Source organism: Prevotella sp. C0209C1, from assembly GCF_056583855.1.
The window spans coordinates 57,672-115,342 of sequence record NZ_JBWPJP010000002.1 but is presented as its reverse complement, the minus strand read 5'-3'; the positions used below and the strand labels follow the sequence as shown (position 1 = coordinate 115,342).

Sequence of the window (57,671 nt, the reverse complement as noted above, 5' to 3'; positions counted from 1 at the left end):
ATACTCTTGTAGCTGTAGCCGATTACATTCTCAATAATACGAAAGGCAACACTGTAAGTAATTTAAGTTCTACACGTGCTTTACGCGATGTTACCGAAAAACATGGTGGTAAATATTATCCTTCTGCCGTAGGAGAAGTAAATGTTACTACTAAAATGAAAGAGGTAAATGCTGTTATAGGTGGAGAAGGAAATGGTGGAGTAATATACCCAGAGTCTCACTATGGGCGTGATGCTCTTGTAGGTATAGCCTTATTCTTAACTTTATTAGCTCAAAAAGGTATGAAAGTGAGTGAACTTCGTGATACTTATCCAAAATACTTTATGGCTAAGAATCGTATAGATCTTACTAAAGGAACTGATATAGATGCTATTCTTAATAAGATAAAAGAGCTTTATTGTAATAATACAGATGTAACTATTACTGATATTGATGGCATAAAGCTCGATTTTCCTGAATCGTGGGTACATCTTAGAAAATCTAACACAGAACCTATAATACGTGTTTATAGCGAAGCAAAAACCATGGAAGAAGCTGATGCTTTAGGTAAAAAGCTCATGCAAGTAGTATATGATATGGAAAAATAAAATTATTAAAACACCATTTCATATACGATATAAGCATACATATATATTATAATATGGCAGAAATTAAGTCTCGGAAAAGACACCGACTTAATTTCTGCTCAACTTTATATCTTACTCTTTAGGCATGTTATCACTGCGTTTTACTGCAAAACGTACTTTTTCGCCTTCTTCTTTGCGCTCTTTATAAAGCTTAGGCAAAGGATTAGCAAAAGGTTCATCATAATTAGAACGATTACGATAAATATCAATAGCTGCATAAATGGCATTTCGAAAAGCATCTATTTTCACTATATTTTTACCTGCTTGCGACAAATGATTAGGCATATCAGGAGCTGTACGTATTAAAGAAAGTCCTGCTGTATAGTTTATTCCATTATTAGCAGGAATAATATGAAAAGGTGTAAATGCTTGTTCGTAATACATTGCAAGAATACCATCAAACTGTTCATAATCACCATTGCCAAAGAAAGTATCAGAAGGATAAGCTCCAAAAGCTTGTATCCCATTACTTGCTAACTCTTCTATGGCAGGCTGTATAATATCTACTTCTTCTGAACCTAATAATCCGCTATCTCCTGCTTTAGGATTTACTCCCAACAAAGCTATTCGAGGACATGATACACGAAAGTCGCGTTTTAGACTGTTATGAAGAAGAGTGGCTTGCTTTACGATAACATTCTTTGTCAAACATTCGCATACGTCCTTTAATGGTAAGTTGCGTGTAGCTAAAGCTATACGCAAGCCTTCGTTTACTAATATAGTCAAACCTTCTGTCATTATACCAAGATGATCGTTTATATAACGACTTTGCCCGCTAAAATGAAATTTATAATTATTATCTAACGGACATGTTACAAGAACATCAAACAGACCTTTTTTATAATCTTCTAAAGCACGATCTATTGCTACTAAGCCTGCATTACCCGATTCTTCAGATGCTTCTCCAAGGTCTACTTTTACCTCCTCTTCTAATATTGGTAATAGATTAACTTTGTTTTCAGCCATTTCTGTGGCATCATTAATGATAGTAAAATTAGCCTCTATATTTAAAGCATTGCGGTGATAAGTAGCTACTTTGGGCGATCCATAAATAATGGGCGTACAAAGGTCTAACATGCCTGGTTCTGCAAAGGTTTTAAAAATAAGTTCATAACCAGTCCCATTAGTATCACCATGGGTTATCGCAATGCGTAGTTTTTTGTTATTTTCCATTCTGTAATATGAGTTGGTAAGTGTTTAATATGTTTTTTATCATAAAAATTTTCAGTGTAACGTATATAAGGCAGCTTCCAGTCGACGCATACGATTACGTTTTTCCTTTTCTGGAGCAAAAAGGAAAGCTTCTACTGCTAAACATTTATCTTGCTTTTTTACCTTTGGTAATAAGTAAGTAACGAAACTTCCTCCCATTGCATCTTTCTTCATCTGCCATGTTCCTCGTATCGTTATGTTGCCTGTATGTTTGCTTATAGTTTTACTTGATATATTAGCAAGGGCAAGATAATCACCTTTCTGAGTTCCTTGAATGTTTTGTTGCATAACACTATCATGCTGTGCTTGAAACTTTTTTTCATTAATATAATAAAGACAAATATTCATCATTCCTTCTGAAGCATTATTAGATAACCACAAAAAGTCTTTTCCCACTTTGCTTTCTGTGAGCTCTGTTGGTAAACTTATTTGTTTCCTAAAAAGTTTCAGTACTAATGCTTCCGCCTTATTATTAGGTTTTTGAATGAGATTTTGTTGCTCTCGCATAATCTCTTTTTGAAGAATTTTTATGAGAACTTCTGGCATTATTCTTTTTAATACAGCCTCATCTTCTGCTTTAATATAAATAACTAATTGATTGTCTACGAACTCATTATCTTTTTCTATTAAGCAGGCTGAAGGTATACCTTTTTTTGTTGTCTTCTTAATCTGTACAACTACTATTGTACGAAAGTTATTATTACTCACAGATAATTTTTTAGCTTTTATTACATCTACCATGGGTTCAGCCTGGAGCAATCCCGGTGTAGGCACAGATAGGGCATTATATACAATATTATTTACATCGCCCACAACTAATACCTCATATGGTTTACCTACACTTTTAGGTCTACTTGCTATATCTTTACACCCTAAAAAAGCAAATAATATAATGGGGAGTAGACAAAAGTAATAAATATTTTTATACATTTTCTTTCTTCTTTGCCGTAGAAAGCAGACCACATGCTGCAAAAATATCCTGTCCTCTGCTGGCACGAATAGTTGTAAAAACACCATGCCTTGTTAAGTAATCACGAAAATGTTCCATTGTAGAAATATCAGACCCCTTTAAAGGAACATTTGGTATTTGATGAAACCTAATGAGATTAACCCTGCACTCTAAGCCTTTTACAAGATTTATTATAGCTTTAGCATGCTCTAAACTATCATTCTTCCCACCAAAAACAATATATTCAAAAGACAATCTACGCTGGTGCGAAAAATCATAATTATGTAAAAGATTTATTACCTCTTTTATGCTCATAGCTCGCTCTGCAGGCATCAACTCCTTTCGCTGTTCCTCTAAAGGAGAATGCATGCTTATAGCTACCTGACACTGGCTCTCGTCTAAGAATCTTTTTAATTTGTTTTTTACTCCTACACTACTTACCGTTATACGTTTAGGCGACCATGCATATGCATACTCTGCTGTCATAATCTCAGTAGTACGTAACACATTGTCTATATTGTTCATAGGCTCACCTTGACCCATGAAAACTATATTTGTTAGCTTTTCTCGCTCAGGTAATGAATAAATTTGATTAAGAATATCTGTTACCGATAAGTTTCCTTCAAATCCTTGCTTCCCAGTTTGACAAAATAAGCAATTCATTTTACAACCTACTTGTGATGAAACACATAGCGTAGCACGGTCGTTATCAGGGATATAAACTGTCTCTACAAATTTATCTTCTTCCGTAGGGAAAAGATATTTTATTGTACCATCTTTTGAGTATTGTGCATCTATGGGAGCTTTGCAGCCAATAGTATATACCTTTGAAAGCTTCTCACGATTAGCTTTCGATATATTTGTCATCTCATCAATGCTCTTAATATGCTTTATATATAGCCATTCTGCTATTTGTTTACCAGCAAAGGCAGGTAAACCAATATCTTTAGCTATTTGCTTTAGCTCAAAAAGAGTCTTGCCCAATAAGGGAAGTTTTTCTATAATTGTCTTGTTCATCTTTGCAAAGTTAATAAAAAGACATGAAAAGATTAATAGTTTTATATTTTTATATCTTATTAGTCTGCTAAAACTGTTTAAAAGATTGTAATTCAATGAGCTATAAAAGAAAGGTGTATCCGACAAGATAGTTTCTTTACTATAATATATGACAATATGTTTTATACGCTATAACTTATATGCTTTAAAGTACTAAATGTAGGGAAATATAAAAGCACATGCTTATCAAAAGTTATTAATTATAAAACTTTATACATATTGTTCTAAAATATTTAAAGGGAAACGGTATTTTCAAAACATATTAATATAACTTTTATATAATAATAAGTATGCTTAAAACTATAAAAACATAATCTTTATAGAAGAAAAATAACTTATTTTTGATAGATTTTTAATCTATTTTATATTCAAAAATAATCTATTTTTATTTATAATACCTATTCTTTTCATTGCAAGTATATATGTTATTCCGCAATAAAATATAAACATTTTACTCTTTTTCAATATATACACAAAGAAAGAAATGCTAACAGTTTGCAAATTATTGTCTTTTTTGTTCATATCTAACTTATAATTTGAAGAATTTATGTACATTTGCATATAATCTATATAATTAATATAACTAAAGCATATCAATGAAAATATCATTTCTTATAACAGCTGTTTTTAGTGTTATTTGCCCTAACATCATGGCTAATAATATATCTATCAATAAAGATAAAATACTTGTAAACACTTGCGTAAAAGATGCTATTACTTATGTTTGTCAACGTCCAAAAGAAGCTGATAGGCTTTTTAAATCAGACGTTGTAGATAAAGAAATAAGACGTATATTAAAAATGCTAAAGAATAGGAAATTAGCATGGATGTTTGAAAATTGCTTTCCTAACACTTTAGATACTACTGTTCATTTTACAACTGACATTAATGGCAATCCTGATACTTTTGTATATACAGGAGATATACCTGCTATGTGGTTACGAGACTCTAGTGCACAAGTATGGCCTTATCTCCAATTTGCAAATAAAGACAAACGAATAAAGGATATGATAAAAGGGCTCATTCTTCGCCAGTTTAAATGTATTAATATAGATCCTTATGCTAATGGCTTTAACAAAACACCTGACCCTAAAGGCAAGTGGATGAGCGATGGTACAATAATGAAACCCGAGCTGCACGAGCGTAAGTATGAAATAGACTCTCTTTGCTACCCTATTCGTTTAGCATATGAATATTGGAAGGTAACTGGCGATGCAAGTATTTTTGATAAAGAATGGCTAAAAGCAATTAATAACATACTCATGGTTTTTCATGAGCAACAGAAAAAAAACGGAAGAGGGTCCTATTCTTTTCTACGTGTTACCGATCGTGCATACGACACATTAAGTAACGCCGGATGGGGGTCACCCGTAATGCCTGTCGGGCTTATAGCTTCGGCTTTTCGTCCATCAGATGATGCTACTACGTTTCAGTTTCTTATCCCTTCTAACTTTATGGCTGTATCTTCATTAAAAAAAGCTACAGAAATTCTTTCTAAAGTAAATAAAAATTCAACTATAGCTTCTGAATGTATTAACTTAGCCACTGAGGTTAGTAACGCACTAAAAAAATATGCTATTTATAATCATCCAAAATATGGTAAGATATATGCCTTTGAGGTAGATGGGTTTGGAAATCATCTTCTCATGGACGATGCTAATGTCCCAAGTTTGCTATCAATGCCTTATCTTGGAGATGTAGATATTAAGGATCCTATCTATCAAAATACCCGTCGCTTCGTATTAAGTGAAGACAATCCTTTCTTTCATCATGGCAAAGCTGGTGAAGGCATTGGCAGTCCGCACATAGGGAATGATATGATTTGGCCAATGTCTATTATGATGCGAGCTTTTACTTCGACGAGCGATGAAGAAATAAAACGATGTATTATTATGCTTATGAATACCGATGCTAATACTGGTTTTATACATGAATCGTTTTATATGAATGATGCAAACCATTTTACACGACCATGGTTTGCTTGGCAAAATACACTTTTTGGGGAGTTAATTCTAAAGATAATTAACGAGGGGAAAGTTAATATTTTAAACAGTTTATAATAATCTATTTAATAGATACTTATAATATTGTTTATCTTTAAAGTTAAAACTCATAAGATTAAAAAAGATTTATATATTTGTTTATATCAATCAATATAATTATCTTTGCAATTAAATGATATTCCTTCATTCTATTATAAATAGCCAATCACAAGATGAAGCATAAATATATTTTTTTACTTTTATTACTTTTTCCTATTCTTACTTTTTCCCAAGGCATAGTTATCGGAAATTATACTTTTAAAAATAATGCTAAGTTTCATGGAGAGATGTTTCGTGGTAAGCCATGGGGAAAGGGTAAAACAATTTATCCAGATGGAAGTATTTATGAGGGAGTATATGCTAAAGGTGTACGTGAGGGCATTGGCACACTTACTAAACCTAATGGAGAGAAATATGAGGGTAACTGGTTTCAAGATCAGCAATTAGGCTATGGTAGGTATACTTATTCTAATGGTAATATTTACGAAGGATTATGGTTTAAAAATCAACAACATGGCATCGGTACTATGTATTATTATAATAAAGATAAATATGTAGGTAGCTGGAAAAATGGCAAAAGATGTGGTGAAGGAAAATATATATTTGCAGATGGATCGTATTATGATGGCTCATGGGAAAATGATATGAAAAATGGTCATGGACAGTTTGTTTGGAGAGACAAGTCTTCTTATACAGGCAATTGGGTAAATAATGTAAAAGAAGGTCGTGGTATCTTTATTTATTCTAATGGTGATGATTATTCTGGAGGATGGGCAAAGGATCTGCAAAACGGTAGAGGTACTTATCATTTTCGCAACCGTGATGTTTACCAAGGCGATTATATTAATGGGCAGCGTACTGGAACAGGTCTGTTACGTTATAGGAATGGTGATGAATATTATGGCCATTTTGTAGATGGAGAAAAAAGTGGTTCAGGTATGATGAAATGGCATAACGGTGATATTTATACAGGAGAATGGAAAAACGATAAGCAAAATGGTAAAGGCAAGCTAATTAAGCATAATCAAGATACATACGAAGGAGCTTTTTCCGATGGTATGCTTAATGGTAACGTATCTGTTAGCTATGCTGATGGTTCTGTTTTTAGAGGTATTTATAAAAACAATAAGCGTAATGGCGATTTTATAGAATATGATAAAAACGGACAAATAAAAGCAACAGGTACTTATAATAACGGAGTAAGACACCAAAATAAATAACATTAAAACTTCTATTTTATGGAAAAGCAAACAAACCAAACTACTACTTCAAAACCAAAAGTTACGAAGAAAAACATAGTAAAACACATAGGAATAGTAGAGCATGACCCTTTCTTGAAAGAGTATGAGACTATTATTTCTAATAGGCATAACTTTATTTTAAATAAGAAAGAGGAGTTAACTAAATTTACCAATAATTCTTTATCTGACTTTGCCAGTGGCCATAAGTACTTTGGTTTGCACAAAACCGATTCAGAATGGATATTTCGGGACTGGGCTCCAAATGCTAAAGCTATCTATCTTATTGGTGATTTTAATAATTGGAAAAAATCATCTAAATATAAAGTAAAACGTATTAAGGGTACTAACAACTGGGAACTTAAGCTACCTTTAACAGCATTAAAACATGGACAGCTATATAAGCTCATTATAGAATGGGACGGTGGCGAAGGAGAACGTATTCCTGCATGGGCACAACGTGTAGTGCAAGATGAGAACACACACATTTTTTCAGCGCAGGTGTGGGATCCTGAAACTACATACAAATGGAAGAAAAAGGTATTTACACCAAAAACATCACCCCTACTTATCTATGAATGTCATATAGGTATGGCGCAAGAAAAAGAAGGTGTAGGCTCGTATAATGAGTTTAGAGAAAATATTCTTCCACGTATTGTAGAAGACGGTTATAATGCAATCCAAATAATGGCTATACAAGAACATCCTTATTATGGCAGTTTTGGTTATCATGTGAGCTCATTTTTTGCACCAAGTTCGCGCTTTGGAACTCCTGAAGAGTTGAAGCAGCTTATTGATGAGGCACATAGAAAAGGTATAGCTGTTATAATGGACATTGTTCATTCGCATGCTGTAAAAAACGAGATAGAAGGTTTAGGCAACTATGCTGGTGATCCGAATCAGTTCTTTTATACTGGCGATCGTCATGAACACCCAGCTTGGGATTCTCTTTGCTTTGATTATGGTAAAAATGAAGTTATTCATTTCTTGCTTTCTAACTGTAAATACTGGTTAGAGGAATATCATTTCGATGGATTTCGCTTTGATGGCGTTACCTCTATGCTTTATTATAGTCATGGCTTAGGTGAGGCCTTTACAAATTATAGTAACTATTTTAATGGTCATCAAGATGATAATGCCATTTGTTATCTAACACTTGCTAACTTACTTATTCATGAGGTAAATAAAAAAGCAATAACAATAGCAGAAGAGGTTTCTGGTATGCCTGGATTAGCAGCTAAAGTAAAAGATGGTGGTTATGGGTTTGATTATCGTATGGCAATGAATATTCCCGATTACTGGATAAAGACTATAAAGGAATTACCTGATGAAAAATGGAAGCCTTCATCTATCTTTTGGGAAATTAAAAACAGACGTATAGATGAAAAGGTTATCTCTTACTGCGAATCGCATGATCAGGCTTTAGTTGGAGATAAAACTATTATCTTCCGTCTTATAGATGCTGACATGTATTGGCATTTTAAAATAGGAGATGAAAACGAAGTAGCACACCGCGGTATAGCTTTACATAAAATGATCCGTTTAGCTACAATAGCAGCTATAAATGGCGGCTATTTAAACTTTATGGGTAATGAATTTGGTCATCCAGAATGGATAGATTTCCCACGCGAAGGAAATAATTGGAGCTATAAGTATGCACGACGCCAATGGAGCTTAGTAGATAATAAAGATCTTAACTATAAATATTTAGGCGATTTTGATAAGAGAATGCTTGAAGTTGTTAAGAGTGAAAAGAAGCTAATAGATAGTGCAGTGAAAGAAATATGGCATAACGATGAAGATCAAATACTTGCTTTTATGCGTGGCGAGCTACTATTTGTTTTTAATTTTTCACCTAATAAATCATTTACAGATTATGGGTTTTTAGTTCCTGAAGGATCTTACAATGTTGTTTTAAACACAGATAATAAGGATTTTGGAGGATTTGGATTAACAGATGATAGCATAGAGCATTTTACAATAGAAGATCCTCTTTATAAAAAAGATAAAAAAGGTTGGGTGAAACTATATCTGCCTGCTCGTAGTGCAGTAGTTTTAAGAAAGAAATAATTAATATATATTAATGGAAAGTAAGTTATTGCGCTTTATTAGTGCTGTGTTTTTTTGCTCATTTAGTTTCTGTTTCTTGTTCTTTTATCAAGTAGATGTAATGACGGTAACACAGCATATTGCTTCGCATGGTAAAACTTTTTATAATCCAATAGTAGGTGCTATCTTAATAACAGTTATTCTACAACTGCTACAAAATAGTATTGATGTTTTTGTAAAAATACCAAACAGAGTATTCGCTTTAACTTACTTCCCTCCTATCGTTTTACTATCTCTTATAAGTAGTATTCGATCAGATGTAGAATATAATAATTTCGCTATTAGTCAATGGTGGTGGATATTGTTGATATTGTTTCCTATATATATTTTTATAGTTTTCTTTGTTAAACGTTACGAACCGTATGCACAGCAACAACGCAACATAGGGGTATTTTCACAAAGTATGTGGAGAAATCTATTTATTTTGTTTCTTTTATTTTTTTTTGTTGGTTATTTTTCAAATAATGATCCTTATTTCCATAAACGAGCAAAAATAGAACATTTAATAGATCAACGTCAATATACTAAAGCTTTATCTGTGGTAAAGACCTTATCACATACAGACTCTGTAATATCTATGCTTACAATATATGCTGCTGCTCGTAGCAATAAGCTTACAAACCACTTGTTTAGCTACCCTTTAGTGGGTGGTAGCCATGTTATGCGTCCTCTTTATGTGCATTCTTACTTACAGCCAGATAGCATAATATTAAAAAACACACGACTGTCTGCTAATTATCAGCTAATGGGTTTTTTATTAGACCGTAATCTCTCTCAATTTATCCGCTATCTCCCACAGTATTATCCTTCAAAAAGTGTTTTACCTCGCTACTATAAGGAAGCTGTACGTATTTATTCATTACATTTAAAAGATAGTATTCCTTCCCCGCCATATCCTCATGATAGCTATTACCAATATTATTTTAATAAATAATATTGGCTTATTTATATAACAGCTCTAATCTAAAAGAATAGGTGCTTTATAAAGAAAAACAAGATGCCTTAGATAATATACTGTGTTTTATGTTGTTTCATGCGTTTTTTCTAAGTACTTTATTCTTAAAACTTTGGTTGATATATTAGTATATCTTACTCTATTGTCTGTACGTAGACCTACTAACCAAAGTGGTTTTCCAGTGACATCGGTAAGTAGAAGTTGATCAGATTTCTCAAAACGATTTCTTTTCATATTAGTAAGATAGTCACTAATCAATTTTGATTTATCCATTCCAAAAGGCATAAACCTATCTCCTTGTGTTATATTTCGCAAAACAAGGGGGAATGTTATGTTATCAGCATCTATATATACAGTACAAGGCTCTTTACTAAGATCTGTTTTTTTTATGGTTTTATTATCTATATATGTAATTTGTATAGAGCGATTTTTATCAATTATATATAATCCTGTTTCCGGTAATAGCTTATTTATATCTGCATGTAATTCTTTTTTACGTACAATAAGAGAAAAAGAATCTAAAGTTATTTCATATTTTTCACTTTGCCAAAGATTTCCTACCATATTCTTCTTAAAATCGGAAATAGAGCTTATTTGCTCAGAGTTGAAACCTAATGGCGAAAGTAGTTCAAATAAAAAATATTTTTTTGATGGGAATTCAGTAATCACTTTTAAAGGTATGGACAAAGAGCCATATGTGTAAAGTTTGCTGTGTGAGATGCCAAACTTATCAAAATAACGCAAAAGAGCATCATCGGCTACCGTTCCAGCTTCTGAGAGATATTGTGCTGTTTGTGCAATAGATGCTTGTACAGAAGGATTAATTTCTTTTAATAACGGTATCACCAGAAGACGTAATTTATTACGTACTACATTAGATACAAGATTACTACTATCAGTAACATAGTGTTCACCTTCGCCAATGATAAATGTTTCTATATCTTTACGTGTACAGCTAAGTAACGGTCTTATTACATTTCCGTTACGAGGTGCTATTCCTGTTAGCCCATGTATACCCGTTCCACGAGTAAGATTAAGCAAAATAGTTTCTACAGAATCTTCTTGATGATGTCCAACACAGACGCCTTCTGCATTAATACTCTTTCGTAATTGTTCGAAATAAGTATAACGAAGTTCACGCGCAGCCATTTCAATACTTATTTTTCTAAGAGAAGCATATTCTGTTGTATCGAAATGAATGCGCTTTAGTGGGATATCATGTCTATTACATAAATCAATACAAAACTGTTCATCACGATAGCTTTCCTCACCACGAAGTTTGAAATTACAATGAACAGCATTTATTTTATAACCTAATTGGTGTAATACCAGTAATAGAGATACACTATCAGCTCCTCCTGAAAGAGCTACCAAATAACATTTTTCTTTATTTAATAGCTGATATTTGGCTATAAATTTCTTAACTTTATTCAACATATAATACTAATCCTTTAAGATATTCTCCTTCTGGATGATATATATTGATAGGATGGTCAGCTGGCTGATGAAGCTGATGTAGAATACGCACCTTACGCCCTGCTTGTGCAGCTGCAGTAAAAACAGCTTGACGGAAATAATCTTTAGTTACTGCTTGAGAACAGCTAAAAGTAAAAAGTATACCTTTCTTTTTTATTTTTTCAAATCCTTTTAGATTTAAACGGGTATAACCACGCAAAGCATTTTTTAAAGCATTTCTATGTTTAGCAAAAGCTGGTGGGTCTAATATAATTAAATCATACTTATCGTCATGTTCATCTAAATATTTGAAGGCATCTTCACAAAAGGCAGCATGACGCTTATCTTTAGGGAAATTTAGTTCTATATTTTTATTAGTTAACTCTATAGCCTTAGCTGAACTATCAACAGAGTGTACTTCCTTTGCCCCTCCTCTCATCGCATAGACCGAAAACCCACCAGTATAACAGAACATGTTTAAGACGCTACGATCTTTAGAATAAAATTCTAACAACTTGCGATTCTCACGCTGATCTATAAAAAAGCCAGTTTTCTGTCCTTTTATCCAATCAATATGAAAAAGTAATCCATTTTCTATTGCTATATTATTATCTGTATAACCATAAATAAATCCATCTTCCTGACCCAAATTAGCCTTGTAAGGTAGAGTTGTTTCACTTTTATAGTAAACACTATTTAGGTTATCTCCCATAATGCTAATTAAAGCATTAGTAATAAGATGGCGATCTACATGCATTCCTACAGAGTGAGCTTGCATAACTGCTGTATTACCATATATGTCAATGATTAATCCAGGAAGATTATCCCCTTCGCCGTGGACAAGACGAAAAGTAGTATTACTATTTTTTGCTATGCTTTTTGGGGTAGTTTTATTTATTATTCCTATAGCCTTGCGTGCTTCAAAAGCCGAAAATAATCTATTTTCATAAAAAGATTCATTAATGTAGACTTCTTCGAAAGACAGAACACGTATAGCTATGGATCCTACCTGATAATGTCCTATAGCTATGAATTTGCCTTGATTATTTAACACGCAAACTACCTCTCCTTCTTTTATTTCTTCTTCCATCGTTTTTATAGCTCCTGAAAAAATCCAAGGATGGAAGCGAAGAAGACTATCCTCTTTACCTTTTTTTAAGTAAACCTTTTTATACATACTTATTTTTAGTTTGCTCTTATTATTTTTTATCTTCTAACTTTTCTTTTTGTAAGTCAGAACATATTATATCATTTTTTATAAGATTGTAATCACCTGTTTGCTTTAGCTCTTTTATTCTTTCATAAAGATTAATGCAAGCCCATGCATCTATTGATGCATATTGTTTTTGCTTATCAGTTAGCTCAATATTCTCCCAATTGGTTAATTGTTCACGCTTTACTATCTTTTTCCCAAATATATTAGCATATATCTTTTGCAAACTTAAATCATTTATTCCAATATCTTTTACACAATCTTGTAAATCAATAAAATAGCCAGGATTAAAACTTATCCTTTTGTGTAGCATATGAAAATCATCATGTAAAGATATGCCTACCTTAGGAATAGTAATATCTTCTAACAAACTAATAATGCTATCTGTCATGCCTATAATGTTCAATCGAAAAAGAAAGCATTCTTTATGAGTAGATACTTGTAACAAAGCAACCTTATGACTTCTACCTTTTTTAAATGATGGACGAGTCTCGGTATCAATACCAAGAATCTTTTTTTGTAGTAGATAGTTTACTGCGACAGAAGCAGCATCAGCTGTTTCTATAACTTGTATTTTACCAGGAAATATAACCCGTGGAAGGTTGTTTATTTTTTTCTTATCAAAATTACTATAAATAATAGATCTCATTTTTATACGCTTTCTGTGTGCAAATTTAAAAAAAAACTACGAGAACATAGATGTATATGGCTCTAAATTATTAATTTTGCAAGGATAAAATATAGAAAATGGAATGGTAAGAAAGAAGACAGAACGTACATCAAAGACTTTTATAGAAGCTTTAGGGGTAAAGAGTATTTTTAACGATAAAACAGGGCTTATAATAGGATTGTTGCTTGTTTTACTAGCCATTTATATTTGTTTTGCATTCTTCAGCTATTTTTCTACAGGTCAGGCAGATCAAAGCCTTGTAACAGATCTTCGTCCAGGAGAGCTAAAAAATACAGGACAAGAGTTTCAAAATATATGTGGATCCTTAGGCGCAATGATATCTTACTTTTTCATATCAAGGTGCTTTGGTATACCTGCTTTCTTTATACCCGCATTTATAACCTTATGTGGCGTAAAAATGATAGGAGCATATAAAAACGTAAATCTTTGGAAATGGTTTTTAGGTATGGCTCTTTGCATGATTTGGTTATCTATTACTTTTGCCAAATTTCTTACGCCATTAATGAATAATCAGATATTTAACCCAGGAGGTGATCATGGAGCTTATAGTGTTCACTTTATAGAAAATTTTGTAGGAACTCCCGGATTAATCGTTCTTTTGGTAATAGTTTTAGTAGCATTTCTTACTTATCTTACATCTGAAACTATCACTGTTATAAGAAGGATTATTAATCCTATTGGTTATTTACGTGATAAGGTTAAATTTACTGTAGTAAACAAAGATAAGGGAACTATTTCTAATACGGAAGAAACTCTTATAAACGACTCCCCTCTTTCTAATGAAGAAATATATTGTAATGACTCTACTGATACTAATAAAAAAGAGTATGTTGAGCTTACTATACCTAATACAGCTGCTCAAGGAAATATTTCTGAAAGTATAATCAAAAAACCTATAAACAAAGAAAATGTAAGAGGTGATATTGGATTAGAAGTAAAAATTGCCAAGGCAGAAGAAAAAGCTAATAGCCCGATAGTAGCAAACTCTACAGATATAAATACTCCTATAAATCCTCGCGAACCATTTACTAAATGGAAATATCCTACCCTAAATCTACTTAAGGAATATGATTCTGACACGCATATAAACTATGTTGGTAAAGACGAGTTAGAAGCAAATAAAAATAGGATTATTAAGGTTTTAAATGATTTTGGTGTACAGATTAGAAGTATACGTGCAACAGTAGGTCCAACCATTACATTATATGAAATTACTCCAGCTCAAGGTATACGAATATCTAAAATTAAAAATTTAGAAGATGATATAGCACTTAGCTTAGCTGCTATTGGTATTCGTATTATAGCGCCTATGCCAGGTAAGGGGACTATTGGTATAGAGGTGCCGAATGCTAAGCCAAGCATCGTTTCAATGTTCTCTATATTAAATTCTAAGAAATTTCAAGAGTCGAACATGGATCTGCCAATAGCTTTAGGAAGAACTATTACCAATGATGTTTTCATGGTAGATCTTGCAAAAATTCCTCATCTTTTAGTAGCAGGTGCTACCGGACAAGGTAAGTCGGTTGGCTTAAATGCTATTATAACTTCATTGTTATATAAGAAGCATCCAAACGAGTTAAAAATAGTTCTTGTTGACCCTAAGAAAGTTGAATTTAGTGTTTATTCACCTATCGCTAAATCTTTTATGGCAGCCATTGATGAAAATGAAGACGAGCCTATTATTACTGATGTAAAAAAGGTCGTAAAAACATTAAAAGGTCTTTGTGTTCTTATGGATGAGCGCTATGATATGCTTAAAGCTGCAGGAGCTAGAAACTTAAAGGAATATAACAATAAGTTTTTAAATCATCATCTAAATCCAGAAGAAGGGCATAAATTTATGCCATATATAGTAGTTATTATTGATGAGTTTGGAGATCTTATATTAACATCTGGTCGTGAGATAGAAATGCCTATTACACGTATCGCACAATTAGCTCGTGCCGTTGGTATTCATATGATTATAGCAACTCAACGTCCTACAGCAACAATTATAACAGGTAATATCAAAGCTAATTTTCCTGGACGAATAGCTTTCCGAGTAGGTTCAATGATCGACTCGCGTACTATTCTTGATCGTCCAGGTGCTCAACAATTAGTAGGTAGAGGAGATATGCTCTATCTTAATGGTGGGGAACCTGTTCGTGTACAATGTGCTTTTGTTGATACAATAGAAGTAGATAAAGTCAACAAATTTATAGCTAATCAGCCTGGTCCTATACACCCTCTCGAAATACCTGAACCTATATCAGAAGATGATAATAGTAACGCAGAAGGATTGGATACAAATAATGTTGATCCTCTTTTTGAAGATGCTGCACGTACTATAGTTGTAACCCAGCAAGGTTCTACCAGTATGATACAGCGCCGCTTCTCTATAGGATATAATAGAGCAGGACGCTTAATGGATCAATTGGAAAGTGCTGGCATAGTGGGAGCTGCACAAGGATCTAAACCACGAGAAGTTCTTATTAGTGATGAAAATTCATTAGAAGCATTACTGACAACATTACGTCATCATTAACTTATTAAATAAAATAATATATTATATAAAAACAATATCAAACTTTTTAATAAAAATACAATGAAAATTATAAGATGCTTTTTTCTTTTTGTTATACTAATGTTTAGTAGTGGGCTATATTCACAAAATTCTAAACAAGCAAAGATATGCTTAGATAAGGCCACTGCTATCATAAATAATAAAGAAGGTTTACAAGTGTACTTTTCTATATCAAAATCAGATATAGGAGGAGGTACATCTGGCAATTTAGCTATAAAAGGTAACAAGTTTATGGCTATAACGCCATTAGTTTCAGTATGGTTTGATGGTAAAACACAATGGGCTTACACAAAATCAACAAATGAGGTAAGCGTTTTTAATCCTACAGAAGCTCAACGATTATCAATAAACCCATATAGCTTTATCAATATATATAAAAATGGTTATATGCTATCTATGACTATAACTGGTAATCAAAAAGTAATACATATGCTAGCTCAAAATAAGAAGCGTAGCGTGTCTGAAGCATATATAACTTTAAGTATGTCAAATCAGCTAAAACAAGTAAAAATGCGTAAAGGAGGAAAATGGACTATTATTAAAATAATACGTATTAAAACAAAGAAACTCAATGATGCTATTTTTAAATTTAATAAAAAATTATATCCAAAGGCAGAAATAGTAGATATGAGATAAATTTTCATTTACTATAAAAGTTAAAACTATATTTATCATTGTTTTATATTTAGGCATGACATACTGTAAGATTATATTAGAAGTTGTCAAGTTAGCATGATTACAACAAAAGAGTGATGTTACTTTAGAAACTTTTATATTGAGAAAAATAAAATAAAACATCAATGTATATTAATCAAATGATATATGTTCTCTAACAGCAATTACTCATATTTTTTATCTATATTTAAATAATAATAAAACAAATATAATGGCATACGAACTTCTTAAATTAAAAAACCAACTCTGTTTCAGACTATATACTGCAAGTCGTCTAATTACTCAAGCATACTATTCTTTATTAGATGAAATAGGACTTACCTATCCACAATATCTTGTTATGATGGTGTTATGGGAAAAAGACTGTCAAAAAGTCATGGAGATATCGCATCGGTTAGAACTAGATTCTAATACAATGACACCATTACTTAAAAGAATGAAAGAAGAAGGATTTGTAAATCGCAGAAAAGGAAAAAAAGATGGAAGAGAGACTTTTATCTTTCTAACAAAAAAAGGTAAGGAGCTTGAGGAGAAAGCTAAAAATATTCCTCATTGCATGATAGATAAATTATCTTCAGATAAATTTCAAACCAATGATATTGAGGAACTTATTAATAGCTTAGATATACTTATAGAGCAACTTCATAAAAGGAAATTAGAAGAACTTAAAATAAAGACTGAAATAAAAAATAATAATAAACAGTCTGAAATATAAGAGAGTAATAAAATATATAAACAGATTATTATGTAAGTTTTATCATTTATTGATATAATATTTTCTTTTTATGAAACTATTATATATAATATACCATTAACCTTTCCACCCTTTTACATAAGAAAATGTACCAACAAATATAAGAATTATTCCTACAAATAGAAAACTATTACCATGATAATTAAGCAATATATGGACAATAAAACAAAGTAAGCCTAAAATAATTGCTATTAACCCTATTTTTTTTACATTCTTCGACATAACTGTTATTTATTTACCTTATATGTTATAAGAGTAAAGTTACATATTTTTTATATAATAAAAGCTACTATAATAATAAGTTCAAACTGTTTTATAAAGCGTAAGCATTATTCTGAAAGATATGTGTATCATATCTAAATACTTACTATAAAATTATCTGTTTTTAGATATTATCTTGCTTACAAGGAAATATAATTTATCTCTTATCTTTATAGCACACAAAAGCATCAGCTTTATTATGTAACCTTACATATAAAAACAAGAAAACAACTATAATAGAAATCTGTTTATTTTATTTGAGATGTCTAAATATGTTGTAATCTTGTAATTATGCAATTTATCTTATAAATGATAACTCAAAGTTAATAATAGCTGGCTACGATTATTAGCTACTTCTGTTGGTGCAATAACATTAGATTTTTCTATATTAGAAAAAGGATAAAAGTTTCCTTTTTGCAAACTATATTGATAAGCAAGATCTATATTAAATTTCTTTATTTTAAAGCCTAAGCCAAAAGTGAAACGATTAATATCCTTCCAATTAGTAAAGTCTGCTTCAGAAGAATAACTATTGCCCAAAGATGCTAATGTAGGATCTTTCTGCCCATTGTTTCTATATGCAGATGTCAAATAATTATAACCTAAACGTATAGCTACAATTCCTGTAGGTCTAAATTCTGCACCAAACTTTAAGGTACTTACACCTTTAAGAGTGCGTTTAGTATGATTATTCATTTTACCATCAGGAACAGAAGTTTCTACAAATTCATTATAATACCAGTCATAATACCCTCCATTATTAATACGAGTATCTATAGTTGAATAATCCTCATACTCATAAGTAGCACCAAGAGCCATATAGTTACCAATGGTATGCCCAAGAGATACACCAAACTTCCATGGGCTGAATAACTTAAAAGAATAAGAATTATTAATAGAATAAGTTTTATTTACTGCACGTGAATTATTAGTATTTACCTCAGTATAGTTACCTACTGTCAAATCATACCGAGTAGGTGTCTTTATATATGCTCCTACACGGAAAGGAGATTCATCTATAGGACGTACAATAATACCAACACTTGCATCAAACCCAGAGCCAGTTATTGTCTTCTTATTATTATAAGAAATATTACTATTCCCATCAATAAGCTCTTCCTTATATTCATTATACCCTTTATAATGAACACCTTTTACCCCTAATGTTATACCCCAATATAGGCGATCATTAATGTTCCCACTAATATTAAAATCATAATTGCTCGTATAACCTACATTATCACGATAAAAGTCGAATGACTTCCCTCTATAGTCATAAAACTTACCATCAGTTTTATCGGTTATTATAGTATTGTAATTTAAGTAGTCAAGCTGATCAAAAGTTAATGCTTGTTTATCGGAATTGCCATTTATATATCCATTATAAACGCCATTGTTGCTTGCACCTACAGAAAAGCCCCCTTCATCTTCACTACCTAACATTCCTTTGGCAAAAGACTGTTTGTTAAGCGAAGCTTCTTTAAGCTCGTTAGCAGCATTTAATACATAATTAAAATTACGCCCTTTATGATAATTAAAACCAAAATTAAGGAAAGATCTTCCACCTGTTCGGATAGAGAATACTCCTCCTATCTGGTCAAAGCTGGCATGAACATTCTTATTATCATAAAAATCTTTATAGTTTTCTTGTACTATAAAACCTGTGCTCATACTTATTTTGCTACTACGAAAAACACCTATACCAGCAGGATTACTACTTATGGTAGAAATATCTGCGCCAAGAGCCTCAAGAGCGCCACCCATACCGACATAGCGAGCAGTTCCATTAAGGTCTTGAGTTATAAGCCTGGCGTTTTGATAAGTTTCTTGTGCTTTCATAGACATTGCTGCCAATAAAGTTACAGCAAATAAATAATATTTTTTTTTCATACTGCTCTCAATTTACAATTTAACAAATATTTTCCACATAAAATATAACATTTTCTTATTGAATAATAAAATGCTATTAATAAAAAGTTATTTACACTATATGATAGCCTTTATCGATGGCCACCAAAGTTGTTTCCTCTATTAAAGCTGCCATTACCTGAGCCTCCAAAACTTCCTCCGTTAAACGTTCCACTCTGAGGTTGCGAAGAAGGAAATGAATAGTTTGGACGTGAGCTTTCAAAGTTTCCACGATTTCCTCCAAAATTCTCATTGAAGGTTCTATACCTATCACCAAATGAGCGTTGTTCATTACTAAAGGTACGAACATTGCTATTATCATAGTTACGAATAGTTTGATTATAACTCCTTCTACCTCCCCAATGATTAGCAGTACCTGTATGACCTTTATAAGTATAGAAACCACTATAATAAGGAATGCCATAATAGTATCCACTGCCATAGCCATAGTAAGGATATACTCCACCCCATCTATAATAACCATAATAAGGGTCATACCAGCCATCATAAATATAAGGTGAGTTATACCAACGCGTATAATAAGTGTTATACCAAGGATCATACCAACCACGACGGAAAGGACTATTATATCTCCAACGAACATCATAATAGAAAGGATCATAATAATCTATATCTAACCATGGATCATAATAGCTACCATAATAATCATCAAAACGGCTCATACGACGACTATAAGCAAAATCATCATTATCATAATTAAAATTGCGCATATAATCGCCATATAGTGTATCTACTACTACACTTCGACCTGTTCTCCCATTTCTTATATATTGGATAATATCATTACCCAAAGAGTCTTGACCTATAACATTGAAAGTTTTTCTTAATTTGCCATGACGATTATAATCTTCATTGCTTTTATCAATACCACTATAATAAGCTGAATATTCTTTTATAGATTTATTATATTTATCTACATCATTCTGTTTATAAATATACATATCATCTTGAGCCACAGCAAATATAGGCATAAAGCTCATAATTGCTAAGATAATTATATTCTTTCTCATCTTATTCCCTCCTTATTTTTATTCTGTTAGTACTATTTTTATAAATATCTTATTTTATTTGTTGTTGTTTTATATAGCAATAATCTGTTTTAAACTTATGCAAATATACTTATTTTTCTCAATCTATGATATGTTTCTACCTATTTTTTATATATTTGCAGTATATAATTAACAAACAATGAAATACATTCAAGCTATTTTTACAATATATCCTGATAATCAGACTACTCGTGATTTAGTTACAGCTATTGCTGGGGACTGTGGTTTTGAATCTTTTACTGATGAGAGTAACTTATTGATAGGTTATTGTCAGAAGGAATATTATGATGAAGACAGACTAAAGAAAGCTCTATCTACTTTCCCTTTAGAAGAAACAAACATAAGCATTGATGTAAAAGATGTTGAAGATAAAGATTGGAACGAAGTATGGGAAAATAATGGTTTCGAACCAATTGTAATAAAAAATAAATGCATTATTTCTTGCTTTAATACTACAAACATCCCACAAAAATGGCAAGTTAAAGAAAAATTTCCTATTAATATTTATATAGATGCTAAGCAAGCATTTGGAACAGGTAATCACGAAACAACACAAATGATTGTAGAAAAACTTATTGACCTAAATTTAAAAGATAAGCGTGTGCTTGATTGTGGCTGCGGAACAGGAATATTGGGAATAATAAGTGCAAAATGTGGAGCGACAGAAGTGTTTGGATATGATATTGATGAGTGGAGTGTGAAAAATGCTATACATAATGCTGAGATAAATGATGTAAAAATAAATGTACACAAGGGAGATAAAAAAATACTTTCAAAAATAGATGGTTTGTTCGATTTAGTTCTCGCTAATATCAATCGTAATATTTTAATGGAAGATTTAAGTGCTTTTTCTAATATCTTAAAATGTGGAGGTAAGGTTATATTAAGTGGTTTCTATGAAGATGATGCTAACCTTTTAAAGGAAAAAGCTAACAGCTTAAAACTTGTCGAAACAGAACGCAGTGTTAAGGATAATTGGTGCTGTCTGATATTTCAGAAGAATCTGTAGAAGAATACTCAGGTATTAACATTTGTTGCATATCATAATAACTTCCATTATAAATATCTAAATCCACATATCCTTTTATACCTGGTAACCTGCCTGCATCAGTATGCTGCCATATTTTCCATTCTCCTTTATACTCCATTTGACTAACATAATAATGAGCTATCCAATAAGGGTAATCATCAAAACGCTGATCACTAAGGTATTGTTGTTTAAACTTATAATAAGTATATAAAATAGGTTTTACATGATATCTATCTTCTACTATATGTAACCATGTTAGAATGTTTTGCTGAAAATCTTGTATTGTCATATCTTTAGGCTTATTTTCAACATCTAATATGGGAGGGAAATCACCAGGTAGAAGTTTTACCATTGCTAAGAAAAAATAAGCCTGCCTACGAGGCTGAACATTATTACTCCAATAATGATATACTCCACGCAAAAAACCATTTTCTTTTGCTTCAAAAAAATTAGATCTAAAATTAGGATCCATATAGCTATCACCCTCTGTTGATTTTATAAAGATAAAACGAACAGGATATGTATCTATAAGAGCATTATGTAAACGATTCCAATTAATATTACCCTGATATCTACTAATATCAATACCATGTATATTATATCCTTTAGGGTAATTAGGCTCGCCATATATAGCTCGCCAACGAAATCCTGTAGGAGATACTATGTAAACATATATAAAGGTACAGTAAAGCACACATATTATTATTCCAAAACACCATTTCTCTAATAAAGAACGAGATTTTAGAAAATACTTTAATCGGCGAAAAAAAAAAGATGCTTCTTTTGCCATTATATGATTTTAATTATATATGTTTCTATTTGATGTTTTTTCTTACTAAAACATGTAAACGTAGAATTACTAAAATAAAAAAAAGAAGAATAGAATAAACAAGCTACCCTTACCCTATTCTTCTTTAATTATATATGCTTATTACTTATTTTGCTCAAGAAATAAAGTCTTTGTTGTTATATCACAAACAGACGAAGCACCCCAATACTGTATAGGACCAGGGTAAACATAACAAGTTTCTTTAGCCCATTTTTCACGTTGTGCTACAAAAGCTTTGAAAGGAGCCCCATTAAGCTCTACAAGAGCTTTGCGTATTACAGGTTTCATCTCACCATTACGTTTCTCCATATTCATCATCATTGTTATAGGCACACCTCCTGCAAGCCACTTATCTGTTCCTGCAATGGTATTCTTAACTATAGCCATATAGCCAGTTTTACCATTAGCAATAAGTTGTGCGGCAGAAGAACCTAATGCATAACAATAATCTGCATCAAAATTAGAAGGAGCAGCGCAACGACCTTCATAACCAAAGAAATGGTGAAGTGGAGAGAACTTACCATTATATTTACCTTCTTTTTTCCACTGTTCAAGCTTTACTCCTACCATCTCTGATATCAATTTTTCCGTTTCTATCAATGAAACTTGTACATTTCCATGAGGATCACGATCTAATGATAACTGGCGTGCAACCCCTTCTGGTAAAGTTTCAAATGTAGACTTATTTTCAGATGATAAGTGTGCTAAGATATATTCACGCTGTGCCACCTTATCAAGATTTAAGTATTCATCTCCGTGTGCAGCAAGTAAGTCATTTAATTCTTGTATCAAACGCCCTATAGAAGGTATAAACTCTATCAAACCCTCTGGGATAAGTACTACTCCAAAGTTATTCCCCTGATTAGCACGATAAGCTACAGTTTTTGCTATATCTTCTACTATAGCATTTAAAGACATGTCCTTAGCTTCAACCTCTTCTGATATAAGGCAGATGTTAGGTTGTGTCTGTAACGCACACTCCAATGCGATATGCGATGCAGAACGTCCCATTAATTTTATAAAATGCCAATATTTACGTGCAGAATTACAATCACGCTCAATATTACCAATTAGCTCAGAATAAGTCTTTGTAGCTGTGTCAAACCCAAAAGAAGTTTCGATCTGATCATTTTTCAAATCGCCATCAATTGTTTTAGGACAACCAATTACTTGTACTCCATATTTCTTTGCTGCATAATATTCTGCAAGAACACAAGCATTAGTGTTAGAGTCATCACCACCTATTATTACTATAGCTTTTATATCTAACTTACGGATAATCTCCAATCCTTTCTCAAATTGCTCTTCCTTTTCTAATTTAGTACGCCCAGAACCTATCATATCAAAACCACCTGTATTACGATATGCTTGCAGGTTTTCTGCTGTTATTTCCAAGTATTTATGGTCTACTAAGCCTCCAGGACCCATTAAAAAGCCAAAAAGACGATTTTCTGGATTTAGCTTTTTAATCTCATCAAAAAGACCTGATATGACATTATGACCACCAGGAGCCTGACCACCAGATAATATTACGCCTACATTCATTTTGGCATTATTAAATTCTGTAGCTGGTTCAAACTCTACAAGGGGCATACCATAAGTGTTAGGAAACAATTTCTTAATGTCTTCCTGATTGTCTACACTTTGTGTTAAAGCTCCTTCTTTTACTTTTACTGCACCTTGTAAAGCAATTGGTAACTTTGGCTGATAGTTTGCTCTTTCCTTTTGCAATGCACTAATTTCCATAAATGATTTATTTTAAATTTGGATTTTAAAAATTTCTTTCTTGTGCAAAAGTACTGTTTTTTCTGTGATTATTAAAGACAAAGCAGATTTTTTACAAATATTATTTCATAATATTACTTTTCATTATTTGCTTTTAAAATTATTTTAAGAACTACTAAAAAATAAAATTAAGAGGTTTTTTCTTGCAAATTATGCACTTTATTGTAATTTTTGCTTATCTTTGGCATAGTTTTTTATAAAGAAAGGGTAAAATTATGAGTAATAAAAGAGATTTAAAACGTATTATTAACTACATAACAAGTGATTTATTTGCTGAATGTATGGCAGCTTCACTTTATGGTACTAACAGCAATTCCGAAGAAATAAATGCTTTATTATCTTCTATAGTTACTATTCGTGATAACTATATTCGCCGCATATCTCATATAGAACCTGGTATGCCTGTAAAATTATATTTCAAAGATTTAAAAGAAAAACTAAATAAAGAAACTAACGAAATTATAGATCACATAAACAATCTTTATTAAAATACTTAGCTTTATTAATGTTATCGCGATTTATATTATATAAACTATTAGGTTGGAAGAAGTTAGTTAGCATTCCACAGCCAAAGAAGTGTATTATATGCTTAGCTCCACATACAAGCAACTGGGATTTTATTATTGGTAAACTATTTGCTTGCTCTGAAGGCTTAAAAAGCAATTTCTTAATGAAAAAAGAATGGTTTGTTGGTCCCTTAGGAATAATCTTTAAGAAAATGGGAGGTATTCCTGTATGGCGTAACAAGCATTGCAGCATGACAGATCAACTTGCTTCTTTAGCCAGCCATACGCCTAATTTCCAATTATGTATCACGCCCGAGGGAACGCGCTCTATAAATGCAGAGTGGAAAAAAGGATTCTATTATATTGCTCTTAAAGCTAATATTCCTATTATTTTATATGCTTTAGATTACCAATCAAAAACAATTTATTGCAATAAGATGATTATACCTAATGGGAATATTGACGAACAAATGAAAGAAATAAAACAATACTTTAAAAATTTCAAAGGCAAAAATCCCGAAAAATTTACAGTTGGAGACATTTAGTATATGAATAAAAAACTTCTGTTTTCCTTGTTTATTACCTTAATAAGTATTTTTTCGAAAGCTCAAAATGACACTATTTGGGGGAAATACGAATATAAAGGTGCTCCATGGGTAGAAAATATATCTAAACCTAATATTATATCTAATGGCTTAGCTAACAGGCATATTGCTGTATGGGCTTCGCACGGAAGATATTACGATATTGAAAAAAGCAAATGGAGATGGCAACGCCCTATACTTTTTTCTACTACAGAGGATTTGTTCACACCTACTATAGTTGTACCATATCTCTTACCAATGCTTCAAAATGCAGGAGCTGTAGTATTTACACCTCGTGAGCGCGATTGGCAAATAAATGAAGTAATTGTTGATAATGATAGTCCAGAAGGAGGTTATCATGAGATTAATGGTAAAAAAAAATGGGAAGATTGTTCTAAATGTGGCTTCGCTTTTCATGAAGGTAATTATCAAGATGGCGAAAATCCTTTTAAAGCTGGCACAGCCAGAAAGGCAAAAGCTCGCAAGCGCAATAGCAAACTAAGTTCTATTGTATATCAGCCTACTTTTAAAGAAGCAGGGCAATATGCTGTTTATGTAAGCTATCAAACACACAAAAAAAGTATAGATGATGCCGAATATATAGTGTTCCATAAAGGAGAAGAAACTCACTTCAAAGTGAATCAAAAAATGGGAGGAGGCACGTGGGTCTACTTAGGCACTTTTAATTTTGATGCAGGCAGTAGTATGCTCAATTCTGTAGTACTTACAAATCATAGTTCACATCATGGCATAGTTACAGCTGACGCTGTACGCTTTGGTGGAGGCATGGGTAATATAGAGCGTGAAGGTAAGACAAGCGGTTTACCAAGATGTTTAGAAGGAGCTCGCTATTATGCACAATGGGCAGGTGCACCATGGGAAATTGTTAGCAAAAGTAATGGAAAGAACGATTATAAAGATGATATAAATGTACGATCTCTAATGACTAACTGGTTAGCTGCTGGATCATCTTATATACCTGGTGAAGGAGAAAAAGTACCTATCGATTTGTCTTTAGCTATTCATAGCGATGCCGGTACTGCTCCTAAAGGTAACTATGTAGGCTCTTTAGGAATATGTACAACACAAGAAGGCGATAAGTATATAGGTAAGAGTCTGGCTCGCAGCGTATCAAAAACACTTGCAGAAGAGATGATATATAACATAAAGAAGGATATAGACCAGTCGTTACATATCAATTGGAATACACGTTACATATACGATCGCAATTATAGCGAAACACGTTTACCTAAAGTGCCATCAATGATCCTTGAAACGTTATCACACCAAAACTTTAATGATATGAGATTAGGACAAGATCCTAATTTTAAATTTATCATAGCTCGATCTATTTATAAGACTATACTACGGTATGAGGCTATGATGCATAATACATCTTACACTGTACAACCACTTACCCCCTCTTTATTTCGCATAAAATTTATCAATAAGAAGAAAGTACGGTTACAGTGGAACATTGTTAAAGACCCTTGTGAACCTACCTCTACCCCAACCTCTTATAATATATATACGGCAGTTGGTAAAGGAGATTTTAACAATGGTATTAATATAAAAAATACTTATTATGATGTAGAATTACAACCTTATAAGATTTATCATTTTCGTATAACTGCTTGTAATAGTGGAGGGGAAAGTTTTCCTACAGAAGTGTTATCTACCTACTATAATCCTAATGCCGACAAAACAATACTTATTATAAATGGCTTCAATCGCTTATCATCGCCTGCTGTTATCGACTCTACAGATGCACAGGGGTTTGATATAAAGAGTGATCCAGGCATTACTTATGGTAAAACTATAGGCTGGAGTGGGCAGCAAACTGTTTTTAATACTAAATATTTAGGTCAAGAAGGAGCAAATGCCTTAGGATTTGGCGGAGAAGAGTTAGTGGGTAATATTATTGCTGGTAATGATTTCGACTATGTTCGCACACATGCAGAAGCAATAGCTTCTGTAGGTAAATATAATATTGTGAGCTGCTCAAAAAGAGCTGTAGAAAAAGATAGAGTACGCCTTATTAACTATGATGCTATAGATTTTGCACTTGGTCTTGAAAAAGATGATGGGTACAGTCTATTATATTATAAAACCTTTACTCCAGAAATGCAACATCAAATAAGTAATTATCTACAACATAATGGCAGAATTTTTGTAAATGGTGCTTACATTTCGTCAGATATGAAAACTGAAGAAGAAAAAAGTTGGTTATCTCATAATCTGAAAATAACATTTGCAGGTAGCAACCTTAATAATAGCTCTTCTTTGATAAATGGCTTTGGGAAAAAGTTTGACATATATCGTACTATTAATGCCTATCACTATGGAGCTTATAATCCTGACAATATTATGCCAGCTAATAATCAGTCTAAACCTTTTATGATGTACGCAGATGGTAATTATGCTGCTGTAGCTTATAAAGGAAATGATTACCGTACCTTTATTATGGCTTTTCCTTTAGACTGTATAAAAGATGCTACTATTAGAAATCAGATAATGAAAGAAGTCTTAACATACCTGTTATTATAATAAATCTAATTACGTAAAAAAATATATTATAAAATATTTACCTTAACTAATAAAACAAAGTTATGCATAAAATTCAGGCAAATTTAAGTGGAACAAGAAGTATCATAATAAAAGATACTCACCTTGAAGTAATAGAAAAGTATGCTCTTTTTAAAGACTTAATAGGCTCAACAGGCATAGTAGATGAAGATACTCTAAACCGTCTTAAACTAAACGTTCGTAGTCTCTTAGAAACAGAGCAAGGTAATAATAATGAGTTACTCGACCTATGTTTAGATGTTATATATAATACCGATATGAAAGCTTTAGGGCTTAACAATCTTATAAAACTATATAAGGTATGGGAAAACGAACGAGAAAAGACAAATCCACAAGAAACAACCATATAAAATAAACTTCAGGATTATCTTAATCTCAGTTAATACGTTTATACATAATATTCTAATTACATTAGTTTTCATCTTATTAAAATAATTCTATTAATAAGTGTACATCACATACACTACTACTGTACGTGATGTACACTTATGGTGTATATACGCTACACTAATAGTGTACGTGACGTACATTAATATAGCAAGAAAGAAAAAAGTTCAGAATATTTTTCTAAATAAAAATAAATGGCACAATTTACAATTTAATTTATTCTATTACCATTCTTCCTATCATGCTATATAACAGTCTTTACTTAAAACTTTGCTATTTTTTCAAGAAGTCTATTTTTTATATATAAAAACTTTGGTGTGTATATTTTTTTTATTACCTTTGCAAGCGTTTTAGAGGAACAACGCTTTGGGCGTTTAGCTCAGTTGGTTTAGAGCATCTGCCTTACAAGCAGAGGGTCGGCGGTTCGAATCCGTCAACGCCCACTTACAGGGTAGTTTCCAGAGTGGCCAAATGGGGCAGACTGTAAATCTGCTGCTTCTTGCTTCGGTGGTTCGAATCCATCACTACCCACATGAAAAGAGTATTAATCTTAAATTAGTACTCTTTTTTTATACATTCTTTGTTACACACATAGAGTATGCTGTTTATAAACAAGTATAGAAATTATTTTTTTTATTTCGCTAATATTATCTATGATATCACTACAAGTGCATATAAACATTAAAAAATAATCACTAAATAAGCAGTTAATATATATCTTCTTAAATAGCTATATTATAACTGCAGTTCACTTAGTTGTAAACAGGCTAATATATTTTATTATTACTTATAAATCTATAAACATAAGAGGGTGTACCAAAAAGGTACACCCTCTTATGTTGTATAAAGATAATCTAAAAAATATATCCTATACCTATCATCAACCTTGAAAAGTCTTTACGTGTAATGTTATATTGAGCAGAAATGTTAAAATGTTTTATTATGTTCACTCCTAATTGAGGTGCAACCACAGCACAGCATTTTCTACCTTCATTAAATACCCCTCTATTCATATTATCAATAGTAATTCCTGCACCTAAACCTGCATAAAATTCCACTTTTGATGATTTCGGGAAATTATAGTTTATAGATGGTAATACAACTAAAGATCTTCCATCGTCAGCCGAATTGTTATATTCATTCATTACCACAGTATAATTATCAAAACTGATTCTAAGTTTCGCACTCAGTGGACTGTTTGAAAAATTATATATACCATTCACATAAAGACCTAAATGGCTTTCTGTATTTCCATCTTTTTCTAATCCTATCGGATATGTAAAACCTGCTTCTATTTGAACTGTTCTCTTTTGAGCAAATGCCATACAAGAAAAGCATAGCATCATAAGTAATGTAAAAAAATTCTTCATATTATATTATTTTTTAGATATTTTCATACCACCCCAAGTTCCATTTATTTTTCCTGCTAAGATAACTTGACCTGCTTTCATTCGTTTTATAGGAAGACTTCTTAAACCTGATATAAAATCAGTAAGAGCCTTAAATGAAAGCGGATTGCTTATCATACTAGAAGATATAAAAAATTTCACCTGGGAATCAAAAACTTTACGTACTTGTTCCACATTATATTCGTTTATCTGATTGTCTAGGATAACAATATAAACTTTATTAGGAGTAAAAAAACGGACAGCCCTAATATTGGGATTTATATTTTCATTAACCATGTTATTTAACATTTTTAAACCTTGTTTCAGTCCTTGTCCGCCTAATTTCATTATCTGCTGATCGGTTATTTCAATTCCGCAAATATCAATGCAAGGTACAGCTTTTTCTAATCCAGCTATATCCAACCTTGTGTTATCATTAAAAATCGTTGGAGTTTTAGGAAAGTTTATTTGAGGTGTTTTCAAATCTAATTCTAATACAATACCTCTATATATTATTGTCAATTCTTCAGCTCTTGTACCCTTCCAGCCATTCAACTTTTTAAAAAAGCCACCACGTTTTTTCCGTGATGCAACAAATGCACCGATTTCCGAATAAACTCCATAGTCATAATCATATAAAGATCCTTTTATTCGATACCCTTTCATGAAATTATGATGTTTAACAGAACGATCTCCAAAGACACCTCCTAACACTTTTCCTACAAAAGTGTGACTGTCACTTCTATAAGATGGAAAAGAGCTATAAGGAATATTTTCTATAGATGTTCTTGTTATTGGAGTAACAGTCCCGTCTTCTTTTAAAGTGCTATATGAATATTTAAACTTTACATTGTTTGTATGGTTTTTATCAAAAATTCCATTTTCAAGCTGCTTTGCTGCTATATCTAATTCAGCTCTGTTATTAATACTTGTTGAAAGAGTTCCATAAGGAGTTATTTTATAAATAGAATCTTTTACCTGAATTTCGCCTCTAGAATTTAGTAAACGTGCAAAATTCTGGTTAGGGACAAAATCTTCGTAGTCAAATATGTCATAGTACGTAAGATGATTCTCTTTTATATATTTCTGTTCTTTTTTTGTAAATTCAGATAAAATAGGGTCATCATTTTGTACTACATCCAATAAAGAAACATAGTTTTTTGAAATACCACTTCTTGTAAATGCTGCTTTTTGTAGATCTGTATCTAAGATAATTTTTTTAAGACTTTCTTTGTCATCAGATTTAAATAATGCTGCAAACTCTGTCTTTGAGGACTTTGAATCTTCATTAGGTACAGATGATGGTAGAACATTATCATTTGAGCATGATGAAAATAACAACAATAGTATTCCACCTAAAATTAGTTTTGCTCTCATAAGCTTATGAATTTTATAAAATTTAGAACGCAAAGGTATAAAAAAATAAGTATATATTCGAAAAGAAGTAAAAATTTTAAAAATATTTTTTCATAATTATACATATCTAAAAATAAAATAGTCTTTATTGCCAGAAAAAGAAACTTCCTGTATTCTTTAAGATCCTATTTTAAACATTTATATTTATCATTTTTTTTAATAAATATTTTTTATTTTAGTTACTTAGTTATTAACCTATACTACTACCCTATAATAAGCTTATATTCTTTGCTTAGTTTAATCACAACTTTTTTCATCTCACTGTTATATGAAAACAACCTTGATGACGTTCATGCTTAACATAACAACGATTTTTAGAACGAAGATCATTAAGAACCTCTGCAAGCACCCATTTAAGAGTATCATCTCTTACTGAGCGTGTAATAGCATAATATTTATTATAAGCTATGTCAAAAGTGGTACCATACTGATGACAACTATTCTCAGAAGCATTACGATTAAAAGACCTAAGCTTTATAACATCCTCTTTAGTACGTAAGACAGATGTTACTAAAATTTTATTTATAGGAATATTTTTTATTTGTAGCGAATCCATAAAACTTCTACCTATGTCCTGCAACAGTACAGCTGCATCTGGTACTAAATAAGGAATGCTATTATAAAGTTTTTTCACTTCATAATAAGGATTATATCCTATGAAGACTAATTCTCGCTTACGATGCTCTGCTTCCGAACGGTTTTCTACAGGTTTAACTCCTTTCTTCTTTGCAGAAGGTAATTGCACGTCATTCATATCAGGGAAACTTGTGTCATAATCGGGCACTCCTATTATATGATGTCTTATTAAAGAGCCATCTGCTTTAAAAAAAAACGGTGGATTTTGATGCCCTATATTAGCACTTACACTTATACCGTTATTATAATAAGTATTATTTGATTTGCTATAATGTTTCTTTGATAAAGATGGGAAAATTAAGCGTATCAATACTAAACCTAAAAAAAAACAAGTAAAACTTATAATAACGCAAGTCTTTATCTTTGCTGATTTTTTCTTCATATTTACAAAGGTAACAAGATTTGATTAAAAGAATATTAAGAATTAAGAAATATTTGCGAGTATAAGGATTTTATAGTAACTTTGCCTTTGTTTCATTAAAGTTTATATTAAGTTTGATAGAGAAGCATATTATTCTTGAGGATATAGATCCTGTTACTTTTTATGGAGTGGGTAATGAGCACCTACTCATGATAAAGTCGCTTTTTCCTAAAATAAGAATTATAGCACGCGATAATGTTATTCGTGTTCTTGGAGATGAGGAAGAAATAGCTAAGATAGAAGAAAGTATCGAAAACATTTGTAAACATATAATAAGATATAATACGCTTACATCAGAAGATATCCTTGACATAATAAAAGGCAAACAGGTTAAATCTGATGCTATTAAAGATGTTATAGTCTATTCTGTAACGGGGCGTCCCATAAAAAGTCGCTCAGCTAATCAGCAAGCTTTAATAGATGCTTTTGAAAATAATGATATGCTCTTTGCCGTAGGTCCTGCAGGAACAGGCAAAACCTATCTAAGCATAGCACTTGCAGTAAAGGCTTTAAAAGAAAAGGCAGTGAAAAAGGTAATCCTCTCTCGTCCAGCAGTAGAAGCTGGAGAGAAGTTAGGGTTTCTTCCAGGTGATATGAAAGAAAAAATAGACCCCTACTTACAGCCTTTATATGATGCTCTAGAAGATATGATCCCAGCTGCTAAGCTTCAGGACATGATAGGTAAACATATTATACAAATAGCACCGCTTGCTTTTATGCGCGGAAGGACATTAAGTGATGCTATCATTATACTTGACGAGGCACAGAATACTACCTCTGCCCAATTAAGAATGTTTCTTACTAGAATGGGGTGGAATTCAAAAATGATCATTACAGGCGACATTACTCAGATCGATTTACCACAAAAACAAAAAAGTGGTCTTTGTGAGGCATTAAATATTCTTGGTGATACAGAAGGTATCAGTGTTATAGAGCTTAATTCTAAAGATATAGTACGACACAAGCTCGTAACACGCATAGTAAAAGCTTATCAAGCACATGACAAGAAAGAAATAACAGTAAAACAGAATCCTAATTGATATATAAAAATAATTAATTGCACAGAAATGAAAGCATTAACACAAACCAATTTCAATTTTGATGGACAGAAAAGCGTTTATCATGGTAAAGTTCGTGATGTTTACGACATTGATAACGATCTCATTGTAATGGTTGCAACTGATCGTATATCAGCATTCGATGTGGTGTTACCTAAAGGAATACCATTCAAAGGACAAGTATTAAATCAAATTGCATCAAAATTCCTTGACCAAACAAAGGACATTTGTCCAAACTGGAAGCTTGCAACTCCTGATCCTATGGTTACTGTTGGATTAAAATGTGAAGGTTTTCGTGTAGAAATGATTATCCGCTCCATACTAACAGGATCGGCTTGGAGAGAATATCAAAAAGGCTGCCGTGAAATATGTGGAGTTAAGCTCCCTGATGGTATGCGCGAAAACGAACGTTTCCCTGAACCTATAATTACGCCAACAACAAAGGCTGATGAAGGACACGATATGAACATATCACGTGAAGAGATTATTGCTCAAGGTATTGTGTCTGAAGAAGATTATAACATAATAGAAGAATGGACAAGGAAAATATTTGCTCGTGGGCAAGAAATTGCAGCTAAGCATGGGTTAATATTGGTAGATACTAAATATGAGTTTGGTAAACGTAATGGTCAATGCTATCTTATTGATGAAGTACATACTCCAGATTCGAGTCGTTATTTTTATGCAGAAGGCTATGAAGAAAAATTAAAAAAAGGCGAACCTCAACGACAGTTGTCAAAAGAGTTTGTACGGCAATGGCTTATTGATCATAATTTTATGAACGAGCCAGGTCAAACAATGCCATATATAAGTGACGAATATGCTGAAAGCGTCAGCAATAGATATATTGAGCTATATGAACATATCACTGGCGAACCTTTTAAAAAACAAGAATATACTGGAGATATAGCAAGGCGCATAGAAGAAAATGTAAAAGATTACTTGGCTAAAAGCAAATAGCAACTTTTAAGTAAAATATAAAAGATCTCATAAGGTCAGTATTTATCTGTACCTTATGGGATTTCTACAATTATAAGTATAGAGGGAAATAATAGTGTATAAGCAAGAAAAAATAAAACCTTACGGAGGTAATAGTGAAAAATCTAAGCTGGTAGAGACAATGTTTGATAACATTGCCCCAACCTATGATAAACTAAATCATCACCTATCATGGGACATAGACAAAAGATGGCGCCGTAAGGCCATAAAGCAACTAATACCATATAATCCGCAAAAGATTTTAGATATAGCCACGGGTACTGGCGATTTTGCTATTCTTGCAGCTAAAATGCTCAATCCGATACACCTCATAGGAGCTGACCTCTCTGAAGGTATGATGAATATTGGGCGTGGAAAAGTGGAAAAAGAAGGTCTTTCTAACATTATCTCTTTTCAAAAAGAGGATTGTCTAAATCTTACTTTTAGCGACAATTCTTTTGATGCAGTAACAGCAGCTTTTGGTATTCGCAATTTTCAGAGCTTAGATAAAGGTTTATTAGAGATTTTTCGTGTTTTAAAACCTGGAGGTCATCTAAGTATAGTGGAACTTACTACTCCAATATCTTTCCCTATAAAACAGCTTTTTCACATTTATTCAAATACCATTTTACCATTATATGGACGTATTATTTCAAAAGACAAAAGTGCTTACGAATATTTAAATAAAACTATAGAAGCCTTCCCACAGGGAGAAGAAATGATGCATATCTTTAAAAAAGCAGGCTTTAACAAGGCGTCTTTCCATCGACTTACCTTTGGTATCTGTACGATGTATTTAGCAGAAAAATAATTCATTTTATATAAGGAAAGTATGGACAAATATGGACTTATAGGTTACCCCTTAGGACACTCATTCTCTATAGGATATTTTAATGAGAAATTTAAAAATGAGGGGATTAATGCAAAGTATATTAATTTCGAAATTCCTACAATAGATAATCTCTATGAAATCTTAGCAACCAATCCTGAACTAAAAGGACTTAATGTTACTATTCCTTATAAAGAACAAGTAATACCTTATATAGACGAATTAAGTCCTGAAGCTAAAGCTATTGGAGCTGTAAATGTAATACGTATAACTCACAAAGGAAATAAAACAATACTAAAAGGATTTAATAGTGATGTGATAGGATTTACACGAAGTATCTCTCCTCTTCTTATGACACAATGGCATAAAAAAGCTCTCATATTAGGTACTGGAGGAGCAGCCAAAGCTGTTAACTATGGGTTAAAATCATTAGGGTTAGAAACTTTATTTGTATCAAGAACACCTTCTTCAGGTGAAATCTCGTATGATGATGTTACACCTGAATTAATACGTTTCTATAATGTCATTATTAACTGTACCCCACTTGGTATGTATCCGAAAGTGGACACCTATCCAAAGCTACCTTATGATGCTATGAACAATAAGACTCTTCTTTACGACTTAATCTATAACCCTGATCATACCTTGTTTATGAAAAAAGGAGCTGAACATGGTGCAACTATAAAAAACGGTTTAGAAATGCTTTTACTTCAAGCCTTTGTCAGTTGGGATTTTTGGAATAGTAAAGAATAAAATATTTACAAAAGATCATTAACACAAATAAAATATATGAGTAATCGTTATATGATGCGTGGTGTAAGTGCCACAAAAGAAGATGTACACAATGCTATAAAGAATATAGATAAAGGTTTATACCCACAGGCCTTTTGTAAAATTATTCCAGATATATTAGGGGGTGATCCAGAGTATTGTAACATCATGCATGCCGATGGCGCTGGAACTAAATCGGCTTTAGCTTACATGTATTGGAAGGAGACAGGTAATATAAACGTATGGAAAGGTATAGCTCAAGATGCCATTGTTATGAATACCGATGACTTATTATGTGTGGGTGCTGTGAATAATATTCTCGTATCATCTACAATAGGACGTAACAAGATGCTTGTTCCGGGTGAAGTTATTGCTGCTATAATAAAAGGTACTGACGATCTTTTAGCAAATATGCGTAAAATGGGTATTGGCATATATCCAACAGGAGGTGAAACGGCTGATGTTGGCGATTTAGTGCGTACTATTATAGTAGACTCCACTGTTACTTGCCGAATGAAACGCTCTGATGTAATAGATAATGCAAATATATGTCCTGGAGATGTTATAATAGGACTTAGCTCTACAGGTAAAGCTACGTATGAAGAAGAATATAACGGAGGTATGGGTAGTAATGGGTTAACAAGTGCGCGACATGATATGTTTAATAAATATCTTGCAAAACATTATCCTGAGAGTTATGATCATTCAGTACCAAAGGAATTAGTGTATAGTGGGAAATATAAATTATTAGATCCTGTAGAAAACAGCCCTCTTAATGCTGGTATGTTAGTACTCTCTCCTACAAGAACTTATGCTCCTGTAGTAAAGCAAATCTTAGATAAATATCGTAGTGAGATTCATGGAATGGTACATTGTACAGGTGGTGCTCAGACAAAGGTTCTCCATTTTGTAAATGATAATTGCAAGATAATAAAAGACAATATGTTCCCTATTCCTCCCCTATTCAAAGCTATAAAAGAAAGTAGTGGTACAGAATGGAAAGAAATGTATCAAGTCTTTAACATGGGACACAGAATGGAGATATATGTTACCCCTGAAATAGCTGAAAATATTATTTCTATAAGCAAATCATTCAATATTGATGCGCAAATAGTAGGACATATAGAAGAGGGACAAAAGAGTCTTGTTATAAAGTCTGAGTTTGGAGAATTTGAATATTAAAAGAAATAAATATGACTATAAAAGATGCTCTTTAAAGAACTTAGAAGATTTTAAGAAATTCTTTACATCAGTATAAACTACTTTAACAGCATATAAGATACATTTTAATTCCTCTAAAGAGGCTTTAATCAGCATTTTTATAGGTTTCCCAACCTCAGATAAGTAAATAAGATACTACTGCACACAAAAAATATTCCTATTGCAGCAGAGAACGAATAATAATAAAAGACAATAACAAAATATATGATAGACAATAATAACATATTAAATAAACTCGATGGCTTAGAAGCAAGGTTTGAAGAAGTATCTACACTAATTACAGACCCTAATGTTATAAATGATCAGGCACGATATGTAAAACTTACACGTGAATATAAAGATTTGGGAGATATTATGGAAGCTCGCAAACGTTATATAGCCTGCTTAACTACCATCAAAGAAGCCAAAGATATACTTGCTAATGAAAATGACCCTGACATGAAAGAAATGGCTCGTGAAGAGCTAAGCGATAATGAAATATTACAGCCAAAATTAGAGGAAGAAATAAAGCTATTGCTTGTACCAAAAGATCCTGAAGATGCTAAAAACGTACAAATGGAAGTACGTGCTGGTACAGGTGGAGACGAAGCTGCTCTTTTTGCTGGCGACATATTTAATATGTATAAGCGTTTTTGTGATAAGAAAGGTTGGACTTTATCAGTAACCGATATTAATGAGGGAGCTGTAGGAGGTTTTAAAGAAATAGATTTTGCTATCTCTGGAGAAGGAGTCTATGGTATATTAAAATATGAATCAGGAGTACATAGAGTACAACGTGTCCCTTCTACTGATACACAAGGACGTATGCAAACATCTGCTGCAACAGTAGCAGTCTTACCAGAAGCAGATAAGTTTGAAGTAAATATTAACGAAGGAGATATAAAATGGGATACATTTCGTTCTAGTGGTGCAGGCGGTCAAAATGTAAATAAGGTAGAATCAGGTGTACGTTTGCGTTATCCTTGGAAAAACCCTAATACGGGAGAAATAGAGGAAATATTAATAGAATGTACCGAAACACGTGATCAACCTAAAAATAAAGAGCGTGCACTTTCAAGATTACGCACCTTCATATATGATCGTGAACATCAAAAATATATAAATGATATAGCAAACCGTCGTAAAAGTTTGGTTTCTACGGGTGATCGCTCGGCTAAAATACGTACATATAATTATCCACAAGGACGTGTAACAGATCATCGCATAGGCTTTACCTCTCATGACCTACCTGGCTTTATGAATGGTAATATACAAGAAATGATAGATGCCCTCACTGTAGCAGAAAATGCAGAAAAAATGAAAGAAGCAGATTTATAATAAATATAAATTATCAAAATATTTAAACTTTTATACACATGAATAGAGAACAGCTAATAACTCAGATATTTGAAAAGAAAACTTTCTTATGCGTTGGACTCGATACTGATATTATAAAGATACCTTCTTACCTTAAAAATGAAGAAGATCCTATTTTTACTTTCAATAAAGCTATCATAGATGCTACTTCGCCTTATTGCGTAGCATACAAACCTAATTTAGCTTTTTATGAAAGTTTAGGAATAAAAGGAATGCTTGCTTTCGAAAAAACTATAAAATATTTGAAAACATCATATCCACACCATTTTATAATAGCTGATGCTAAACGTGGAGATATTGGTAACACTTCAGAAATGTACGCACGTACATTCTTCAAAGAATATGATGTAGATTCACTTACTATAGCACCATATATGGGCGAAGATTCTATAAAACCTTTCCTGAAATATAAAGAAAAATGGACTATTATTTTGGCTCTTACTTCAAATAAAGGCAGTCTTGATTTTCAATTCTTTGAAAATCAAGACCATGAACGTCTATTTGAAAAAGTACTAAAAAAGACACAACAATGGGGCAGCAACGAAAATATAATGTATGTTGTAGGGGCTACACAAGGTAAAATGTTCAAAGATATCCGAAAAATTGTACCTAACCATTTCTTACTTGTTCCAGGTATAGGAGCACAAGGAGGAGATCTTGCAGAAGTATGTAAATATGGTATGACTAAAGACTGTGGCTTATTAGTAAATTCGTCACGTGGCATTATCTATGCTGATAATACAAAAAATTATGCTAAAATAGCAGGAGAAAAGGCCTTTCAAATGCAACAAGAAATGGAAAAAGAACTAAATAATATTGTTTGATGTATAAGAAATCAATAGTAGGGAATTTTACTAAATTCCCTACTATAAACCTTATCAATATAAAAAGATAATAGAAATTAGTTTTATTATATCTAACAAAATTTTATATCAACAATTATCATTGCACCAACATATCCATTAAGCTTCTTGACAATATCTGTTTTCATCATTGATAAATCAGCTTTTAAAGATGGATTAATAATCTTAACAAATAAAGTCTGATTTTTGATAAATTTTTCTCTAGTATATTTAGCCACTATATCACCTGTTACTACTTCCCAAGCATTTATTAAACGTCGCTGTAAAAGTGGGGTTTCTAATCCTTCATTACGCAATAAAAGATTCAATACTTCGTCTAAAGTCTCTACCTTTCGTCTAAACATACTTTTATATTTCTTTGAATATTACATCTCCACTTTCTACAGAAAATAACTTATACTTAAAATCTCCACCATGTAAGATCTTATCCAAATGTTCACGATTAGTATCTGTAATAAAGATCTGACCGAAATCATCACCTGAAACTAAATTAATTATTTGTTTCACACGATTAGAATCTAATTTATCAAAAATATCATCAAGTAATAATAAAGGGGTATTGTGTGATGCTGTGCGACAAAGAAAATCAAACTGAGCTAACTTTAAAGATAAAACATAAGTCTTATTTTGCCCCTGGCTTCCATAACGTTTTATGGGATAATCTCCTAATAACATTACTAAATCGTCCTTATGTACCCCATGAAGTGAATATCCCATCATTTTATCTTTATCTCTACTATTCCTAATAATGTCAAGCAAATTACCACGCTGACCATGCGACATATAAGTTAAAGAAACCTTTTCATGGTCATTAGAAATACATTTATAAATATTTTGAAATATAGGTTGTAACTCTTCTACAAAAACTGTGCGTTTCTTAAATACATATTCTCCATATTCTGCCATTTGCATTTCTAAGAGTTCTAATAAAGTTTCATCAAGCCCTTCTTCTTGCTTAAGCAAACTATTACGCTGCTGTAAAGCTTTATTATAACGTGTTAGAGCTTCTATATATGCTGCATCATATTGAGAAATAACCACATCCATTAACTTTCTACGTTCTTCACTTCCACCTTCTATTAAAGAAGAATCTGCAGGTGAAATAAAAACAAGTGGTACTAATCCAATGTGTTGAGATAATCGTTTATACTCTTTTTTGTTACGTTTAAAGTGTTTTTTTTGCCCTCTTTTCATTCCACAATAAACCTGCTCCTTATCTCCATGCTCATTAGTATAATTACCTTCTATTACAAAAAAATTAGTTCCATGTTGTATCACTTCAGAATCCTTTGGATTAAAAGCACTTTTACAGAAAGATAAATAGTAAATTGCATCTAGCAAATTAGTTTTTCCTTCACCGTTATGACCTATAAAACAATTCAACTTAGGCGACAACTCTAAAGTTGCTGTTTGAATATTCTTGTAATTAATTATAGAGAGCTTATCTAAACGCATAATAATATAATATATGCAAAGGTAGCCGTTTTTATGGCAACACAGAAAAAAAATATATATATATTTTATTAATTGAGGGAAAATAAGTAATTTTGCGCTAATTATTACACACCAATTATATTGTAAAAACAATAAAGAATTAAATATAAAATGGCAAATCAAAAAGGAAAGAGTACTAATGAAAATACTCTAAACAACTCTAAAGCTACATTTATAAGGTACAAAAAACAAATTATAATACCAATAGTAGCTGTAGTAGTAATCATTGTAGGTTTTGTTCTATACAGAAACTTTGTGTCTGAGCCTCAAGAAATAGAAGCAAGTACAGAGCTAGCTAAATGTCAAACCCTTTTCAATGCTCAACAATACGATCAAGCTTTAAAAGGTTTTTTAAAGATTCAGTCTGATTATAGCAATACTAAAGCTGGCAATCTTTCTAATCTATACATAGCTTTATGTTACGCACATAGTACAAAACCTAATTGGGCAAGCGCTGCAAAATATGCAGAAAATTTTAATACTTCTAATGATCAAATAATTAGTCCTGCTTCACAGATGGCTTTAGGTGATATATATGCTAACAATAACCAAAACGATAAGGCTATAGATAGCTTTAAAAAGGCTGCAAAAATGGCAGATGATCAAGCTGAAGAAAATACGAACAATAGCATAGCCCCATTAGCATTGCGTAAAGCTGGCATTATTCTTGAAAGTGAAGGTAAAAAAGAAGAAGCTACAGACATATATAAAGAAATTAAAAAGAAATATGTTAATTCTCCTATTTATCAAGACATTGATAAGTATATAGAACGTGCATCTAATTAAATTTCATCATGGCAACAGCATTACATCATTTATCTGATTATGATATAGCATCAGTTCCAGATGCAAGTAACATGTGTTTTGGTATAGTCGTTTCTGAATGGAATAATGAAATAACAAGTGCATTGTTGGAAGGCACTGTAAAAACTTTAGAAAAACATGGATGCCTACCTGAAAACATACATGTAAAAACTGTACCTGGAAGTTTTGAGCTTGTTTATGGTGCACAACAAATGACTAAAAACGATGGTTTTGATGCCGTTATTATATTAGGTAGCGTAATTCGTGGAGAAACTCCTCATTTTGATTACATATGTGAAGGCGTTACGCAAGGTATTTCATATCTCAATGCTACACAAAATATTCCTGTAGTATTTGGACTATTGACAACAGATAATTTACAACAAGCAATAGATCGTAGTGGAGGTGCATTAGGAAACAAAGGCGATGAATGTGCTGTCGTAGCTATAAAGATGTCAAAATTTTAAATTAAAAGAAACTCTCTAAATAATTTCATTAGAACAGTAAAATCTGTGAAGACTTACAGTTCAGCTAAATAGTGGCGCATATTAATTATATTGATATTTTTGATGTTAATATTTTTCGCCACTATTTTTTTTTATTTCTATTATTTTGTCTGTTATAATATTTCTAAGCTTAACGAATAAAGTTATTATATATTTAACTTTCCCAAAATATACTTTTCATTTTAATTATCTTAACTTTATCCCCTCACCTATTGCAATATTTATTATTAATATCAACTCTTTTGTATAATATATTGAAAAAAAGGTATGATAAAATTTGATTATATCAATAATAAGAGTTATTTTTGCAGAAAATAGTAATGAATACATAACGTTAATTAACCTACATTATTATGTCAAAGTACAATCTTACAGAAAAAAAAGAGAAACCTGCTGCATATCGTAGCCTTGTTAGTCCAAATTTGATGGATGATCTCAAAGAAAAGATCCTTGAAATAATTCTTATTCAAAAGCGGTATAAGGATAAAAGTTATTCCGCAAAGCAATTAGCAGAAGACTTAGGCACCAACACTCGTTATATTTCAGCTGTAGTGAATGTAAGATTTCACACAAATTATACCTCTTTTGTTAATAAGTTTAGAATCGAAGAAGCTATGACATTATTGGTTGATAAGCGTTATCAGGATTTAAATATGGAAGATATAAGCGATATGGTAGGGTTTTCTAATAGACAATCGTTTTATGCTTCTTTTTATAAATTAAATGGTATAACTCCACGCGATTATAAAATACGTCATTTAAGTCAACACCCTATCGAAGATAATAAATCTAAAAGAAACACAAAGCTAAAAAAAATATAAGGATAAGTGGAAAATAATAAAATAAAAAGTAAGTATTATTTTAATTATATAGATGAGCAGTTTGCTGATATCCAAATACTTCGTTATAAACTAACAGGATTTGATAAATTATCTCTACGCCAAAAGCAATATATATATTGTTTATCACAAGCTACTCTGTATGGAAGAGATATTCTTTTTGATCAATTTGGTAAATATAATTTACGTATTCGCAAAACCTTAGAAGCTATTCTTCTATATTATAAAGGTGAAAGAGATGATGCCTTTTTTAACATAATAGAATATCTTAAGAAAGTGTGGTTTGCTAACGGTATTTATCACCATTATGGATCTGATAAATTTGAGCCTAACTTTTCTGAAGAATATTTTAGGAAAATCATAATCTCTCTTCCTAAAGAAGTCTTACCATGCTATAATAATGAATCTGTAAACGAGCTTTTAGAAGAAATAATACCCATAATATTTGATCCTAAAATATTACCCAAACGCGTTAACAAAAAAGATGGATGCGACCTCATTAAGAGTTCTGCTTGTAATTATTACGAAGGAGTTTCTCAAAAAGAAGTTGAATTTTTTTATGCAGAAAAAAAAGCTAAAGGATCAAAAGAGCGACCTATTTCATACGGTTTAAATTCTTCTCTATGCAAAATAAATGGCAAAATAGTAGAAGACGTTTGGCATATTAATGGGAAGTATAGTAAAGCATTAGAAAAAATTGTATTCTGGTTATATGAATCTTTAAAGTTTACAGAAAACGAACAACAAAAAAAAGTAATTAATTTACTTATAAAATATTACCAAACAGGAGATTTATCTATTTTCGATAAATACTCTATAGAATGGTTAAAGGAAAAAGAAGGACAGATAGATTTTATTAATGGTTTTATAGAAGTATATAGTGATCCTCTTGGATTAAAGGCTTCATGGGAGGGAATTGTGGAATATAAAGACTTAGAAGCAACTAAACGTGCTAATATTATATCCACAAATGCACAGTGGTTTGAAGACCATTCTCCCATTGATCCACGTTTTCGCAAAGAAACTGTTAAAGGAGTTACTGCAAATGTAGTTAATACTGCTATGTTAGGAGGTGATGAATATCCGTCTACTGCTATTGGTATTAATCTACCAAATGCCGATTGGATACGCTCTGAATATGGATCTAAAAGTGTTACTATTGGTAATTTAACTCATGCTTATAACATTGCTTCAAAAGGAAATGGTTTTTACGAGGAATTTGTTATTGACAAAGAAACTTATGAGCTAATTAATATGTTTGGATCTAAAACAGATGACTTACATACCGATTTACACGAATGTTTAGGACATGGTAGTGGGAAATTACTACCATCTACAGATCCCAGTTCTCTTAAAAATTATGGGAATACTATTGAAGAAGCTCGTGCGGATCTTTTTGGTTTGTATTATATCGCTGATAAAAAATTATTAGAATTAGGACTTCTTGATAATAAGGATGCTTATAAAGCACATTATTATAGCTACTTAATGAATGGTCTTCTTACTCAACAAGTAAGAATAAAGCCTGGTAAAAAGATAGAAGAAGCACATATGCAAAATAGAGCTTTAATAGCATGGTGGGCTATGGACTTAGGTAAAGAAGAAGAGGTTATAGAATTTATCTCAAAGAACTCAAAGACTTATATTAGAATAAATAATTACACAACACTTAGATCTATCTTTGCAAAACAATTAGCAGAGATACAAAGAATAAAAAGTGAAGGTGATTTTAATGCTGCTCGTACTTTAGTAGAAAAATATGCTATCAACCTCAATAAGAAACAACATGAAGAAGTTTTAAAGAGATATGAACAGCTTAATATTGCACCATATAAAGGTTTTATTAATCCTGTTTTAAGACCTATTCTAAATAAAAACAACAACGTCGTAGATATTATAGCAGATTATTCTGAAACTTATTCAGAACAAATGCTACGCTATTCTAAAGAATACTCAACATTATGAATGTAGATACACAAAATAAAATAAAACAAATAAAACAATCTTTTCGCTTCAGAATGAATGGTGTAACATCACAATCGATGCGAGAAAAAGGAATTTTATATAAATTAAACTGGGGTATTCCTCTACCTGAACTTAAAGAAATAGCTAAAGAATATGGTAAAGACTATGATCTAGCTATAGAACTTTGGAAAGAAGATATACGCGAATGTATGATCTTGGCAACACTTATTATGCCTCACGAATGTATGGAAGAGGATATAATAGAAGTATGGATGGAACGTGTACATACACAAGAATTAGCAGAGATATTAGCTTTTAATTTATTACAGTACACAAATAAAGCCTTACATCTTGCCTTTCGTTGGATAGCTTCTGGGAAACAAATGTATGAAATTTGTGGATATAATTTACTTTCAGGATTATTCAATAGATGTATAAAAATTGAAAACCGAGAGATAAATGAATATCTTGACCAGGTTAACTCTTCTTTACAAGATAACAATATTATAATAAAGCATGCTGCTTATAATAGCTTAATGAAATTCTGCAATATAAATAATGATTTTGAGGCAATGGCAAAAAGGACAGTTGGCCTTCTAAGTGCCAGGCCCTAAAAAATTACTTCGCTCATTTATTTTTATTAAATCGGACTTTTTATATATTTATAATTTTAATAATCATATCAAATAAATAAGTCAAACCCAATTAAGCATTTAAAAAGATACAAAACAATAAGGTCAAAATAGTGTGTTTTTTATCCTTTAAAACCGAATTCATTGCTATATAAAAACAAATTATATGGCAAATTTTATCAAATCTATTTGTTATTTATTTTACAATAGTTGTCTTTTTACTAAATAACCATAATCCTAAAAAGGTAAAAGTACCATTTATCATAAGTAATTCGTACCCAAATTTATAACTTGTAAAACTTTCTATAAAAGTAGATAGTATATAACAAAGCAAAGGAGATATTATTGCAATAAATGGAGATAGCTTATCTTTCACTGTTCGTTTGGTAAATAATCCAAATGAAAAGAAGCCTAATAAAGGACCATAGGTGTAAGATACAAGTGTATAAATAGCATCAAGTAAATTCGTAGAATTAAACCAGCGAAAAAGTAATATAAAGCCTATAAAACAAAGTGCCATAACAAAATGTACACGCTTCCTTAAACTTTCATCATTATCTCTATTTTTAATATCAACACAATAAATAGTTGTTAGCGATGTTAAAGCAGAATCGGCACTAGAAAAACAAGCTGCTACAATCCCTATAGTAAAAAACACCATGACCCAATTACCTAATAATCCACCAGCTGTAGCTTTTAGCATTAACTCATCTGTAGTAGAAGATGGGATGGCTAAATGCATATAATTATAAAAAAACATCAATAGGATACCAAGTGCTAAAAATAAGAGATTAGCAGGAATAAAAGCTAAACCATAACTACACATATCCTTTTTAGCATCATGAAGATTCTTACAAGTAAGATTTTTTTGCATCATATCTTGATCTAAACCTGTCATAACAATAACTATAAAAATGCCACTTAAAAATTGTTTCCAGAAATTTTGCCCCGATAGACTATCATTAAAAACAAAAACACGGGAATGAGGGTCATTTATTATTTTATTAATAGCTTCAAATAAAGAGAGGTCTAATGCTCCTAATACCTTATAAATAATAAGAAATAAAGCTATAAACATACATAGCGTTTGAAAAGTATCTGTATAAACTAAAGTATGGATACCACTCCTTTTAGTATATAACCATATTAATAGTACTAAAAAAGCTACTGTTAAAACAAAAGGTATATGATAATTATCAAGAACATATCTTTGTAAAATAATGCAAACTACATAAAATCTTACAGCGGCACTACTCATCTTTGATAAGATAAAAAAGCTTGAACTTGTTTTATAAGTATATTTTCCAAGCCGCTTTTCTATATAAGTATATATACTTGTTACTTTTAACCTAAAATATATAGGCAATAAAATAAAAGCTACAACAATATAACCAAGCACAAAGCCTAAACAAGTTTGCAAATATGTCATATTATTAGATAACACCATACCAGGAACACTCACAAAAGTAACGCCAGAAATACTTGCCCCTATCATACCAAAAGCTACTAAATACCATGGAGATTTTTGGTTTGCTTTAAAAAAAGTAGCATTATCGGACCGTTTGCTTGTTAACCTACTAACACAAAAGAGTATTAGAAAATAAGAAATAATAGTTATAACTATAATCATGTCATTAATAAATATTATTTATTAAACTTTACGAAGTATTTCATCTCTACATTCCTCCATTAACCATTTAGGAGTACTAGTTGCTCCACAAATTCCTACAGTTTTTGCATCTATGAACCAATCCATATTTATTTCATCTGCACTCTCTACTTGATAAGAATGTGGATTAACTGCTAAACATTCATGAAAAAGAACCTTTCCATTAGAACTTTTTTTACCTGCAACAAAAATAATAACATCATGGCGTGTAGCAAAGATAGATATATTTGGCATACGATTAGCTACTTGTCTACATATTGTATCAAAACTTTGAAATTGTGCTGTTGGACTGATATGAGACTGTATATAATCTATAATTTTATGAAACTCATCGAGGCTCTTTGTTGTTTGTGAATAAAGGTATATGTTCTTTGTAAAATTTAGTTTCTTTACATCTTCAAATTTCTCTATAATAAGAGCTTCGCTTTTAGTTTGTCCTACAAGCCCTAAAACCTCTGCATGACCATTTTTACCAAAAATTACTATTTGTGAGTCTTCTTGAGTAGTTTTAGGTTCTAACCTCTTATTTTGATTTTCTATAATAGGTGTTAATTTTCCATCTACTTTACTTTCATATTGTTTTTTTATACGACGCTGTAAAGCTAATACAACAGGACAAGTAGCATCTATTATTTCTATGTTATTACGTCTAGCTAAAGCATAAGTTTCTGGAGGTTCACCATGAGCACGAAGCAACACTTTAACATTATAGAGATCTTTCATTTGCTCATGATTGATAGTTATTAACCCATTTTTCTCTAATCTCTCTACTTCCATGGAATTATGTACAATGTCGCCTAAGCAATAAAGAGCATTACCTTTAGCTAATTCCTCTTCTGCTTTCTTTATAGCTGTAGTTACGCCAAAACAAAATCCACTACCATTATCTATTTCTATTTGTAACATTTAAATGCGTAATTAATAATTTATCGATTAATGTCAAATTTAATTATAGGTGAGTTTCCACAATACTCTGGTGAATATGCACTTTGTATAGTACATATACCTGTATTATAACTACCTTTTCTATCTATATAATAATCTGTTTCCACTATATGCTTACCTTTTGTAAGTTTATTAAAATAATAATTAGTGCTATTATTGTTAGGTGTTACATAACACATACCATAATAACTACTCAACTGATTTATTGCTGCTAAACAAGCTGCACGCTTATCAATAATTTGAACAAAATCAAAATCACGTGAAGCTGTTATTGTTAATCGTACACGTATCTTATCACCAACTTTTAAAGATTTTGTTTGAAGAATATTATTATGTTCATCTAAAATATCACGTTGTATAGTCATTCCCATAGATCTTTCTTTTATATCTACTACTTCTTGTGAAAACTGTGCATATACTCCTCCAAAACTAATACCCTTATTTTGCTTTTCTATTCTTAAACTTTTTGGACATGAAGATATAGGAACAGTAACTTTTACATACCCTTTCCCTGCTATTTCTTTAGGCTTGTTCAATACTTTTCCATCAAGTTTAAATATAGCGGAAACATTATCTTCCATATTCCACTTCCCTTTGCTCATAAAAGCCCAAATGGCATTAATAGTATTAATAGGAGTATTCCACATTTGTGTACGCTTCTCTTGAAGTAGCCATCTCTGCATCTCCTTGATATAACTATCATTTGGAGAAAGTCTCTTTAAAGCTTCTATAGCTGCTACTTCTGTAGGAATTTTATAATTCCTCCATGAGTAATAAGCATTTTTAATATCGAAATATCTACCCATATCTTTTGTATATACCGTATATTCCTTTATACTTTGCAAATATTCATTAGCTTTTTGGATTCTTCCATACATGCTAAAAATAATAGCAATGTTAGCCTTTCCATAAACAGTTAGGTTGGTGGACTTCTTAGATAATCTATTAAGTAAATAGGTTATGTTTGATGTTATAGGGCGTTTAGCTAATACGCTGGCATAAATATAATTGCAAAGGTCATCACTTATGAAGAACAATTCATGGTCTTTCTTATCTGTACGCTGCATCTCTTTTACTTCTTTTCCTACCTCACGATCAAGATAGGCAAAGGCGTTTTTTAACAATAAAGCTGTTTCTTGATTGGTAAAAGCTTCCTCCCCCATTAAGATTTGTAGGCGAATAAGCTCTTTTACTATATAAACTGTCATATAAAGGCTGCCTTTCATACCTGCAAACCAAGAGAAAGAGCCATCTTTATTCTGTAGCTTATATAACTGAGCAATATAGCTTTGCTGCTTATGCTGTAAAGCATTCTCATCAAAGAATTTTACTAACATTTGCTTTTGTTCACTTTCCTTTTCTGCATTCAGTACCCATGGGGTCTCACTTAACACTAACTTCTTCAGTGTTTCATTCTTCTCAAGATTTGAAGTAAGAGCCTTCTCTTTATCTATTTCTTGTTTCCACAAATCTATTGTTTGCTTTATCTTTGGCGATTGCATTATGATATGCTTACCTAAAGCATTAACATAATAAGCTGTCATCAGGCTAATAGCATCATCGCTATACACTTTAGACATATAAGGCAAAGCTTCTATCATAAACCAAGAAGGATTATTAGTATATTCGATGGTTAGTTTTGCATCGCTTAATTTATTTTTAGGATATAACTTATCAAGCTCTATCTGCTCTATATTCTTACCAATCATTGTAATGGGATAAGTGTTAATAACATACTCTTTATTAGGCAAAACAGAAAGATACTGCTGCTCTCCATCTGAGAATCCATCTGCTTCTACAGTGATACGAACAATTAATAAAGTATAGTCTGCTAATTTTTTCTTTGAAAAACGCTCTATAGCATCATCATTAATTTCAAATGATACCGAAGTAGTATTATCTGCTTTTATGCTAACTTGCCGAGATGCGGTATAAATAGCTTGCCCCGTAACAGGATCAATTAATGAGAGAACAGCCTTTGTTTGTAATGCTTTATCTACTCTTTTCACTATACGTGCAGATATTATAGCCTTATCTCCAACACGCAAAAAACGTGGTAAATTTGGCTGTATCATTAAAGGTTTTGAGACAACAGCCTCATCGGTAAGCAAGCCATTGTTCATCTCCTTATCATGGGCAAAGCCCATAAAACGCCATGTTGTCAAGCTCTCTGGTAGAGTAAAGTGTATGCTTACATTACCATTCTTATCAGTAACTAACTGAGGATAGAAGAAGGTAGTTTCATTTAAATTCTTTCTTAGCAACACAGGAGCTTTACCATTACTATCCTTTTTAGCAACATTAGTATCTGTAAAGCCTTTCATTTCTTTATCTTCCTTTATAACAGGGGGTGTAAATTTCACAGTACCTCTACTACGTCCTACTGGTGCTACCTCATCATAAACCGATTCTAAAGATAGTTTTTCACACATAAAAATATCTGGATAAGACCTTTCAAACGCTGATAGATACTTTTGATTAAATGCTGCCAAGCTTATCTTCGGGACATTAATAGTTGCAACTCTCTTATTTGCAATAATATAAGATGTATTATAATCTGAAGAAAACCAATTAACATATGGCATAGTAAGACTTATTTTTGGTAACTCATGCCATGAGTTATCTAATATCTGATCAAGACTTTTATCATATAAAGTTGCCATTAACTGTGCATTCGCGGGCGTCCCATCTGGACGGGTTACTGATAAAGTCCACTCTTCTTTATGACCAGGAGTGAGTTTATTCCTAAAGGTTTTCCACTTTAAAGTTAGTGTCTTATCTGGTATTGGACGCATAATAGTAACACTATGTTCATATACCTTTGCATCTTTTACCCAAATATAATGAAGAAATAAACCATTTTCATATTCTGGTTTATAAGTAAAGGCACGCGTATTATTGGCATTCGATTGATCAAAATATCCTTGTTCTATCAACTTATTTCCTGCAAAGATAGAATAAATAACGTGTACATCTTTATCGGTAGATCCTACTTGCACATACACAGGCGATCCATCTTGTGGGAAACTACTATCACTTACATAGAACCAATCGTGTGTATCTTCTACAGGGCGCTTATCCTTTAGAGAAAAAACGACAAAATCTTTATTTAATGTATCTGCTCCACAGATAGCATGTAGGCGATAGATACCAGAAGAAAGCCCTTTTACTCTCACTGTCTCATTAGTCTTTATCGTAATATAATTACCAACATAGCCTGATTTTTGCTTCTTACTACCTCTTGGGATAATAATATATTTAGCCATGCTTTCTACCCTTTTACCTGCCGCATTAAGATAATTTAGCTTGAAAGATAACGCATAAGTATCAACTACTTGCTTTGGAATATCGCAAGTAAAAGCTGTAGCCTTAGTAGAAATAGATAAACTCTGCTCTACTTCTTGACTTTCTCCTGTCTGGTCGGTAACGGTTGCTCTGACCTCAAAGGTATAGTAATTGGCATCTACACGCATACCTCTTACTATTTTATCCATTACATTCTTAGGTAATATAAAAGGTACTTTTACCTCAAAACAGCCATTTGCATCAGTAGTAACTTTACCTCTACTTAGCACTTGAGCTTCATTATCACTATTGCCCCAATACCACCAAATAGCCTTCTTTCGTAATACTTTATAAGATACTTTAGCACCTTGTAAACTTACACCTGCATAAGTTCTAGCATAACCTTTTAATGTAATGGTATCACCTGGAGCATACTTTTCTTCATAATCCTCAAAACCTACTTTAAAAGTTGGACGCTTATACTCCTCTACACGGATAGTAGTTTCATAAGTTCTATTGCCATCTACACTTATATAAAAACAGCCTGTCAAACCTTTTACAGGTAAGATAAAATCGGTTGCAGCTGTGCCAAACTCATCTGTTATTACTTCTTTTTTCCCTATTTCACGATAATTAGCATCACGAAGCGACAAGCTAAATTTATGATTAGATATCACTTTACGCTTTAATCCCTCTAAGGAATCAGAATAGGCTACTATCGAAGTGTGCACAATTTGCCCTGGACAATAAATAGCACGATCTGTCATAAGAAGATATTTATTACCAGCATAATTGCTCTTAGAATAATAAAAAGAAGGTAATACCCATGCTTTGCAAAAGCCTTTATCTGTTGATGTTGATACATAGGTATATCCACACGCTCCTTTTTTATTAGTTATATAGAAAGCTTCTCCTTTCTTATCTGTCAGAAGGGTTATTTTAGGAGTACTTCTTTTTTCATAAACATCACCAAACAACTTTATCTTTGCCCCTTCTACAGGTTGCCCACTGACAGCATCTACTACCACATACCGATATTTATTATTAGCCTGTTTCTCTGCAAGTAATACCAGATTACTTACATAAAGTAGCTCTTCCTTTGCAGAAATTTTTGCTGATGGCGAAGAAATCCTAACAATATAAACCCCAGGAGATAACTTAGGGAAAAGAACAGAGTCCTCAAAGTTTTCGTAAGCTGGACGTAATACAGTATACTGTCGCTTAATGGTAATCGCACTTTTAGGAACAATTTTCTTTGCATAATACTCCATATCTTTTTTATCTATATCTGTATTATAGGTTTCTCCGGTAAGTGTCGTTTTAATAATATCTATCCTAAGATCGCATACATTACGCAAACTAATCTTAACATATTGCCCATAAGGACGAGTATAAGTGTTAATAGGAATATCATTTGTTTCTATTTTAGAGCTCTGCAAATTATGGAGGACTGCTCTAAAATAATTTATTCCTTTCCAAGACGCATATTTCTTAAGAGCATTTTGTACAAAATCGAAACGTTCTTTATCTGTTGTCTCATTAGAAAAGTTTTCGTACTTTACTTTTGCCAGCTCGCCTGCTATGTCCAAATCACCATACTTTGTAAGTAAATAATCTACATCTTCTACTATATCTTCATCTTTTTCTAAAGCTTTAAATGCCGCATAACAAGCAGCTGAACGATTATTATGAGCCAGATAATACTTTTCTAACTCATGATAAGCCTCTGCTTCAAAACCTACTACATGTAAAAGGTCATTATTAAAAATATTATCATCAGCACCTTTTTTTATAAAAGGAATGAAATTTTCTAATTTCTCCCTGCCAAGCAAATCTTTATAAGCCATTGCTTTGTCAAAATATACCTTTGCTAAAGCTTTGTTATCCTCATCGCTTCGTGTGATATTATTCTGCTCTATCTTACCTATTGCACAATAATATATAGCTGCAAGCACCTTATCACTCTTTTCTGCTTGCAAGGCAAAAGACTTAATACGAGCAAGCTCTTTCTCTAATGAATCAGGAGATATCTTTATTTTCGTTCCTGTTAAAAAGAGCTCTGCTGCTAAAAGATTACCATAGCTCTTTTCCTTTTTGGCTTTTATTGCAATTTCCTCAAGTTTCTTTATCTGTGTTTTAGGAAAATCTTTTTCCATAGCAATATCTACCTGTTTCCAAAGCGAGCTATAGCCTTGTGCATATGTAATATTCGATAATATTAAAGTAAAAATAAATATACTAATTATTCGTTTCATTTATTCTTTGTTTTTGTTTATACGCAAAAATTATCAAAGTCAGAGTAAAAAAGTTTACTCCTATTTGTAAGATGTTAACTATAACATGCAAAGATATATAAATTAAAGATAACTCCATAACGATATAGCTTATAATTATAAGTGATTTAGATTTTTGCAATATTATAAACAGAAAAATAAAACTAAAATAAACGTCATAATGACATATAGCGCATGTCATAGTGGCATATATAAAAGATCGGCACATAAATTGATCTTATGATAAACAGAATAATAAAAATAATTAGAAAAGTATAAATACAACCGCTATAAATTTATATAGAATGTAAAGAAAGGAGACAAAAATATGACATTTGACAAATTTACTATTAAAGCGCAAGAAGTTATACAAAGTGCTGTTAACATTGCACAGCAACATGGTCAGCAAATAATAGAACCTTTACATCTTTTAGCAGGAGCTATAGATAAAGGAAAAGAAGTTACTAACTATGTGTTTCAGAAAATTGGTGTAACTCCTCAGAACATTGCAATGGCTGTAAATAGTGAGCTTCAACACTTGCCAAAAGTACAAGGAGGAGAACCTTATTTTTCATCAGATACTAATAAGGTTTTACAAAAAGCTACAGAAATATCACAACAGCTGGGTGATGAGTTTATAAGTATAGAGCCTTTACTCTTAGCTCTACTTACAGTAAATAGTACTGCTGCACGAATATTAAAGGATGCTGGGTGCACCGAAAAAGAACTTAAAAAAGCTATTAATGAGTTGCGTCAAGGACAGAAAGTGCAATCACAGAGTGGAGATGAAAACTATCAATCACTTGAAAAATATGCTCACAACTTAGTAGAAGATGCTCGTAACGGTAAGCTAGATCCTGTAATTGGTCGTGATGAGGAAATTAGAAGAGTACTTCAGATATTATCTCGCCGTACAAAAAACAATCCTATATTAATAGGTGAGCCAGGAACTGGTAAAACTGCTATTGTAGAAGGACTGGCTGAACGTATAGTGCGTGGAGATGTTCCTGAAAACTTAAAAGATAAAAAACTTTATTCTCTTGACATGGGTGCTCTTATAGCTGGAGCAAAATACAAAGGAGAGTTTGAAGAACGTTTAAAATCTGTTATTAAGGAAGTTACCAACAGCGATGGTAATATAATTCTTTTTATAGACGAAATACACACCTTAGTAGGAGCTGGAGGTGGTGGTGAAGGAGCCATGGATGCTGCTAATATTCTCAAACCAGCACTTGCTCGTGGCGAGTTAAGAGCTATTGGAGCCACTACTTTAAATGAATATCAAAAATATTTTGAAAAAGATAAGGCTTTAGAGCGTCGTTTCCAAACTGTTATGGTAGATGAACCTACAGAGTTAGATGCTATCTCTATTCTACGTGGCTTAAAAGAACGTTATGAAAATCACCACAAGGTACGTATACAAGATGATGCTTGTATCGCTGCAGTAAAGCTTTCTGAGCGGTATATATCTGATCGATTCCTACCCGATAAAGCTATTGATCTTATGGACGAAGCTGCTGCAAAGCTACGTATGGAACGCGATTCTGTGCCTGAAGAGTTAGATGAAATTACTCGTCGATTAAAACAATTAGAAATAGAACGTGAAGCAATTAAGCGTGAAAACGATGAAGACAAGATGGCTCTTTTAGATAAAGATATTGCAGAACTTAAAGAGCAAGAACATAGCTTTAGGGCTAAATGGGAAAACGAACGTGCACTTGTTAATAAAATACAACAAGATAAACAAGAAATAGAACATTTAAAGTATGAGGCTGAACGTGCAGAACGTGAAGGAAATTACGAACGTGTTGCTGAAATTAGATATTCTAAACTAAAAGCATTAGAAGATAATATCCAGAATATAAAGAAGCAATTATTATCGGCACAAGGTAATGAAGCTATGGTAAGAGAGGAGGTTACCGCTGATGATATTGCAGAAGTAGTAAGCAGATGGACAGGTATACCAGTTACACGTATGATGCAAAGCGAACGTGAAAAACTACTTCACCTTGAAGAAGAATTACATAAACGTGTAATAGGACAAGAAGAAGCTATTACTGCTGTCGCTGATGCTGTTCGTAGATCACGTGCCGGATTACAAGATCCTAAAAAACCTATTGCTTCGTTTATATTCCTTGGTACTACTGGTACAGGTAAAACAGAGTTAGCTAAAGCATTAGCTGATTATCTTTTCAATGACGAAACAATGATGACAAGAATTGATATGAGTGAATATCAAGAAAAGTTTAGTGTTTCTCGACTAATAGGCGCGCCTCCAGGATATGTTGGTTATGATGAAGGTGGACAACTTACCGAAGCTGTACGGCGTAAACCTTACTCTGTGGTCTTATTTGATGAAATAGAAAAAGCTCACCCTGATGTGTTCAATATATTGTTACAAGTATTAGACGATGGTAGACTTACTGATAACAAAGGACGCACGGTAAACTTTAAAAACACTATTATCATTATGACTTCAAACCTTGGCTCACAATACATACAGCAGCAATTCCAAGAACTGAGAGAGGATAATAGAGAACAAATTATAGAACATACAAAGACTGAGGTTATGAATATGTTAAAACAAACTATACGACCTGAATTCTTAAATCGTATTGACGAAACTATAATGTTCTTACCACTCACACAAGAGCAGATTGCTGGTGTAGTAAGGTTACAGTTAGAACGTGCTAAGGAGATGCTAATGCCGCAAGGACTTGTTTTAACATGGACAGAGTCAGCTGTAAAACATCTTGCAGAAATTGGATATGATCCAGAATTTGGAGCACGCCCTGTAAAAAGAGCTATACAGCACTATGTACTCAATGATTTAAGTAAATCTATCTTAGCTGGTACTGTTAATAGAGAAAAGCCTATTAATATAGACTACTATAATGGGGCGCTTGTTTTTAAGAATTAATATGATTTTTACTCATATTAGGTTATAAAAGAAAATATATTATTACAATAGAAAATGGGGAGTAGACTTGTAAAAGCTCTACTCCCCATTTTATTTATATTTAAAAAAAGGCTGAATCCTATTTAATTAGAATCAGCCTTTTTTTCTATTTATAAAATTATTAAAATTGATAGATTTATTAATCTAACCTAAATTAGGCACAATAGCATAATAAACAACATCATGATCTGTACAGTTTTCAAACCAATGCATATGACCCTCAGGACAGTAATGTACCTGACCAACACGCACTACTTCTGTTTTATCATCATAGTGCACTGTAAGCTCTCCACTTATTATAAACATTGTTTCAAACGAGTTTATATGCTTATGCTTACCACTTGAAGCACCAGGACGTAAAGTAGAATACATTATACGCACTTTATTATCAACATAGCTGCGAATGTCAAGTTTTCCTGTTCCTCCCTTAAAGCCTTCTATATGCTCTTCTGGAATTTTATCAAAATCTATAATCATAATGTCTCTTATCAAAAATTTCTTATTTAAAAAGAATTATATAGTTTTTAAAAATACTTTTTTTTTAGAATGTATATCTTAATCCTAACTGACCACGCCATCTACTATTATAATCAACATAATTACGGGCAACATGAGTACCATCAAACTTAAATACTCCCTTACCTTTATAGTTAAAAGGACTATAATAGCCATTAAAGTTATCGCCGTAAGTATGTCCCCAATCTTTATTTAAAAGATTTGCTACATTTATAATATCAAGACTTAGTTCTATACCATTGATATTATTACCTACTTTGAAACTAAATTTCTGAGCTATATGAAGATCAAAGTGGCTTTCAAAAGGCATATTATCTGCAAATCGTTCAAAAAATTCTCCACGATGATTTTTCATATAAGACT

General features: G+C 32.0%; 46 protein-coding genes and 2 tRNA genes (2 of these 48 cut by a window edge). 28 read left to right on the top strand and 20 right to left on the bottom strand.

Features of this window, described 5'->3' with window-relative positions; genetic code table 11:
• Window positions 1-587, top strand: partial view of a phosphoglucosamine mutase gene (gene glmM, locus AC1DCD_RS00970; RefSeq protein ID WP_464639607.1) — the 3' end only. 808 nt of this gene lie to the left of the window's left edge; 587 of the gene's 1,395 nt are visible here — the last part of the coding sequence; the start codon falls outside the window, past its left edge; the stop codon is at window positions 585-587.
• Between the two features lie 111 nt (window positions 588-698).
• Here glmM and AC1DCD_RS00965 read toward each other — a convergent pair whose 3' ends face one another.
• The 3 genes from AC1DCD_RS00965 to rlmN are packed head-to-tail and all read right to left on the bottom strand — an operon-like array spanning window position 699 to window position 3,804.
• Window positions 699-1,799, bottom strand: a complete 1,101-nt coding sequence (locus tag AC1DCD_RS00965) for a PdxA family dehydrogenase (RefSeq protein WP_464639609.1) — start codon at window positions 1,797-1,799, stop codon at window positions 699-701.
• Between the two features lie 51 nt (window positions 1,800-1,850).
• Window positions 1,851-2,768, bottom strand: coding sequence for a DUF4837 family protein (locus AC1DCD_RS00960; RefSeq protein ID WP_464639611.1), 918 nt, complete (start codon window positions 2,766-2,768; stop codon window positions 1,851-1,853).
• Window positions 2,761-3,804: a dual-specificity RNA methyltransferase RlmN gene (rlmN, locus tag AC1DCD_RS00955; protein WP_464639613.1), complete on the bottom strand. Its 1,044-nt coding sequence runs from the start codon at window positions 3,802-3,804 to the stop codon at window positions 2,761-2,763. The genes AC1DCD_RS00960 and rlmN overlap by 8 nt, the downstream gene beginning before the upstream one ends.
• A gap of 635 nt (window positions 3,805-4,439) precedes the next feature.
• Here rlmN and AC1DCD_RS00950 point away from each other — a divergent pair.
• The 4 genes from AC1DCD_RS00950 to AC1DCD_RS00935 all read left to right on the top strand — a co-directional run bounded on the left by AC1DCD_RS00950 (window position 4,440) and on the right by AC1DCD_RS00935 (window position 10,166).
• Window positions 4,440-5,903 carry a glycoside hydrolase family 125 protein gene (locus AC1DCD_RS00950; protein WP_464639615.1) on the top strand — a complete coding sequence of 488 codons (1,464 nt, stop codon included), beginning with the start codon at window positions 4,440-4,442 and terminating at the stop codon, window positions 5,901-5,903.
• Between the two features lie 155 nt (window positions 5,904-6,058).
• On the top strand, window positions 6,059-7,105 hold the full coding sequence (locus AC1DCD_RS00945; protein WP_464639617.1) for a toxin-antitoxin system YwqK family antitoxin: 1,047 nt from the start codon (window positions 6,059-6,061) through the stop codon (window positions 7,103-7,105).
• Window positions 7,106-7,123: 18 nt separating this feature from the next.
• Window positions 7,124-9,193, top strand: coding sequence for an alpha amylase C-terminal domain-containing protein (locus tag AC1DCD_RS00940; protein WP_464639619.1), 2,070 nt, complete (start codon window positions 7,124-7,126; stop codon window positions 9,191-9,193).
• Window positions 9,194-9,206: 13 nt separating this feature from the next.
• Window positions 9,207-10,166, top strand: coding sequence for a hypothetical protein (locus AC1DCD_RS00935; protein ID WP_036856537.1), 960 nt, complete (start codon window positions 9,207-9,209; stop codon window positions 10,164-10,166).
• An 87-nt stretch (window positions 10,167-10,253) separates the two neighbouring features.
• Here the strand turns inward: AC1DCD_RS00935 and tilS are convergent, their stop codons facing one another.
• The 3 genes from tilS to AC1DCD_RS00920 are packed head-to-tail and all read right to left on the bottom strand — an operon-like array spanning window position 10,254 to window position 13,504.
• Window positions 10,254-11,624: a tRNA lysidine(34) synthetase TilS gene (tilS, locus tag AC1DCD_RS00930; RefSeq protein WP_019036424.1), complete on the bottom strand. Its 1,371-nt coding sequence runs from the start codon at window positions 11,622-11,624 to the stop codon at window positions 10,254-10,256.
• Window positions 11,614-12,819, bottom strand: a complete 1,206-nt coding sequence (locus AC1DCD_RS00925) for a class I SAM-dependent rRNA methyltransferase (RefSeq protein ID WP_464639622.1) — start codon at window positions 12,817-12,819, stop codon at window positions 11,614-11,616. The genes tilS and AC1DCD_RS00925 overlap by 11 nt, the downstream gene beginning before the upstream one ends.
• A gap of 22 nt (window positions 12,820-12,841) precedes the next feature.
• Window positions 12,842-13,504, bottom strand: a complete 663-nt coding sequence (locus tag AC1DCD_RS00920; RefSeq protein ID WP_353585737.1) for a 3'-5' exonuclease — start codon at window positions 13,502-13,504, stop codon at window positions 12,842-12,844.
• 103 nt (window positions 13,505-13,607) lie between these two features.
• On the opposite strand from AC1DCD_RS00920, the gene AC1DCD_RS00915 reads away from it, so the two are divergent.
• The 3 genes from AC1DCD_RS00915 (at window position 13,608) to AC1DCD_RS00905 (ending at window position 17,499) form a co-directional block, all read left to right on the top strand.
• Window positions 13,608-16,070 carry an FtsK/SpoIIIE family DNA translocase gene (locus tag AC1DCD_RS00915; RefSeq protein ID WP_464639625.1) on the top strand — a complete coding sequence of 821 codons (2,463 nt, stop codon included), beginning with the start codon at window positions 13,608-13,610 and terminating at the stop codon, window positions 16,068-16,070.
• A 60-nt stretch (window positions 16,071-16,130) separates the two neighbouring features.
• Entirely contained in the window at window positions 16,131-16,745 is a 615-nt protein-coding gene (lolA1, locus tag AC1DCD_RS00910; protein WP_464639627.1) for an outer membrane lipoprotein periplasmic chaperone LolA1, read from the top strand.
• Between the two features lie 250 nt (window positions 16,746-16,995).
• Window positions 16,996-17,499, top strand: coding sequence for a MarR family winged helix-turn-helix transcriptional regulator (locus AC1DCD_RS00905; protein WP_008448153.1), 504 nt, complete (start codon window positions 16,996-16,998; stop codon window positions 17,497-17,499).
• A 603-nt stretch (window positions 17,500-18,102) separates the two neighbouring features.
• On the opposite strand, the gene AC1DCD_RS00900 is transcribed toward AC1DCD_RS00905, so the two are convergent.
• Both AC1DCD_RS00900 and AC1DCD_RS00895 read right to left on the bottom strand, forming a co-directional pair.
• Entirely contained in the window at window positions 18,103-19,689 is a 1,587-nt protein-coding gene (locus AC1DCD_RS00900; protein WP_464639629.1) for a hemin receptor, read from the bottom strand.
• 110 nt (window positions 19,690-19,799) lie between these two features.
• On the bottom strand, window positions 19,800-20,738 hold the full coding sequence (locus tag AC1DCD_RS00895) for a hypothetical protein (protein ID WP_464639631.1): 939 nt from the start codon (window positions 20,736-20,738) through the stop codon (window positions 19,800-19,802).
• Window positions 20,739-20,916: 178 nt separating this feature from the next.
• On the opposite strand from AC1DCD_RS00895, the gene prmA reads away from it, so the two are divergent.
• Complete coding sequence (gene prmA / locus AC1DCD_RS00890) at window positions 20,917-21,786, top strand: 50S ribosomal protein L11 methyltransferase (protein ID WP_464639633.1); 870 nt, start codon at window positions 20,917-20,919, stop codon at window positions 21,784-21,786.
• Here prmA and AC1DCD_RS00885 read toward each other — a convergent pair.
• Together AC1DCD_RS00885 and AC1DCD_RS00880 are read right to left on the bottom strand one after the other, a co-directional pair.
• Window positions 21,743-22,597: a GH25 family lysozyme gene (locus AC1DCD_RS00885; protein WP_008448107.1), complete on the bottom strand. Its 855-nt coding sequence runs from the start codon at window positions 22,595-22,597 to the stop codon at window positions 21,743-21,745. The genes prmA and AC1DCD_RS00885 overlap by 44 nt on opposite strands.
• Before the next feature lie 141 nt (window positions 22,598-22,738).
• A complete protein-coding gene (locus tag AC1DCD_RS00880) occupies window positions 22,739-24,382 on the bottom strand; it encodes a diphosphate--fructose-6-phosphate 1-phosphotransferase (protein ID WP_008448175.1) in 1,644 nt (547 codons plus the stop codon).
• Window positions 24,383-24,636: 254 nt separating this feature from the next.
• Here AC1DCD_RS00880 and AC1DCD_RS00875 point away from each other — a divergent pair, with 254 nt between their 5' ends.
• The 6 genes from AC1DCD_RS00875 to AC1DCD_RS00850 all read left to right on the top strand — a co-directional run bounded on the left by AC1DCD_RS00875 (window position 24,637) and on the right by AC1DCD_RS00850 (window position 29,015).
• Window positions 24,637-24,909, top strand: a complete 273-nt coding sequence (locus AC1DCD_RS00875) for a hypothetical protein (protein ID WP_008448126.1) — start codon at window positions 24,637-24,639, stop codon at window positions 24,907-24,909.
• Window positions 24,910-24,926: 17 nt separating this feature from the next.
• Window positions 24,927-25,472 (top strand): 1-acyl-sn-glycerol-3-phosphate acyltransferase, encoded by a 546-nt coding sequence (locus AC1DCD_RS00870; RefSeq protein ID WP_008448186.1) that lies wholly within the window; start codon window positions 24,927-24,929, stop codon window positions 25,470-25,472.
• A gap of 3 nt (window positions 25,473-25,475) precedes the next feature.
• Entirely contained in the window at window positions 25,476-28,058 is a 2,583-nt protein-coding gene (locus AC1DCD_RS00865; protein WP_464639636.1) for a golvesin C-terminal-like domain-containing protein, read from the top strand.
• Between the two features lie 62 nt (window positions 28,059-28,120).
• The gene (locus AC1DCD_RS00860) at window positions 28,121-28,447 is read left to right on the top strand and encodes a hypothetical protein (protein WP_019036410.1); all 327 of its coding nucleotides are present in this window, start codon (window positions 28,121-28,123) and stop codon (window positions 28,445-28,447) included.
• A 405-nt stretch (window positions 28,448-28,852) separates the two neighbouring features.
• A tRNA-Val gene (locus AC1DCD_RS00855) sits at window positions 28,853-28,927 on the top strand.
• A 6-nt stretch (window positions 28,928-28,933) separates the two neighbouring features.
• A tRNA-Tyr gene (locus tag AC1DCD_RS00850) sits at window positions 28,934-29,015 on the top strand.
• Between the two features lie 323 nt (window positions 29,016-29,338).
• Here AC1DCD_RS00850 and AC1DCD_RS00845 read toward each other — a convergent pair.
• The 3 genes from AC1DCD_RS00845 to AC1DCD_RS00835 all read right to left on the bottom strand — a co-directional run bounded on the left by AC1DCD_RS00845 (window position 29,339) and on the right by AC1DCD_RS00835 (window position 32,306).
• Complete coding sequence (locus AC1DCD_RS00845; RefSeq protein WP_464639638.1) at window positions 29,339-29,854, bottom strand: outer membrane beta-barrel protein; 516 nt, start codon at window positions 29,852-29,854, stop codon at window positions 29,339-29,341.
• A 6-nt stretch (window positions 29,855-29,860) separates the two neighbouring features.
• The gene (locus tag AC1DCD_RS00840; RefSeq protein WP_464639640.1) at window positions 29,861-31,249 is read right to left on the bottom strand and encodes a hypothetical protein; all 1,389 of its coding nucleotides are present in this window, start codon (window positions 31,247-31,249) and stop codon (window positions 29,861-29,863) included.
• A 292-nt stretch (window positions 31,250-31,541) separates the two neighbouring features.
• On the bottom strand, window positions 31,542-32,306 hold the full coding sequence (locus AC1DCD_RS00835; protein WP_464639642.1) for a DUF5715 family protein: 765 nt from the start codon (window positions 32,304-32,306) through the stop codon (window positions 31,542-31,544).
• Window positions 32,307-32,419: 113 nt separating this feature from the next.
• Here AC1DCD_RS00835 and AC1DCD_RS00830 point away from each other — a divergent pair, with 113 nt between their 5' ends.
• From AC1DCD_RS00830 to pyrF, 7 genes are all read left to right on the top strand, one after another.
• Window positions 32,420-33,385: a PhoH family protein gene (locus tag AC1DCD_RS00830; RefSeq protein WP_353585749.1), complete on the top strand. Its 966-nt coding sequence runs from the start codon at window positions 32,420-32,422 to the stop codon at window positions 33,383-33,385.
• Between the two features lie 27 nt (window positions 33,386-33,412).
• Window positions 33,413-34,363 (top strand): phosphoribosylaminoimidazolesuccinocarboxamide synthase, encoded by a 951-nt coding sequence (locus AC1DCD_RS00825; protein ID WP_008449454.1) that lies wholly within the window; start codon window positions 33,413-33,415, stop codon window positions 34,361-34,363.
• A gap of 94 nt (window positions 34,364-34,457) precedes the next feature.
• Entirely contained in the window at window positions 34,458-35,192 is a 735-nt protein-coding gene (gene ubiE, locus AC1DCD_RS00820; protein ID WP_464639644.1) for a bifunctional demethylmenaquinone methyltransferase/2-methoxy-6-polyprenyl-1,4-benzoquinol methylase UbiE, read from the top strand.
• A 21-nt stretch (window positions 35,193-35,213) separates the two neighbouring features.
• Window positions 35,214-35,963 (top strand): shikimate dehydrogenase family protein, encoded by a 750-nt coding sequence (locus tag AC1DCD_RS00815; RefSeq protein WP_008449414.1) that lies wholly within the window; start codon window positions 35,214-35,216, stop codon window positions 35,961-35,963.
• Between the two features lie 36 nt (window positions 35,964-35,999).
• Complete coding sequence (locus tag AC1DCD_RS00810; RefSeq protein WP_464639646.1) at window positions 36,000-37,163, top strand: AIR synthase related protein; 1,164 nt, start codon at window positions 36,000-36,002, stop codon at window positions 37,161-37,163.
• A 243-nt stretch (window positions 37,164-37,406) separates the two neighbouring features.
• Window positions 37,407-38,519 (top strand): peptide chain release factor 1, encoded by a 1,113-nt coding sequence (prfA, locus tag AC1DCD_RS00805; protein ID WP_019036606.1) that lies wholly within the window; start codon window positions 37,407-37,409, stop codon window positions 38,517-38,519.
• 38 nt (window positions 38,520-38,557) lie between these two features.
• Complete coding sequence (gene pyrF / locus AC1DCD_RS00800; protein ID WP_464639648.1) at window positions 38,558-39,382, top strand: orotidine-5'-phosphate decarboxylase; 825 nt, start codon at window positions 38,558-38,560, stop codon at window positions 39,380-39,382.
• Between the two features lie 92 nt (window positions 39,383-39,474).
• Here the strand turns inward: pyrF and AC1DCD_RS00795 are convergent, their stop codons facing one another.
• Window positions 39,475-39,765, bottom strand: a complete 291-nt coding sequence (locus tag AC1DCD_RS00795) for a DciA family protein (RefSeq protein WP_036856224.1) — start codon at window positions 39,763-39,765, stop codon at window positions 39,475-39,477.
• Between the two features lie 4 nt (window positions 39,766-39,769).
• Window positions 39,770-40,876, bottom strand: a complete 1,107-nt coding sequence (recF, locus tag AC1DCD_RS00790) for a DNA replication/repair protein RecF (RefSeq protein ID WP_353585755.1) — start codon at window positions 40,874-40,876, stop codon at window positions 39,770-39,772.
• A 150-nt stretch (window positions 40,877-41,026) separates the two neighbouring features.
• Here recF and AC1DCD_RS00785 point away from each other — a divergent pair, with 150 nt between their 5' ends.
• The 5 genes from AC1DCD_RS00785 (at window position 41,027) to AC1DCD_RS00765 (ending at window position 45,643) form a co-directional block, all read left to right on the top strand.
• A complete protein-coding gene (locus tag AC1DCD_RS00785; protein WP_019036602.1) occupies window positions 41,027-41,701 on the top strand; it encodes a tetratricopeptide repeat protein in 675 nt (224 codons plus the stop codon).
• Between the two features lie 8 nt (window positions 41,702-41,709).
• On the top strand, window positions 41,710-42,186 hold the full coding sequence (gene ribH, locus AC1DCD_RS00780; protein WP_008449459.1) for a 6,7-dimethyl-8-ribityllumazine synthase: 477 nt from the start codon (window positions 41,710-41,712) through the stop codon (window positions 42,184-42,186).
• A gap of 392 nt (window positions 42,187-42,578) precedes the next feature.
• On the top strand, window positions 42,579-43,046 hold the full coding sequence (locus AC1DCD_RS00775; RefSeq protein WP_019036601.1) for a helix-turn-helix domain-containing protein: 468 nt from the start codon (window positions 42,579-42,581) through the stop codon (window positions 43,044-43,046).
• A 6-nt stretch (window positions 43,047-43,052) separates the two neighbouring features.
• Window positions 43,053-45,029, top strand: coding sequence for a dipeptidyl-peptidase 3 family protein (locus tag AC1DCD_RS00770; protein WP_464639652.1), 1,977 nt, complete (start codon window positions 43,053-43,055; stop codon window positions 45,027-45,029).
• Window positions 45,026-45,643 (top strand): DNA alkylation repair protein, encoded by a 618-nt coding sequence (locus AC1DCD_RS00765; RefSeq protein WP_464639654.1) that lies wholly within the window; start codon window positions 45,026-45,028, stop codon window positions 45,641-45,643. Before AC1DCD_RS00770 ends, AC1DCD_RS00765 begins: the two co-directional genes overlap by 4 nt.
• Window positions 45,644-45,857: 214 nt before the next feature.
• On the opposite strand, the gene AC1DCD_RS00760 is transcribed toward AC1DCD_RS00765, so the two are convergent.
• Genes AC1DCD_RS00760 through AC1DCD_RS00750 form a run of 3 tightly spaced genes read right to left on the bottom strand, consistent with a single transcriptional unit; the run spans window position 45,858 to window position 53,815 of the window.
• Complete coding sequence (locus AC1DCD_RS00760) at window positions 45,858-47,291, bottom strand: sodium:solute symporter (protein WP_464639656.1); 1,434 nt, start codon at window positions 47,289-47,291, stop codon at window positions 45,858-45,860.
• Between the two features lie 21 nt (window positions 47,292-47,312).
• Window positions 47,313-48,236: a 4-hydroxy-3-methylbut-2-enyl diphosphate reductase gene (locus AC1DCD_RS00755; RefSeq protein WP_060932862.1), complete on the bottom strand. Its 924-nt coding sequence runs from the start codon at window positions 48,234-48,236 to the stop codon at window positions 47,313-47,315.
• 20 nt (window positions 48,237-48,256) lie between these two features.
• Window positions 48,257-53,815, bottom strand: coding sequence for an alpha-2-macroglobulin family protein (locus AC1DCD_RS00750; RefSeq protein WP_464639658.1), 5,559 nt, complete (start codon window positions 53,813-53,815; stop codon window positions 48,257-48,259).
• Between the two features lie 346 nt (window positions 53,816-54,161).
• Here AC1DCD_RS00750 and clpB point away from each other — a divergent pair, with 346 nt between their 5' ends.
• Complete coding sequence (gene clpB, locus AC1DCD_RS00745) at window positions 54,162-56,753, top strand: ATP-dependent chaperone ClpB (protein ID WP_036856304.1); 2,592 nt, start codon at window positions 54,162-54,164, stop codon at window positions 56,751-56,753.
• A 183-nt stretch (window positions 56,754-56,936) separates the two neighbouring features.
• Here the strand turns inward: clpB and AC1DCD_RS00740 are convergent, their stop codons facing one another.
• Both AC1DCD_RS00740 and AC1DCD_RS00735 read right to left on the bottom strand, forming a co-directional pair.
• Complete coding sequence (locus tag AC1DCD_RS00740; RefSeq protein ID WP_036856306.1) at window positions 56,937-57,269, bottom strand: cupin domain-containing protein; 333 nt, start codon at window positions 57,267-57,269, stop codon at window positions 56,937-56,939.
• A gap of 64 nt (window positions 57,270-57,333) precedes the next feature.
• Window positions 57,334-57,671, bottom strand: partial view of a TonB-dependent receptor gene (locus tag AC1DCD_RS00735; RefSeq protein ID WP_464639661.1) — the 3' end only. It continues 2,923 nt past the right edge of the window; 338 of the gene's 3,261 nt are visible here — the last part of the coding sequence; its start codon lies off the right edge, out of view; its stop codon occupies window positions 57,334-57,336.

Coding starts and splice junctions, on each gene's coding strand:
- AC1DCD_RS00965 (WP_464639609.1), bottom strand. CDS start 1,799: ATGGAAAATAACAAAAAACTACGCATTGCGATAACCCATGGTGATACT.
- AC1DCD_RS00960 (WP_464639611.1), bottom strand. CDS start 2,768: ATGTATAAAAATATTTATTACTTTTGTCTACTCCCCATTATATTATTT.
- rlmN (WP_464639613.1), bottom strand. CDS start 3,804: ATGAACAAGACAATTATAGAAAAACTTCCCTTATTGGGCAAGACTCTT.
- AC1DCD_RS00950 (WP_464639615.1), top strand. CDS start 4,440: ATGAAAATATCATTTCTTATAACAGCTGTTTTTAGTGTTATTTGCCCT.
- AC1DCD_RS00945 (WP_464639617.1), top strand. CDS start 6,059: ATGAAGCATAAATATATTTTTTTACTTTTATTACTTTTTCCTATTCTT.
- AC1DCD_RS00940 (WP_464639619.1), top strand. CDS start 7,124: ATGGAAAAGCAAACAAACCAAACTACTACTTCAAAACCAAAAGTTACG.
- AC1DCD_RS00935 (WP_036856537.1), top strand. CDS start 9,207: ATGGAAAGTAAGTTATTGCGCTTTATTAGTGCTGTGTTTTTTTGCTCA.
- tilS (WP_019036424.1), bottom strand. CDS start 11,624: ATGTTGAATAAAGTTAAGAAATTTATAGCCAAATATCAGCTATTAAAT.
- AC1DCD_RS00925 (WP_464639622.1), bottom strand. CDS start 12,819: ATGTATAAAAAGGTTTACTTAAAAAAAGGTAAAGAGGATAGTCTTCTT.
- AC1DCD_RS00920 (WP_353585737.1), bottom strand. CDS start 13,504: ATGAGATCTATTATTTATAGTAATTTTGATAAGAAAAAAATAAACAAC.
- AC1DCD_RS00915 (WP_464639625.1), top strand. CDS start 13,608: ATGGTAAGAAAGAAGACAGAACGTACATCAAAGACTTTTATAGAAGCT.
- lolA1 (WP_464639627.1), top strand. CDS start 16,131: ATGAAAATTATAAGATGCTTTTTTCTTTTTGTTATACTAATGTTTAGT.
- AC1DCD_RS00905 (WP_008448153.1), top strand. CDS start 16,996: ATGGCATACGAACTTCTTAAATTAAAAAACCAACTCTGTTTCAGACTA.
- AC1DCD_RS00900 (WP_464639629.1), bottom strand. CDS start 19,689: ATGAAAAAAAAATATTATTTATTTGCTGTAACTTTATTGGCAGCAATG.
- AC1DCD_RS00895 (WP_464639631.1), bottom strand. CDS start 20,738: ATGAGAAAGAATATAATTATCTTAGCAATTATGAGCTTTATGCCTATA.
- prmA (WP_464639633.1), top strand. CDS start 20,917: ATGAAATACATTCAAGCTATTTTTACAATATATCCTGATAATCAGACT.
- AC1DCD_RS00885 (WP_008448107.1), bottom strand. CDS start 22,597: ATGGCAAAAGAAGCATCTTTTTTTTTTCGCCGATTAAAGTATTTTCTA.
- AC1DCD_RS00880 (WP_008448175.1), bottom strand. CDS start 24,382: ATGGAAATTAGTGCATTGCAAAAGGAAAGAGCAAACTATCAGCCAAAG.
- AC1DCD_RS00875 (WP_008448126.1), top strand. CDS start 24,637: ATGAGTAATAAAAGAGATTTAAAACGTATTATTAACTACATAACAAGT.
- AC1DCD_RS00870 (WP_008448186.1), top strand. CDS start 24,927: ATGTTATCGCGATTTATATTATATAAACTATTAGGTTGGAAGAAGTTA.
- AC1DCD_RS00865 (WP_464639636.1), top strand. CDS start 25,476: ATGAATAAAAAACTTCTGTTTTCCTTGTTTATTACCTTAATAAGTATT.
- AC1DCD_RS00860 (WP_019036410.1), top strand. CDS start 28,121: ATGCATAAAATTCAGGCAAATTTAAGTGGAACAAGAAGTATCATAATA.
- AC1DCD_RS00845 (WP_464639638.1), bottom strand. CDS start 29,854: ATGAAGAATTTTTTTACATTACTTATGATGCTATGCTTTTCTTGTATG.
- AC1DCD_RS00840 (WP_464639640.1), bottom strand. CDS start 31,249: ATGAGAGCAAAACTAATTTTAGGTGGAATACTATTGTTGTTATTTTCA.
- AC1DCD_RS00835 (WP_464639642.1), bottom strand. CDS start 32,306: ATGAAGAAAAAATCAGCAAAGATAAAGACTTGCGTTATTATAAGTTTT.
- AC1DCD_RS00825 (WP_008449454.1), top strand. CDS start 33,413: ATGAAAGCATTAACACAAACCAATTTCAATTTTGATGGACAGAAAAGC.
- AC1DCD_RS00815 (WP_008449414.1), top strand. CDS start 35,214: ATGGACAAATATGGACTTATAGGTTACCCCTTAGGACACTCATTCTCT.
- AC1DCD_RS00810 (WP_464639646.1), top strand. CDS start 36,000: ATGAGTAATCGTTATATGATGCGTGGTGTAAGTGCCACAAAAGAAGAT.
- prfA (WP_019036606.1), top strand. CDS start 37,407: ATGATAGACAATAATAACATATTAAATAAACTCGATGGCTTAGAAGCA.
- pyrF (WP_464639648.1), top strand. CDS start 38,558: ATGAATAGAGAACAGCTAATAACTCAGATATTTGAAAAGAAAACTTTC.
- AC1DCD_RS00795 (WP_036856224.1), bottom strand. CDS start 39,765: ATGTTTAGACGAAAGGTAGAGACTTTAGACGAAGTATTGAATCTTTTA.
- recF (WP_353585755.1), bottom strand. CDS start 40,876: ATGCGTTTAGATAAGCTCTCTATAATTAATTACAAGAATATTCAAACA.
- AC1DCD_RS00785 (WP_019036602.1), top strand. CDS start 41,027: ATGGCAAATCAAAAAGGAAAGAGTACTAATGAAAATACTCTAAACAAC.
- ribH (WP_008449459.1), top strand. CDS start 41,710: ATGGCAACAGCATTACATCATTTATCTGATTATGATATAGCATCAGTT.
- AC1DCD_RS00775 (WP_019036601.1), top strand. CDS start 42,579: ATGTCAAAGTACAATCTTACAGAAAAAAAAGAGAAACCTGCTGCATAT.
- AC1DCD_RS00765 (WP_464639654.1), top strand. CDS start 45,026: ATGAATGTAGATACACAAAATAAAATAAAACAAATAAAACAATCTTTT.
- AC1DCD_RS00760 (WP_464639656.1), bottom strand. CDS start 47,291: ATGATTATAGTTATAACTATTATTTCTTATTTTCTAATACTCTTTTGT.
- AC1DCD_RS00755 (WP_060932862.1), bottom strand. CDS start 48,236: ATGTTACAAATAGAAATAGATAATGGTAGTGGATTTTGTTTTGGCGTA.
- AC1DCD_RS00750 (WP_464639658.1), bottom strand. CDS start 53,815: ATGAAACGAATAATTAGTATATTTATTTTTACTTTAATATTATCGAAT.
- clpB (WP_036856304.1), top strand. CDS start 54,162: ATGACATTTGACAAATTTACTATTAAAGCGCAAGAAGTTATACAAAGT.
- AC1DCD_RS00740 (WP_036856306.1), bottom strand. CDS start 57,269: ATGATTATAGATTTTGATAAAATTCCAGAAGAGCATATAGAAGGCTTT.